The following is a 51,487-nucleotide window of genomic DNA, read 5'->3' on the forward strand; positions in this document are numbered from 1 at the left end:
ATTCGTTAGCACCCAATTTGGTCAAGTTAGAAATCGGGAAATAACTTTATGGGAACAAATCGGGTTTCTATCGGATGAGTATTCATCGGTGACCACCTATTTGAATTTGAATCAATGGCAAGAACCTGACCGATTCAACAGTTCCGGAATTGCGCCCACACCGCAAATGGATTTCCATACGATTCAAGCCATGTTGCTTGAAGACGGGGAAGATAATCTCGCTGAGTTAATCGGAAATGTATATGATACCAAACGCACCCCAGACGAAATTGTCTTGACCTTGCATGACGAGCAGACCAACGATATTTCCGGTATAGCCTATTATCGAGTAACCCTACACGATAGGGGGACTAGCAAGGAATGTTTTCATGCCTATTCTTTCGGGTTGCATTTCCGTCCGAAATTTAACATTAGTGCTGAAGAGAGAAAAGGTTCTTGCAAGCTGCTTTGCTGTCCATGAAGCAATTGAATGTGCAGAGTGTTGTAACCAGCATGACCTTGAAAAATTTTGATGTTTTTGCAGCGCTCGCTGCGGAAGGCTTTAATAATCATGATGTAGAAGGCGCCAACTCCATACGACTAAAGAAAGATATTGTACTTTGATGGGCAAATATATTAATGCTAAAGAAATATTACCAGCGGAACTAATTAGGGAGATTCAAAAATACGTGCGTGGAAAGCCCATCTATATCCCTCAGACAGACAGAGAGGACTGGGGAGCAACGACGGGGATCCGGAACGAGTTGGATACAAGGAATGAGGAGATTTTCCGCACATTCAACATGGGATATCGGCTCGATGAGCTAGCTGACATGTTCCATTTAAGTGAAGAACGCATTCGTGGAATCATTAACGAGCGGAGGACGAGATAGGGGCAATGGCAACATAACAGTAGAAGCAGCCCGAACCTTTAAGAGCCAGAAGAGAGTATAGAAATGGCCACTGGACCATACAGATAAAGGAAATAGGTATGGAATTCGAGGTGGATTATGAACGATCATGTCATCCGCGCGACGATTGACCAAATAACCTCCAAGCTGCAGCAAATGCAACAAAAAGACGGCTCCTGGCGGCTGTGCTTTGAAACGGGTCCGATGACGGACGCTTATATGATCCTTCTGCTCCGGTCTCTACAGCGGACAGAGGATGAACGCCTCATCCGAATGCTGGCGAAGCGGATGATCGATATGCAGGAAGAGAATGGGGCTTGGAAGCTCTTTTACGATGAACAGGACGGTAATATGGAGGCGACGGTTGAAGCCTATTACGCGCTACTCTCTTCTGGGTACTTCAGCAAGGACGATCCCCGTCTGCAAARGGCCAAACAGTTCATTCTCTCCCAAGGCGGGCTAGCCAATGTGAAGACCATGTTGACGCAAGCGATGCTCGCCATTACTGGACAGTGTCCCTGGCCCGAGATGCTCAAAGTACCTATCGAGATCATGCTAGCCCCCCCATGGTTTTTCTTTACTATCTTCAACTTGTCCGGCCATGCCAGAGTCCATCTCGTCCCCATCATGATGATGTCTAACACTAATTTTTCGCTACAAACGGGGATCCTGCCGGATATATCCGACCTATATATTGGGGGGGAAAAGCAGACGTTTGCCAGCCACTCGGCATGGATTCCCGTCATTCATCAGCTTCTAGAAGCGGCTCCATTCCTGCACGAACCCCTTCAAGAAGCTTCGTTGCGCGAAGCGGAAGCGTTCATGCTGGAGCGAATAGAGCCGGACGGAACCTTGTTAACCTATTCCACGGCAACCATTCTGATGATTTTTGCCCTCTTATCCCTCAAGTATCCTACAAATTCACCTGTCATCAACAAGGCCTTGAACGGCTTAACAACTTTGTTGTGTCATAACGAAGTGAAGGCACATCTGCAGGTTTCCACCTCTACCCTGTGGGATACGGCCATGTTAAGTTATGCCTTGCAGCAGGCAGGTCTCTCTACTATGCACCCTGTAATTCAGAAGTCAGCCGCTTATGTATTGTCACGTCAGCAATTGCGTTACGGAGATTGGGCGCTCCGATGCCCGAATACGCCACCTGGAGGGTGGGGATTCTCGAATATTAATACGCAGTATCCCGATATTGACGATAGTACGGCGGGTATGCGGGCCATCAAACCATACTCCAACATGTTTCCTAATTACCAGCAGGCTTGGAGAAAAGCACTGAATTGGGTGCTTGCCATGCAAAATGAGAATGGCGGTTGGTCGGCTTTTGAGAGGGAACCGCCACAGGCCTTTATCTCGTTATTCCAATTTGAAAGTTCGGAGGATATCATTGTAGACCTCTCAACGGTTGATATAACCGCTCGGACGCTTAAGTTCCTCGGCGACGAGGTGGGCCTGACGGTAACCCACCATGTAGTGCACAAAGCCGCTCAATGGATCATTCGCCAACAGGAAGAGAACGGCAGTTGGTTCGGCCGCTGGGGAATATGCTATATCCAAGGCACCAGTGCCGCTGTAACGGGATTACTCGCTGTGGGCATGCCTAGACATCACGAGGTTATCGGAAAGGCGGTGCGTTGGATACTTAGCATCCAGAATGATGATGGAGGCTGGGGAGAATCGTGCTATAGCGACGTGAGCAAACGGTATGTCCCACTGGGTAGCAGTACACCGTCTCAGACGGCATGGGCACTGGACCTACTTATCGCGACCCACGATCGTCCGACCGACGAGATCAGGCGAGGCATGAACCTTCTAGTTGAATCTCTGACCAGTGAAGATTGGCGAACTACTTATCCCACAGGCTCAGGCCTCCCGGGCAGTATGTATGTCTATTATCATAGCGGCAACTACATGTGGCCCTTGTTAACCTTTTCCGACTATTTGCGGAAGTACAGCTCGGGATGACTGGAGAATCGAACAAATCAACACTTTTTTCGAACAATCTATWMTTGGTAAATATTAGTAATCGTTGTTATAATTAAACCAAATGGGAGGTAGGAGATAGGGGGACCAACAATGAAGGGTAAGATTTCAACCTTACTTATGATCGCTGCGGCACTCATGTTGATTATAAGTGGATGTGGGGGAAGCAGGGATCAGAGAAGTAGTCTCTCGGGTGAGATTACTTTTCTTACGACGAATATTGTAGGTAAGGACACTATGGAATTATTCAATCGAGTGAAACAACGGTTTGAAACGAAATATCCAGCTACTAAAGTAAATCTCATATTTCAAAACGGAGTGTATCTAAAACAATTACAAGACCTTGCAGACAATGGTAAAATGCCTGATGTGTTTCTGGGCAACACGCCTATCGTTAAGGAGTTTCATGCGAAAGGGCTCCTCAAGGATCTCCGTCCTTTGGCTAAATTGAATGGGGATGAGATAACTGATTATTTTGAAGAATCCCTTCTTATTAATTCAATGGAAAATGGAAAACTAATTTCGATTCCGATACGTGTAACGGTGCCGAAACTCCTGTATAGCAAGGCTTTTCTCCAGAAAGCAGGAATCCCTGAGCCTGCCAAGGATATGACTTGGCAGGACTTTGCGGAGATTAGTAAGGCCATAAAGGGCAAAACGAACGGGAATAACACATACAGTGTGTTGTTTCCACTGCAACTTCAATTATTATCCTCGCTCGCTTTAAGCAATGGGGGGTCCTTTACTGTGGATGGCAGGACGTTCAAAGGGTATATGGATGAGAAGAAGAGCGCTGAAGCCCTAAGCTGGTACGCGAATCTGGCGAAGGACGGGTTGATTAACACGGATTTCGTGGAGGACTCAGCTCATCTGTTAGTTAATGGAACGGCTGCTATGTACGTATCGTATACTGATCCTTCATCGAAGGATCGGGAGAGCATAGGTGTATTGCCATTCCCGAAGTTCGCAGATGGTATTCGAGCTGTTAATAGCGTCAGCGCAGGAATGGCCGTTTCGGAGAAAACAAAGCATCCGGATGTGGCGTGGGCATTTCTGAAATTTATCGCAATGGATAAGAATGAATCAACGGTAGAAGTGGGAGACAAGGTGGGGGGCTGGGGAGTTTCCAAGCCGATTGTGGAGCCCCATAAGAACGAGGAGTTCTTTCGCGTGAATACAGAGTCGTATCCCTATGTGAAGAAAGACATGTACGATTGGAACGTTAACATAATGAACGTATCGTTCGCTAAAATAAACTATCAGCTGAAACAACTGTTATCGACGGGTGATTTCAACACTGAATTATCGACGCTTACTCAATTGGTCGAAGATACGCTCAAATAGGCGAACGAAAAAAGAAGTCTCTTTCCCTGTCTGGCTTGGGAAGGGGACTTCCTTGTTCTTACACGCTTGTTCATGACAAGTAGCGGTACAGTAGGTAGATCACAAGCGCCCAGAACGGGAGCAGGATGAGTACCCCGCTCAGGCAGCCGCGAAATAAGAAGATGTTGCCCCTATTGTCATCTGTCATTCTCACAAACTCCTTTGCCGAGTTACTGCTTTCGTATACAGTATTCGCGGCAAAGAAGATTTATACTACCCACTGGTAGCTAGATGGCGAGGATTAAGGCAGCTGAAGGCTGTCTTTCTCCTTGAATGTCAGCCGATCGTTCGTCTTAATCATGCCTGGTGACAACGTATATAGCGTATCCTTGATGTACAGTATGCGTTCCACGTTATGGTTGTCGCCGCCGTAGCCGTTGCCAGACTTGAGCCGCTCCTCCTCGGTCATATGTGTGATCTTGGCTTTCAACTGGAAGCCGTTCTGAAGATCAAGATTGTACACATACGCGCCTTGGAAGCTGAACTGGCCGTAAGCCGGCAGTCCGTTCGGATCGGTTGTCTTGTTCTTCGCTTCCATGACGGTGACGGGGAAGGCGAGCAAGTTGTTCTCCTTGGAGAATAGAAGCGCCTTATGATTGTTCAGCAACTCGGAGTATGTGCCGCGATCGCCGATTACTTCCTTGAACTGCTCGACCGGATGGGCGACGTCGGTTACGTCGAACAACGATATTTTCATCCCCAGGTAATAAGCGTTCGTACGGTCTGGCACGTTGGCTGTCCCGCCCTTGATCGTCATCTCCATCGTTTCCTTGCCGAAGCCGATCAGATGGTTCTCGTCGTACGGGTGCAAGTAGTCGCTGTAACCTGGTATCTTAAGCGCGCCCAGGATGGTCGGATTGCTAGGATTGCTCAAGTCCAGCGCGAACAGCGGATCGACGTTCTTGAACGTCACCATGTAGGCGCGGTTGCCCATGAAGCGGGTCGAGTAGATGCGCTCCCCCGGAGCAATATTCTCCAGCTTCCCGGTCATACTCATCGCTTCGTTGAGAATGTAGACATTGTTCTTGGAAGTGTCCTCTCCGGTTGCCCACATGTTGCCCTTGGTCGTGGCGATGCGGAAATGCTCGTTATACTCGTCCATAGAGAACTGGTTCAGCACGGTTCCAGGCACATCGCCTTGTGCGACGAACTTCGTAGCGCCTTGATCCAGGCGGAATTTATACACCGTTGTATTCGGTTCGGTTCTGGGTCCGACGATCCGTTTCTTCTCCAGCGGGGAAGGGCTCAGATCCACAGGTTCGGCCGTTATCGGTGTGTACTTGGTGACGGCGACGTACAGGTTCTTATCGGAGGCGAATACGTTCTGCCCGGAGCCCAAGTAAGCGGCCACGTTCATGCTCTTCTCCAGATGGTTCAGGTCCAGACCGGTCACCAGCATATAGTTGCTCTCTAGCGAGCCCGGGAAATAGCGGATGTCCTTGTAATCCATCATTGTGAATTCGTTTGATACGGCAGAATCTTTGTACGATGGGGCGGTGGAGCGCTCTTGCTGTTGCGATGACGGGGTCTGTTGGGTCAGGTTGTCGGTTGCAGGAGCGATCTGCTTCATCATGACATACGGCAAGTTCACATATTGGTTGGCGATCAGATAAAGCGACGATCCGATTTTGCGGGAAGAAACGTAGGAACCCTCAAGCTCCAGGTCGCGCACCTGCTTCGGATTGGATTTATCGGTTATGTCGTAAATGTAAGCTTTCATCGTACTGCGCGAGTAGCCTGGGTAGATCATCCCGCTGGAGTCGACCGCTATCTTAGTTGACGGCATGACGGCAATCCTAGAGCTAGCTGGTGCGCTCGAGGATGCATTCGCTGAGTCAGATACAGCAGGCGCTCCAGAGTCGCTCGGTGCGGCACCAGGGGAGGATGACGGTGTTGCCATCTGCTGATATGCGGTGCCGATCACGACCAGATAGCGGTCATCCACGTACAACTCCTGCGGGTTAAAGCTCTGGTTCTTGTAGTTTAACGTGCTGACGAGCTTCATCTGGGTGGAAGGGTAAGCTTGCGTGATGATGACCTGCTGCTTCTGCGGGCTTACCTGGTACAAGTACATACCATCGGTCTTTACGACATCAGACTCGTCGACGCCCTCGACCTGCGTATTCGTCGTGGAATAGTCTGTTTTCTCTTTCGATTCGGCTTGATTGGTAACCGTAACCGAAGCGCCCGAATCGGCTGTTACCGAGGGAGCTCTTACTGCTTCTTTGGCCATGGGACTGGGGTTCAATGATTGGGCTCCGGTGAGAGCTTGCGAATATATGCCTTGAGAAGATTGAGCCTTCTCCATGAGCGCCTTCAGATTGTCCAACGAGCCTACAGTCGGCAGATCCTGAAGATCGTTAATCTGCACGGTACGGGAAGCGTCGTCCCATGTAACGAGCATGTCGAACGATTCGCTGATGAAGCGGACTGGCACCATCGTGATGTCTCCGGCTAGCCTTGGAGCCGCTTCCAATGTAATGAGCTGACCGTTCTTCTGAGCAGAGTAGGAACCGATCGCGAGCTGGATCAGCGAGGTGCCCTTGCGGATCGTGATGGACTTGTCTGCCTGGTTGTAATCGAGCTCTGCGCCTAGCGCTTCGGCAATGCTGCGCAAAGGGACAAGCGTGACATTGCCTGATAAGAATGGTGCGTGCTCCACATTCATGGGCTGGCCGCGTAACGTAATGTTGACCTGCACTTCATCGGCTGCGGCGGCCGAGATGTCCCCGGGCGAGTTCGTATTGGGAGAGGCGAGGGCAGGGATAAAGGTTGCCAATAGTACGGCAATGAGCAGAGCGGGCAGTATCCACTTTTTCATATTGATTTCCTCCTGCTGGGATATTATTCTACCGATTAGACGTGCTTGTAAAATGGAATGTTGCAGGATGACGGGCATCCGAAAAATAATCTTGATAGGTATTCAAATTGTAAAACAATTCAAGTGTTCTAATTATGGTAAATAGGAGTGCCTGACTGGATGACCAGTTGGCACTCCTTTTTTGTGCTCCCGCACTTCAGCTTAACACTAATTGGAAAACCTCCTGTTATTTGCGGCTCGTGATCCGGATTTGGGTCAATTAACGGGAAAACATCCCGTTAATAAACCCGAAATCGCCGCATATTGCCAAAACTGCCGATATTAGCAGGAGGTTTTCCTGTTATATCTTGTATTTGAAGCAATTTAGACAAATTAACGGGATGTTTTCCTGTTACTTTTGTCCTTGCTATAGTCGCTGCATGAGAGTAACGTTATCCCTCGATCCACTGTCGGCGAAGAGAGAACAGGTCCTTCAGTTCGTCGGTCGACATTTCGGTGATCCATTGCTCACCGGACCCGACGATCTGCTGACTAAGACCTTGCTTGCGCTCGATCATCTCATCGATGCGCTCTTCGAGCGTGCCCAGCGTCACGAACTTGTGCACCTGGACGTGCTTCGTCTGCCCGATGCGGAACGCGCGGTCGGTCGCTTGATTCTCGACCGCCGGGTTCCACCAACGGTCGAAGTGGAATACATGGTTAGCGGCCGTCAGATTAAGGCCGATGCCGCCTGCCTTCAGAGAGAGGATGAAGATGCCGGTTGCCTCTTCATCTGCTTCTGCTGCAGCCGCAGGCAAGCTGGGAGAGCCCAGTCGTCCGGCATCGCCATCCGCATCCTCGGCGTCGCCTATACGGGAGGGCGCGGCGCCGCGCTGGAACCGCTCGATCATGCGATCGCGCTGCGCCTTGGGCGTCCCGCCGTGCAGGAACAGCACCGGCTCCTGAAATTCCTTCAGCAGCGCGGCTTCAAGCAGCTTGCCCATCTCGACGAACTGGGTGAAGATGAGGCAGGAGTCGCCCTCCTGGCGAAGCTCCTTCACCATCTCCAACAGCCGTTCCAGCTTATTGGAACGCGAGGCCAGACGAGCCTGCGGCTCAGCCTCCTTCAAGAAAGCGGCCGGATGGTTGCAGATTTGCTTCAGCTTCGTGAGCGAGGCGAGGATCAGTCCTCTACGCTCCATCGGGGACAGGCGATCCAGCTTGTCGAACAAGTCGTGAATGTAAGTCTCGTACAGGGCCGCTTGCTCTCCGGTCAGGGACACGTAAGTTTTGGATTCCAGCTTATCCGGCAAGTCGAGCTCGATCGAAGGGTCCTTCTTCACACGGCGCAGCAGGAAAGGCTTCACGAGCCGCTGCAGCTGCCCCAAGCGATCGGAATCACGGTCACGCTCCACGGAAGCTACGAAGCGTTGATTGAACTCCCGCAGCGGCCCCAAGTAGCCGGGATTAATAAAGTCGAAGATCGACCACAGCTCGGTGAGCCGGTTCTCGATCGGTGTTCCGGTCATGGCGATACGATGCTCCGCCTGCAGCTTGCGGATCGACGTCGCTTGCTTCGTGTACGTGTTCTTGATGTTCTGCGCCTCGTCCAGGCAAACCGAGTTCCACTGCATGGCGGTTAGCTCCTCTTCGTCCAAATACGCGAGGGCGTAGGAGGTTAGCATCAAGTCGCAGTCTTCGACGGATTGGGCGAACGACTCCCCCTTGCTGCGATTCGGCCCATAGTGCAGCTTAACTCGTAGCGTGGGCGCGAACCGCTCCAGCTCCTTCTGCCAGTTACCCAATACGGAAGTGGGGCAGATGAGCAGCGAGGGTGCATCAGACTTCTCGTGCTGCTGAATGTGCAGCAGATAGGTGATCATCTGAATGGTCTTGCCAAGTCCCATATCGTCGGCCAGGCAAGCGCCCAAGCCGAATTCGCGCAGGAACAGCAGCCAGGAAGCCCCTTCAACCTGGTAGTTTCGTAACTTCCCTTGGAATGTGGGAGGTGTATCGATACGCGGGATCGCAGATGCTTGGCTTAACTGGGCAATGAATTGATGCAGATGCTCATTCAGCTCGAGCTCCAGTTGGAGCCGCTCGGAAGCGTCCCGTTCCTCATCAGGCCAGCTGTCGTCCAGCAAAGTCCCATCGACGTTGCCGGTGAGATGCATCTCCAGCACGTCTCGGAACGTTAACCCTTTCCGTTTGTGGACTTGCTTCATTAATAGTTGCACTTGTTCCAACAAAGCAGGGTCGAGCAGCACCCACTGCCCACGGATCTGAGTCAACTGTTGATTCTGCTTCATCAGCAAATCGAATTCGGATTCGCTCAGCTCCAGTCCGCCCAGCGACAACCTCCAGTCGAACTGCATAATCTGATTCAAACCGAACAATGAGTCGCGGGCAGAGCCTACCGAAGACTTCATCCGGGCCTTCATCCGCGGCTTCATCTGCCGAAGCTGTTCCCACCAAGCGGGAAGAAGTACAGGAAGCCCAAGTTCAGCCAGCCGCAGACTCTTTTCCATCAGGAAGTCCCACGCTTCGGAGTACTCGATGAAGGTGCGGATCGAATCCGTACCAGCCGAGCGCAGCCACGGGACCACATAGAACCACTTGGCCATCGTCTGGCGAATGCGGGCAGAAGGATCACCCCAGTGCTCGGGCATGGATGAGGCTTCGGCATCTTCGAAGATCGGTTCGCCGGAAGGGGTACATGCGATCCATTGAGCCGGAGCTTCGCGGTCCTGAAGGACGATCGTCATGGTCCAAGCGGATGACCCATCCGGCTCCTGAATTTGCAAGCATACCCGGAAGGGCGACGGGTCAGGCAGCCAGCCAATTGCGACGAGCCAATCCCGTTCATTCTCGAACAAGTCTACGGGCCAGCCTTCCGCAACCGAGTGTCCGGCCAAGCTGTCTATCTCGCTCAACTTATCTTCCTTCGCTTCAACTTCCTCACCAGTAGACAATTGAGCCGATTCTTCCGTCACCGAGGCGCCCCAAAGCATCATACGTGAATTCGCGTGAGGCAACCGTTCGGCCATCAAGAAATCGAGCCAAGCCTCGACAATCGGGGAGTGGCCGGCATCATTCAGTCCATCATCCTCGACCTCAAGTTGAGAATCTGAATCTGTACCCTTGCCGTCTCCTGCATCTGAATCCGGTCGTATATCGTCCCTCAACAGCTTCCAGCCTACACGTCCTTGCTTCCACTTCCGGAAGTCTGGCACGATGGCATCTCGCTCGCGTGCGATAAGCAGATGGGGGGCGATATCAAGCAAAGCAGAAGCTTGCTCATCCCATTGCAGAGAAGCGTGTTCGTTCCAGCTAGGCCGGGCGAAGTATTCAAGCGCTTCCTCCGCACCGAGGGCTAGCCCCTCTATGCGCTCCATTGTCATCGTTTCGATGAAAGTGCCATAGAATGAGGGCTCGTGCCAAGCGAAGAGCAGCGACTTCAAGTGCTCCGCTTCCAACATGGAGCCTTGCAGTTCCGCCCATATGAAAAAAGACCCGGATGGTATCCATCTGGCATGTACTTGGATCGGAGACATCAGAATCATCGAATCAGCTTTCCTCTCTTCAATTCCTCTTGGAATGCCCGCAATCGGGCGTAGTGTCGAGCGAGCCGCTCGATGAACGCCTCGAACCGGTCCTGACGGCCGAGCTGCTTGTAGAGGGCGGACAGTTTTTTCAGCAAGCGAATCGCTTCCTTATAGGCTGTTCGGTTTTTTTGTCGAATATAATCGTCAATGGACTGATGATAGACCGGGAGCAGAAGCGAGGGATCGTGAGTCTCAATCACTCGCATATCGATCGGATACAGCGATGACAAGCCGATGCGTTCCGCTAGGTGAAAATTAACCCATCTGCGGTACCGTCCCAGCCCCATTAAGGCTTCCGTATAGGCATAATAACTGCGCGGGAGCAGGGTGGACAGCTTGCCCAGCCATTCGTCTGCACAGCCAAGTGCTCTTGCCGCCGCATGCCCGAATCCGCTGAACAGCTGGAATGACTTCTCGTTCATCGTCCGGAAGGCCGGGTTGAGCCGCTCTATCCACTGCCAGATACGCAGCCAGTCTTCTTGCTGTTGCCACTCCTCGAAGAACGCAATCAGCTGTTCCGGTCGGAACTGGCGACCGGACACGAGTACAGACCAAGCCCGGCCATCTTCCCGCTGCAGCAGCAGGAAATGTACAATGGCCAGCAGAGCCGAATTGCGTGTGAATTCCGGGAGGTTGAGGTTGGATCTGACGGCTTCCAGCCGTTCTTGTTCGTCCGCCATGGAAGGGGCAGAAGCTTGCTGCAGCAATTGGGACCATAGCAATCGGTAAATGGCAATCGCCGAGAATGGCGACTCTTCTCGGGCGTCCAACAGCAGGAGCCGGACTTGATCAGCCATTGCTGCGAGATGCTCCGGCCATTTAGCTGCGGCTTCTTCGGCGTCGAGTTCCCGTAAGGATACCTTCCACTTGTCCTGCAGCGCATCGGCGGCTTCCCTGTGTCGGTCGCCGGGAATGACATAGCCGAGTGTCTGACGCTGCTTGAAGTCATCATCCAGCCAAGTGAGAAGATGGAGTCCGGCTTGGACGGCGAACAACAGGCGTGGTGTCCGGCTCCACCATTGGGTCGGCTGGGTTATCGTACGAAGCGCGGCGTTATAGTAATCGTCCAGGAATAGCTTGTGCTGCTGATTTTTTAATGTAAAAGCTACCCACTGTTTCAGCATGAATGATTGCCATTGTTCCGGACTGGTCGATTCTTTGGGAGCTTCCACAACGATATCTGGAGCTGCGAGCATGACGGTTTTGCGATGAAGGGCGGAAGTGTTGCGTGTTGAAGAATTGCGTGCGACAGTGGCATTCTCCTCTTGCTTGATCGCGCGAACGAAGGCATCGGGCCGACCATAGACGGAGAACACATAGAAAAAAGCGGCAGCCATATGCTTGCAAGTCCCCTCGGTGGGGCAAGTGCATACACTGCTGTCGGGGGAATCGAGATCGAGCTGGACATCATAAACCTGTAGGTCCTGAACCTTAGCAACGAGCTTACGGTCCTGCGTAATTTCCGTGTTGTATACATACCCTTTTTGCTGAAGCTCGAGGCCGCTCTCTAGTACCAACAGATGAAACGTTTCCTTGATCCGGCCGCCAAGCCGATCCAGCTCATCTTTGTTGATTTGCTTTTTTAACATTATTGGATCATCTCCGCACAATACGATACAATATAGTATATCACAGATTATTAGGCGCTGCTTTCCAGTCGGCGCGAAAGGAGGCGTGCGATGGGAGTCAAGTTTGGCAGAGAGTATGAGGACATTATGTCCGAATTGTCGGATGCACTAGTCCGGATGGATAATGTGCACGATAGTTTCGAGATGAACGCCGAGGAATGGCAGCAACTGGTGGATGAAGAACGCACCGAATGCATCCGGACATTGGCGGACGACTTGTTTTATGCATTAGGAGCTGATCCGGTCATTTACGTGGGGGCAGGTAAGGTCATTTACGACCGAGAGCATCATATCATTAAGCTGGTCATTACAGACAAAGAGGTGCAGTTGATCTATCTGGTCTAATCAGAAGAGGAGGCATTTTTGTTGACTGAACTAGAGAAACAGTTGTTCGACAATAATTCAGCCGCTCACCGGCAGCATAGGCGCCTATCTAGGACTAAGTTTATTAAAAAAGCGATATTCATCATTCTCGGATCGGCGCTAGTATCAGTAGGGTTGGAAATTTTCCTCGTTCCGAATAACATTATCGATGGCGGGATCGTGGGGGTTTCCATTATCGTCTCCCACTTGACTGGCCTTCCACTCGGTATCTTCCTATTCCTGCTTAACTTGCCTTTTCTATTCCTAGGGTACAAGCAGATTGGGAAAACGTTCGCCATCTCCACCCTATTCGCCGTAGCATTAATGTCGATTGGCACTACGTTGCTTCATCCCGTGCCGCCTCTTACGATTGAACCGCTGCTTGCTACAGTCTTCGGGGGAATTATTCTCGGCATGGGGGTTGGACTTGTTATCCGCTCGGGCGGATCGCTTGATGGAACAGAGATCGTGGCCATTCTTGTGAATAAGAAGAGTCCATTTTCCGTTGGCGAAACGGTAATGTTCATTAATATTTTCATTCTCGGGAGCGCCGGGTTCGTGTTCACCTGGGATTCAGCGATGTACTCCCTCATTGCTTACTACATAGCGTTTAAAGTGATTGATATTACGATCGAAGGGTTCGAAGAATCCAAGTCGGTCTGGATCATCAGCGATCGTTACAAAGAAATTGGCGACGCCATTATCCACCGGTTGGGCCGGGGCGTGACGTATCTGAACGGCGAAGGTGGGTTCAGCGGGGACGACAAGCGCGTCATCTTCTGTGTTATTACTCGACTGGAGGAAGCGAAGATGAAGTCGATCGTCGAGGATACGGATCCGACTGCCTTCCTTGCTGTAGGCAACATCCACGACGTTAAGGGTGGACGCTTCAAGAAGCGGGACATCCACTAAAGAACCCCAAAAAGTGAAGCAAATCTTTGTAGCTTATTCCTATTACTTTTCGGGGGCCCCGGATTTTTACCCCACAAAGTGAAGCAAAGCTATGTAGCGTATGCCTGGTACTTTGCGGGGGCCCCGGATTTGCACCCCACAAAGTGAAGCGAAGCTATGGCGTTTCCGTTGCGACCATACAGTGGAATTGTCCGGTTGTTCCATTCGGCGTTGGGCGTACATACGTATCATGGGTGACAAAGCCGGCTGCTTTATACGTTCGGATCGCCCGAACATTCCAAGTGAGCACCTCCAAGTCAATTTGATTGGAAGGTGCTTTTTGTTTGGTCGCCTGGACGACTGCTTGCACGAACGAACGTCCCAGTCCTTGACCGCACAGCTCCGGATGCAGGCCCAGCCCGAGCCTGGTCCACCCTTCGAGTGGGAACAGCTGGGCGAAGCCGACTAATCGACCTTTTCCGTCACAGGCGGCTATGTACTGCTGCATGCGAATAAGCGGATCGGCATATTCATAATGGTCGGCTACCATGCTCGGCCAATCGGGCCAATTGTAAATGTCGTAAGGAGCTGGATAGCGCCAAGTGCAGATAAGCTGGCCCTGTTCTTCAGTTAACGGGCTGAGCATCCACTCGGGGTGGGACATCGTTCTGGTCTCCTTCACAGGGAACTGACTATTTACTATAGTTGATTGTTTGATGAACGGCAATAGGGTGCGGGTTTCGACCATATGGGCCCAGGAAGGCCGGCTGTGGCCCTCATGCATGCTTATAATTTACTCATTTACTCATTGTGGGAAGTGCCATCATCATAAGATAATAGAGTTCAAACAGCAACTGCCTATGGAACCGGAACCTCTAAATTTGCGTAATAATCGAATATCATTGATCGAGAGGAGACTCGTACCATGGCCCGACTGGAGTACCGGTTGTACGATGAATCGCAGACTTATCCCGTGCTGGTTTACTATGATTTTATTGGTAAAGATGAAGTATCGCTTCGATTTGCCTGTGATTATTGGATCAAAAATAAAAAAGTGTATGAGCGGACCGCGAATCAACTGGATGGCAGCAAATACATTATCTACGTACGAGAAGCGATCGAGGAGCATGTGCTCGAACACGCGCAGGACGATTCCTACTGGGGAGGAATTTGCGTCGAACTTAGGGAATTTAGAGAAGGGACCGATCAATATCCGGTCGTGCACCGGTATGAGCTGCATGACGATGATGACGCACTGCTGCTCCTGCAGAGTGACAGCCTGACCTTGCATGGGAATGTATGGGCCCGAACGTCTACGGAGATCGATGAAGACCGTAAGGTCTATGTGTATTATGCGGTACCAGAGCAGGGATAGGTGTGCAGCATAGTCAGGGAGGAGAGCGGAAGAATGGAGTGGAACGCTTCAAAAACCCGAACGCTGGTAAGCTTGTTCGTCGTGACGACACTGGCGTTCGGCAGTGCGGGGTGCACACGATCCAGCAATGCGAATGAATGCTACGACAATAACGATGATGGGAATTGCGATGACGATGGGAGCCGGGTCGGGAGCTCGTATTACTATCATAATGGGCAGAAGCGCTATACGAAGAGCAACACCGGCGTGACTAGCGGGTCCCAGAGTATCAATAGCTCCAGTACGAGCTCGAGCGGGTCCAAGAGCGGGATCGGCAGCAGCTCCTCGTCATCGGGTGGGTAGGATGTCGACAGGAACTGTGCGATATGCGGGCCACAAAAGCCGAGGCCATGCTGGCGAAGAAACGTATGCGTCTCGACGCGAGCATCTGTATGGGCCGCTCCGTGAGGAAGGCGTCTTCACATGGGACCGGATGTACGGTGAGGAGTATGCGGTAGCCTCCCACATCCAGATTAACCCGACGGTGCGCAGGGAGATCGCGGAAGCAACGGAACAGATGGGTAGGATCTTCAATAGGACGCTGCAGATGGCACAGCGTGGTGATGATGCCTTGTTCGAAGCGCTGGGATTGCCCGAAGAGACGTGGGGGGCGGTCCGGGTATCGCTATCGGAGACGTATCCGACTGTGATCGGACGGTTTGACTGGGCGGAGACGGCGGAAGGGCTGAAGATGCTGGAGCTCAATAGCGACACGCCCACCAGCATCGTCGAAGCGTACGTGGTGAACGGCCGCATCTGCGCCGAAGCGGGGCTCGCTGATCCGAATGCAGGGCTAGCGACGCATCTGGGTGATGCACTGGCAGCAGCAGTGGAGGCGTATGCGGCGCAGGGGAATGCCGTAGGGCGAGTGGCGTTCAGTGCGCTCGACTGGCATGCTGAGGACGCTGGCACGACGCGCTACCTATTGGCGCAGAGTGGTCTGGCTCATGCACGGTTCGTGCCGCTCGAGAGCCTGCGTGTGTACGAGGACCGCTTATGCGAGTGGCGGGCTGAGACCGCAGAGCATGAGCCGATCGACTTGCTGTATCGGTTGCATGCACTGGAAAAACTGGCCGAGGAGCGGGACGAGGCGGACGGCTATCCGACCGGCGCGCATGTACTGGACCTGATGGTGCGTGGCCGGCTCAGCGTTCTGAACCCCCCTTCGGCCTTCCTGGCGCAGTCGAAGGCCTTTCAGGCGCTCATCTGGAATTTGCATGAAGCTGGCGAATTTTTCTCGGCTGAAGAGCAAGAGACGATTGCACGGTACATGCTGCCGACCTATATGGAGAACCGCTTCGAGGGTGTGTGTCCGTACGTGAGCAAGCCGATTTTTGGACGCGAGGGCGGCGCGGTTACGCTCTACGGGGCCGATGGCTCGGTGCAGGAGAAGGATGGGGAAGCGCAGTATTGGGAGCAGTCGATGATATATCAGCAGCTGGTTGAGTTGCCGGTAGTCGAGCTGGAGACGGAGCGGGGCTTGGAAGAGTGCCGGCTGCTGTGGGGATCCTTTCTCATCGGGGGCCAGGCCTCGGCGATCGTCGCCAGAGCGGGCGGGCGCATTACGGGGAATCTCTCGTATTATGTGCCGGTTGGGCTGGACTCGGAAGAATAGGCTCTGATGAGCCGAATGACGTAAGTAAGAATGAATCCTTTCATCAAACGCGTAAGGGAGCGATTGAATTGGCACCTGTTGAAACCCAGTGGGATCATATTTTGAATTTCCTCGCATACTTAGGGGTAGCACTGCCTGTGCTGGCGCTGGGGATAGTGGCATTCCTCTTCACCACACCGTACAACGAGTTCGCCCTGATTCGGGCCGGCGCCGAGACGGATGACCTGCAAAAGCAGCTGGCTGCGAAGGCAGCTGCGCATGACCTCGGCGGCAAAATCATCGGGCTGAGCCTCGTGCTCGCCTCGGCGATCTATCATTCCGTCTCTCTTTGGGATTTGGCGTTGTGGGGGGTGTTGGGTGCGCTATTCCAGGTACTCGTGTTTTACATCTTCGAATGGGTAACCCCATTCAAGGTCGTTTCAGAAATTCCAAAGGGCAACGTCAGCGTAGGACTGTTCGCCTCTAGACTGAGTTTCGCGACAGGCTTGATTATGGCGGCTTTAATTAGCTATTAATCCGAATGAAGAATAGGGGAGTGAACATATGCGCAACATCGTCCAGGCTGACTGGTTGGCGGAGCATTTACAAGATTCTAATTTGATCGTGGCGGATTGTCGGTTTACCCTGGGGCAGCCGCTCTCCGGACGAAGCGAATACGACCGGGAGCATCTGCCGGGTGCGGTGTACTTTGACCTCGACCGGCAGCTGTCCTCGCCGGTAACGGAGCATGGAGGCCGGCATCCGCTGCCGGACCTTCAAGACTTCGCAGCTGTGCTGAGTGCAGCCGGCATCGGGCCGGGTACGACGGTCGTCGCGTACGACGACCAGGGCGGGGCGATGGCTTCGCGCCTCTGGTGGCTGCTGCGCTACGTCGGGCACGAGCAGGTGTACCTGCTCGACGGAGGCTTCTCGGCCTGGCGGGCGGCCGGGTACCCCGTGACCGCCGAGGCGCCTGCTGCGCGTGCCGCCTCGGCGTTGTATCCCGTGCAGCCGCAGGCCGCTATGCTGCTGCACGTAGACGACGTCCGGGCTCGGCTCGGCCAGCCCGGCGTGACGCTGATCGACTCGCGGGAGACGCCGCGCTATCGCGGCGAAGTCGAGCCGATCGATGCGGTGGCGGGCCACATCCCGGGCGCGAAGAATCGCTTCTGGAAGGCCGCGCTGGACGAGCAGGGCCGCTGGCGCGATGCCGCCGGACAGGCCGACCGCTTCCGCGATCTCGACGCGGACGGCGAGATCGTCGTGTACTGCGGCTCCGGCGTGACGGCGTGTCCGAACGTGCTGGCGCTGGAGGAAGCCGGCTTCCGGAACGTGAAGCTGTATGCGGGAAGCTGGAGCGATTGGATTTCATATGAGGGGAATCCGATTGAGACAGGAGAAGAAGGGAAGGCGTAAGGCCGCGTCTGACGCGGGTTTGGGGGCTGTGGCAGGTTGCTGGTTAGTGACCTGTTGCGGCCCTCTTTGGCGTTCTCGTTCAACAGCTTGCAAACAAGAAGCCAGAGAAAGCAGTTGCAGGCCCCCCGGAGCCAGCCACAACCGAGGAGTCGGAACAGGTTATTGTTGAATGGCATCTTGCGTCTTGCATCTAGCCATCCACAGACAGGCGCGGCGAGTTCTTACGTGCGGTGAAAGAGTCCAGCCGTCATTCAGATAGCATTGATGAATCAATTTTTTTTCCATCTACTAACGAGCAGGACATTATAATCATTCCACGAATACTTCAAGTATGGTGAATTTACGAAGCTCAAATTTAAGTCGTTATACAATTCAAACTATTACATTATCCATGAAGGATAGATATGGGACTGATTATATCTATGGGAGGAGTTTGATATGGAATTTATTTACGAAGATGAAACGCTGGCAGTAACCGTTGTTCAAGCGATCCAAACTGGCGATATTCCATCGTTGAAGCGACTACTCGTCGAGAATCCAGGGTTGGCAACGGCAAGAATTATCGGAAGAGACAATAGTAACGAAGGCGAAAGTTGTAGGATGTCTCGAACACTGTTGCATGTGGTGACCGACTGGCCAGGTCACTTCCCAAACGGATCTGCTACCGTGGGAGTGTTAGTCGAGTTCGGTGCGGAGGTGAACGCTCGTTTCACGGGTTCGAACACCGAGACACCGCTTCATTGGGCTGCGAGCTCCGATGACATTAAAGTGCTTGACGCGCTTCTTGATGCTGGCGCCGACATCGAAGCGCCAGGTGCAGTGATCGCCGGTGGCACGCCACTGGACGATGCAGTAGCGTTCGCACAATGGTGTGCAGCCCGTAGATTGGTTGAACGCGGAGCGATGATTGCACTCTGGCATGCGGCTGCGCTTGGACAGATGGACGCAATAAAGGCCTATTTCGCCGGGAATACGCTTTCTGAGCGATATCCTTGGGGAGCAAATAGCTCTTCTCCTCCGGACAAGGTTACCGTTGCCTTCTGGTGCGCTTGCCACGGAGGACAACTGCAGCCTGCACAATACCTCCTCGAACAAGGTGCCGAACTGAACTGGATATCCGTCTGGGATGGATTAACTCCACTGGACGCAGCAAAACGTAGTTCCGCTGCTGAACTGATTCAGTGGCTTACCAGTCAAGGAGCTAAATCTGCAAGCGAACTGGGATGATTATTTTGGTTGCAAGTCCTCAAGTTTAACTCTTGAGTAACGTGCGCGGCTTCCAAACGCGAGTTGGTCAAACGAATATTGTTCAAGAGAAACAATATTGATTTGGAGAGTTGAAGTCCTCTTACCCGTCATATGGTGATGCCCTTGATAGTCAAGAGGAACAACCTGCAAACAATGTTCAACAGCCAGCAAACACCGATCAAGATAAGACCAAAGTAAGTTAAGGTTTACCTTGCTTCACTTGGCCTTTTGTTGGCGTTCCGTTCGGCTTGATCCAGCCACAGGTGGATGACTCGTCTTGGCTCAAATCATACTGTTTCGCCAGCCCCGTCGTCCACGGGCTTTTTGCTCCCTAAGTCCTCCCAAACGTAGCCAAGGGAAGTTGTTGCGCATTGGCGCTGGTGTATACTCGGAGGCATTCCCGCCGCGCTGATCGGAACCCCTACTCTTTAACGTTGGACCCTCCGAGCATGGGGGTTCGTGGGGGGTAAGAAGCTGGAGCGATTGGATTAGTTACGAGGAGAACCCGATCGCGACGGGAGAAGAATAAGAGCCGAGGGGCCGCGTGGGACGCGGGTGTGGGGGCTGTGCCAGATGGTGAGCAAAATAGCCTGTTGCAGCCTTTTCTGTGCCCTTTTGCAAACAGCTTGCAAACAAGAACTCGTAGAAAGCAGTTGCAGGAACCCGGAGCTTGCCGCAGTAGTGCAATTGGACAGGTTGTTGTTGACGTTGGATGTGATCTCGGAGGAACCTGAATAAGCTTACGAGTGCGCGAACATTCGGCCTATATAATTGGCTTTGGTGGGGAATCCCTTCAAGTTAATGAATGGAACCAAAACCCACATTCGGATGCTACCTATAGGGTGGGTTTTTTACTTTCATTTGCAGAAGATGGCTTTAAGTAAAGGGGAACGATCGGCTTGATTATTGTGCAGCTCGGCTATTTCGGACTCGTGTTTTGGTTCGGCTTATATCTGGTTAATCGGGATGCAAGAAACGTTCGGCTCTTGCTGGCCGGTCTCGGAGCAATTGTTTGTTCGCTTGGTTTTGGGGTGTCTGTATTGATGCCCTATAGCCAAGGGTCCCAGCATATGGCGTTGTCACTCAGCAAGGTGCGGGATATCTGCTTTTATCTGCCTTTGGTTTTGTGGCAGGGTGCCATTCTATCGACTGTCTCCGGAAAAGAGGATAAACGGAACGTATTATGGCAGCTGTGGAAGTACGGGCTGACGGGGTTGACGCTCGTTAGCGTGATTTGGCTAGCCTTCTCTGCAAATCCTGTCCTATATGACGTTTCCTACAAAGCCGCGGTATGTATGTTTGGTATCCTGTTAACGGTGCTTTCCATATGGGGGGCGGTATCCGATGGGATAAAAAGGCCACTTCCCTTCTATGTCTTCAGTTATGTGCCGCTTCTGGTATTTGTCTGTATGACGGCTTTGAATCTCTTTTTCTCGGAGGGCGTATGGAACAAGGGGACACTTATGGCAAACGGTGCCGGAATGATGCTGTTTGGCGCATATACGATGATCAAGGAAATCAGGGAGCAAGGGGAATCCTGGCTGCCTGATTTGTTTCGGTCGCTCGATTATTCCGTCTTTTTTACGCTCATTTTTTCCGGGCAGGTCGCGCTTGTTATTTTACTCGGAACGGGGACGGGCTTCGACTTTGCTACGCTGTTATTATTGATGGTCAGCATGATGGTTTCCATTGCATTCCAAGTGTTCGTGTATCCGATTCGGGCTTTGCTCGACAACATTGCTCTAATGACGTTCCCGAAGCTGCGCACGGAACGCTCCAAACTGCGTTTGCTCGAAAGCGTTCAGGTTCGTATTGATGACGATGCAAAACCGGAGGAGATGGACGATGAGGAGCTTTACCGTCATATCCGGCGAGCGACTAGCAACTTGGGCAATCTGGAGCGGTTGGCGTCGAGCCCGCTCGCGCAATTGAAGCTGATTGAAGAGAGGCTTCGGAAGCGCGGGGCGGCGGATGGCGTAGTGGAACGGGCTAACGAGCTTAAGTCTTTGCTTATCGAAAGTATTGTGCAAATGAAGCCGCGCCGGGATGAGCCGTTCGGCACGACGGATGAATGGAAATTTTACAATGCTTTGTATTTCCCTTACGTCGTCGGCATTAAGCCGTACAGCGTGCGTTATTCGGACAATCAACTGGACGCTCCTTCCAAAGACGCTTTGGAGTGGTTCCGTACCTATGTGCCCGAGCGCACCTGCTACAATTGGCAGAACGCCGGCACGCGTCTAATTGCGACAAGTCTGAAGGAGAAAAATACCCTTATCAAGGCGCAATAACGATGAATGACATGGATGGCGGTTGTTTCCTTGGGTATGCCAGGGGAAGCAGCCGCTATTTTTGTGCATTTCAGGACAGCAAGTATATAAATCTCAATACTTTTCTGAAAAAATACGCAAGTTGGCACCAAACGGCAGTAAAAAGTATGGTTCTGGCAGTCGTTCGTGGGCTAATCTTGGTGTTGTAAGGGCGCAACCAAACCATTAGGAGGAATGTACAATGTCTCAAGCCAGTATCCAAACCGCAAAAACGGCACATCAATTGGTTATCGGATCCCTTCAAGCGATTCAGGAAGAAATTTACGATATTAGGCCCGCAGGATTCAACAATACGATTCGTTGGAACGCCGGTCATGTCGTTACCATGCTGAATTGGTTTCTCTCCGCGGGTCCGGTGTTAAATACGAAGCTGCCGGAAAGCTATCCCGGTTTATTCATGACAGGAACGAAACCGTCGGACTGGACCGTCGCGCCTCCGTCGAAGGAGGAGTTGATTCAATGTTTAACCGCGCAGCTCGACGACTTGTTCAATGTAGACGTTGAGTCATTGAATATGTCTTTGAACGCGCCGTTTGAAATGGGACCGCTGAAGCTCGAAACGGCAGGCGAGCTGTTTAACTTCGCATTCATCCACGAAGCAGTGCACTTGGGAATCATTTCTTCACTCGTGAAAGCCGTACAAGCCGATAATTAATCGCACCGAAAAGAAAGAGGTGTTAAAAATGAAAACAAATGGAGCAATAACTCCGGCAGGAGAAACTTTCATCCGCAAAGTTCTGCTAACGAATGCTGTTTCGTCCGGGGCATGCGGGCTGCTGCTGCTGTTCTTTCCTGGGTATGTTGCTAATTGGACGGGGCTGGGCAACAGATTCGCTCTGGTCGAAACCGGGGTTTTTCTGCTCGTATTCGTCGCCTTTCTCGTTTGGACCGCATCTAGGAGCATTGTTTCTCCAGCGGCCATGCTTGTCATTGCCGTGCTCGACATTTTTTGGGTCATCGGCAGTGCGCTTCTGCTGGAGGATAAAGGAACCACGGAGACGATGACCGTGTTCGGCTCCTGGGCGGTCATTATGGTCACAGCGGTAGTCGGAGTGTTCGCGATTTTCGAGGTACTGTATTGCTGGCGTAACCTTTCTTTCGGAAGAGAGGAAAGAATTCGCTAAAATTGACTGGTTAATCCTCTATAGAGATATGTTCCAGGTACCACGGCAACTTCGTCCTTATTGGGCGGAGTTTTTTGATTTTTTCATTCTATTATACAGTTAAAATATATAGTTGAACTGTAAGAGCAAATGCCCGGTTGGAGATACGATTCGCGAACCCAGTTAATCTCAAGTTGGAAAGCATCATCATCGATAATTAAGCGGGTCTCACAAGCGTAAGCTGTATGCGGGGAGCTGGAGCGACTGGATCTCGTATCCCGAGAATCCGATTGCGACGGGGGAAGAATAAGAGCCGCGAAGCCTTTTGTGGCGCGGGTTTGGGGGCTGTGACAGGTTAGGAGCAAGTGACCTGTTGCAGCCCTCTTTGGGCTTTCCGTTCAACAGTTTGCAAACAAGAGGTCGAGGAAAGCAGTTGCAGGAACCCCGGAGTCAGCCACAGTAGGACGGTCGGAACAGGTTGTTGTTGAATCGTTGTGTGCTTTGTTTCCGGCCATCCACAAACAGGCGCGGCGCAACCTTTCGTGCGGAGCAAGAGTCCGACCGCCTTCCAGATCAATTCGCTTCGCTTTCCTTGCCGTTCCCGGTATTCCCAGTTTGGTGGCATCGGCAGCGGGAGCCGTTTGGAGCGTCAAGGTTCAGACCAGTCTACAGGTTGGCCTGGTTGTCAGCACCAAAACAAGCGTCAGTGTACGAACGCTCGAGCGCTGGCTCAGCCAGTACCGCAAAGGCAAGTGGTCCGGCTTAAAGCCGCAGGACGCACCAGCAAAATCTGGAGGTCATTTTCTAATGCCATTGTCGCGGAGTTTCACGCCGTCATTTTACGTGAGCGGCAACATTAGAAAACTATCGAAGTTATACGTGCAGGATTGCTCAATGATTTCCCGAATACTTTAACGATTAATTACTGCGAAATTAGTAAGTAGGAATTACAGAAAGACCCTCGTCATGGAAAAAATACAGGAGGCTGTACGCCATGTTGAAACTATTCGAGTATAACTGGCAAGTGCGCAAAGATTGGTTTGACTGGTGCAACTCGGTGACCGAGAAAGAGTTGCTGAAGAAACGCAAAGGCGGCCCGGGCAGCATTCTCTATACGCTGTTTCACATTGTGGATGTCGAGTACAGCTGGATAAGCGGTTTGCAAGGAAATCAGCCTCAATTCGAGGACTGTGCCGACGTGCAAAAGTTAAGAGATTTTTCAGCACGTTGCCATGCGGAGATCGCTCCATTCATCTACGCCTGGAATAGCGGCATGGAAACTCGTATTTTGTCCGACCAAAACGACGATACAGGCGAATGGGAGAACTTCAAATACGGGGAGATTATGCGACATGTTATCGCCCATGAGATCCACCACATCGGCCAATTGTCTGTATGGTCGCGAGAAATTGGCAAACAGCCGATTACCGCAAACTTGATTCGCAGGGGATTGTTCGATATTTAACGGTGATCGATGGTTGCAAACAACACGCCAACAGGCTGCAAACCATAGAGTTGAAGCTTGTTCTTCGCCCAGACCGCCCTTCCGGGTGCTACCTTGCTTCACTTGGCCTTTTGTTAGCGTTCCGTTCGGCTTGGCCAGCCACAGGTGGATGACTTGCCCCGGCTCAAACCGGATTGCCGCTAAAGCCCCGTCCTCCACGGGCTTCTTGCTCCACAAGTCCTCCCAAGCGTAGTCAAGGGAGGTCGTTGCATATGGGCGCTGGCATGTCCTCCGAGGCATTCCCGCCGCGCTGCTCCGAACCCCTACTTTTCGGTGCTGGAACCATTCGAGCATGGGGGGTTGTGGGGGGATAAGAAGCTGGAGCGACTGGATTAGTTATGAGGGGAATCCGATTGCGATAGTAGAAGAGAGGCCGCGTCGGATGCGGGTTGGAGGGCCGTAACAGATTGCCGATGAGCGATCTGTTGCGGCCCTTCTTGGCGTTCTCGTTCAACAGCTTGCAAACAAGAAGTCGGGGAAAGCAGTTGCAGGAACCCCGGAGCCAGCCATCATTCTGCAGCTGTGACAGGTGGTTTAAATGAAATCGTGTGTCTTGCTATCGGGTAGTGTGAAGCCGAAGGATTAAGCCGGTGGAATCACGCGGTAGGCGGGGCTTGCCATACTTATTGTCTGGCGTTTTCTTCTTTTCGGGAAGCATAAAGAAACCGACAATATCCTATTTCGGCGGCATTTTTCATGAGCTCAAGATTGAGCCAGGCGGACAACTCATAGAATGGCTTGTCGTTGAAGGGCCATTTTGTTCGAGTGCAGCCATTCAGTTCATTATCCGACAGTTGGTCCACTGAAGCTTCCCATTTCTTTTTTAATTGAAGAATTTTATTTACCGCTTCTTTTGCGCTGCCGGGGCAACGTATATTCTCGCGCTTCAATGTTCCGTTCCCGAATGAATGGTCGAGAACCATGGACCACCAGAAAATAATATGCCACGTCAACCAGGCAATGCTTGCCGGCCCAATCTCATACCCCTCCGATTCTGGCCAATCTGCACGCCAGTCCCCCAATTCATTTACCAGATGAAGCCCTATCGAAGCAGGTCTCCAATAATATTCGCCATCTTCAAGACCGTTCAGATGGATGTCGAGAAGTTGGCATGAGATTTGGTACTGGAATTGGAGGACGCCTTGGACAGCGCCGGTAGAGTAATGTATTTCCTTGTCTTCCATGTGATGATCCTCCTATGCTGCTTGGTTGTCACGAGGACGGCAAGCTTATATTATCGTTTGCTCTCGGCATGTCACCGAAAATCAGGATCAACTATTTTTTGTTATTCTATAGTCATATTATATATTTGTCTATTCATAAAGTAAACAATAAATAGTAAAGTTTGTTATTTTTTTAAGGTGTATTCCATTCTGGCGACCTTATTGCAAACAAGCGCCAACAATTTGCAAACAACAGTATCGCAGCCCATCCCCCTCCGGGTGCTACCTGCTTCACTTGGCCTTTTGTTGGCGATCCGTTCGTAGCCAAGGGAGGCCGTTGCACACGGGCRCTGACATGTCCTCCGAAACATTCCCGCCGCGCTGATCGGAACCCMTACTTTTTAACGTTGGAACTATACGAGCATAGGGATTCGTGGGGGGAAAAGAAGCTGGAAATCAAGCGGATGGTGCAAGGTGATCGCGGCGGGAGTCAACCGTTCGCGTGTTGCTGTTGCCGTGGGCATTTGAATCGCTCCTCTCAAAATGAAATTTTGGAAATTAAAACGGACAAGGTATTGAACAATTATGTTAGATAATCATCGCTGAACTAGAGGGAGCAGACAAACATGAGGTCGGAGAAAGAAGTTGCAGGACCCCCCGGAGCCAGCCATAGTTCGGCAGTCGGAACAGGTGGTTGTTTTCATGAATCTAATACATGTCGTTGACAGATTCAAAAAATGGAGCTATCTTTATAAATGAGTGAGTTGCTCACTCATAATTATACAACAAGGAGAAATGCATTGTGAGCAAAACAAACATATTACCTGACTTGGTTTTTCGGAGTTTCAACCGACGGAAGAACGCTCGTAAACTTATCAACAATACGCCGAACGGAATTGTTGAAGGCCGATTTGTTCCTATCGGAGGTATCGAACAATGGATAACGATTCGCGGTGAAGATCGCCATAATCCCGTCTTGCTATTTGTCCACGGGGGGCCGGCTTCTCCATATTCCATCTTCAGTCCGCTGTTGCGTTCGTGGGAAAAGCACTTCACCATCGTTCATTGGGATCAGCGTGGAGCCGGGAAGACGTATCGCAAGAACGGCAAAGAAGGAAGCGGAGTCCTCACGTTTGAACGTCTCGCTCAGGACGGGATCGAAGTGACTAATTACGTGCTCCATAAACTCGGACATTCAAAAGTGATCCTCATCGGCAGCTCCGCAGGCAGCCTGATCGGTGCGATGATGGCGCGACGCAGCCCATCTCTCTATTATGCGTATGTCGGAACCGATCAGAATGCCTCCGAATCTCTACAGGTTTCATACCAGTTAACGTTGAAGACTCTTCGTGCTTCCGGCCGTACAAAGGGTGTTCAATTGGTTGAGAAAATGGGTCCGGACCCCGCCAAATGGAGCCGCAAAGACTTCGAACAAATGAACCAGCATATAGTCAAATCCAAACATACGGTTCCCAATATGATTATGGATCTTATTCTTCCGTCCATGCTGTCGTCCCCGGACCACAAATTCCGCGACCTTATCGATATCTTTAAGGGAATGCACTTTTCCTTGGAGCACCTATTCGACGAATTAGTGACCTTTGATTTCCGCATGATCGGGAAGCGTTTTGAACTTCCGTTCTTTGTTTTTCAAGGTGATACCGATATTTTCACGCCAACTGTACCTGCCAAAGCGTACTTCGATGAAATCGAAGCTCCTCACAAGGAATTTGCGCTTATTAAGAATGCCGGCCATCTGGCGTGTTTTGCCCGACCGGACCAATTCCTCGAGGAACTGATCAACCGGGTATGCCCGCTGGCTTTCGCGCCAGATAACCAATCGTAAGGCAATACAAATTGATCGATTATGGTACAATCGAAATAAACCTAGATGATCGGAGTTTGACGTACATTGTCCCCACCTAGCAAGCAACAACTCAATCGAATCCGCGACGATCGCAAACAACAAATTAAGCATACTGCCACAGAAATTTTTGCGCGCCGCGGGTTCGCGGGAACGAAAACGAGCATGATCGCCATGAAGGCTGGGATCAGCGAAGGCCTGATTTATCGCTACTTCAAATCCAAAGACGAACTATACTCCGAAATTGTTCAAGAGCTGATGGAAGAAGCGGGGAAGGAATTCGAAAATATTCATCTCTTGCCCGGAACGGCCATTGAACAGATCGAAACCTTGACCCAAGGCATGCTTACAGAGAGTAACAAATACGCGTTCATGCTGATTCTTAGGGCGCGAAAAGAAGAAGGAATCCCTGAAAAGGCTATGCAAGCTCTTGAACGGCATTCCGCCGATGAGCTGATCGACAGGCTGGTTCCCATTTGCACCAAAGGACAACAAGCGGGCGATTTCTCTCCAGGAGATCCTCGAGAGTTGCTTTCTTGGTATTTTTATATCATCAACAGTCTTCTCATGCAGGATGTAGGGGAAGAAAAGTACGGGATGCCGAACGTGAGCGTTCTAATGCGCATTTTAACAAAGTAACTTTCTTTCCGTATTTCAATGGAGTTCGTTCAATCAACGGATAACGATCATTCAGCTGCTGCTAAAATGCAGAGCATTGCAAACAACCGCCAACAACCTGCAAACAACAGCATTGCGCCTACTCCGTCTGGGGTGCTACCTTGCTTCACTTGGCCTTTTGTTGGCGTTCCGTTCGGCTCGACCAGCCACAGGTGGATACTTCCCCTTGGCTCAATCTGGGAATCCAAGCGGACAAGGTATAGATCAATTATTTAAATGATCGTCGCTGTACTAACGGGCACCATAGTTTAAGATCATACTCGGTGAAACGGTTCTTTGTAACCTATCAAATCTTCTTGGCAACAATGAAATATTCCTGAGAACTTTTCTTCAAGCAATCCGATTCGACAATTGACAAATTCCCTCCCTCAATTGTATCGACTAAATTGCGTATATTARATGCTTTTATCTTCGGTACTAAACCAACCCTACTTGCAAACAATATCATGTTTCTTAGAAATATCTTTTCTCCCACGCATGGTGTTGCAGAAATCAATAATCCTCCTGGTTTCAACAGTTCATTAATTCTTTGTAGAACGATATGTTCATCTTCCAACAAATGCAGAACATGAAAGACCAGAATGACATCAAATGAGCCTTTCTTATACCTTTCATCAAAAATGGTCGTATGAGCATAGTTTATATTTGCAATGTTTCGCTCTTTTGCCTTTTTTTCTGCAATTTCTATCATATTAGAAGATGTATCAATCGCATAAATCCCTTTCACATATTCTGTAATTTCATTTGATATCAATCCAGTCCCACAGCCGTAATCCAAAACAATGTCGCTTATTTTGAGATGCGTTTTCGTTTTATTTATTATATTGGTGTAAGTCTGTTCATCCTTCATCTCTATTTGATCATATTTACTTGCTGTTCTTTCCCAAAAACGTTCTGATTTATTCATTTCAGTTACACCTTCTTTTCTAGAGCATTCATCTTAATTGGATACAGAATCCTGATCCGCCCGGTTGAATCCTTTAATGATTAGCCATATAGCCAAAACCAATTGTTGAAAGGCTATTGGAATGTTCAACATCATGTAGGTTGCATCTAGACCGATGAAGCGAATCATAAATAATAAGCTTGCCAATATGGACAATGTAGACCCAATAAGACCCGAAACTGACAACCAACGTGGAACTAATTTTATTTGGTAAAATATGCAGTTAAACAAGAACATAGCCAAAACAAATGCCAGTGTCGTTGCCACATGGTTCACCAAATCACGTCCTTCCCGTAACAATCCACCCAGGGCCTCAAAATACGAAACATTCAGAATTCCAACTTTTGCAAATTCGTGGCTTAATGTCAATAGTAACAGAAGAATGATTACACCAATAATAATGAACACACCCGCAATGATGCCGAAAGCAACAGATCCAAGAGCTAAACCTTTATTATGCTTACTTAAAATCGGATACATCAAAATAGGAATACCAACATATGTAACAACCATTAACAACTGGAAAAACGCTCCTATTAGTACCTGGTTTTCATTTGTAGAAGCCTTGACAAGGTAGTCTGCTCCATCTATAACAGGAACAACACTAAATATACCTGTAACCAACCCGGCTATTAATAACACCCCAGTAATTACTGCAGACCTTCTACCTGAATTTGTACTCTTCCTCAACATAATTAACCTCCTTATAATACCTACCCTTGGCGGATGTTTGCGGGACGTGCGAATTAAGAGGTCAAAGAAGTAGCGATGATGACATTTCCTCTTTTACGACCGATATCGGCATATCGATGAGCTTCAGCCGCTTGGTCCAGTGGGTATTGCCGATTAATCAATCCGGCCGTTGCGAATTTCACTCCCCAGTTTTATCCACGTTTCATTGCTTATCATCATATTGAAAGACCTCTTCGATGGACTTTCCGAAAACACGCGCGATGCGAAAAGCCAACTCCAATGAAGGTGAATAATTCCCCTTCTCGATAGCAAAAATCGTTTGTCTGGTGACCCCAGCCTTATCTGCTAATTGCTGCTGGGTCATCTCGTTATGATGAAAGCGAAGATTCCGTATATGATTGCTGATCGCATCCTTTCCCATGTTAAACTCCTTTTCTATAAAAATATAATTGGGCGATACGTCCCAGAAGATCGGATAAAAAACCGAAGAAGATCAACACAAGAAACGTTAAGTAAGTTGGAAGATCCGTAACGAGCGGAACCATGGATAATATAAACCCGAGGAAAAACACATAAAGCGAAATCCGGTCTGCCTTCAACTCGATGATCTTATCAAACTCATCTTCAAAAGAAGGCTCATCTTCATTCGTGGCGATCTTATTGAAGATGACAAACACGATATGAATGATAACCTTAGCTACAATCGACACCGGGAGCAGCACCAGAATGAAGGAACCCCAAAAACTGAAGTCGCTGGCCGAAGTGATGCTGCCTTCCTCGGCATTTTTTATCGCGTATAAAGTGTAGAGGGTGAAGATGAGTATACTGCTGATGATGGAAACAAAAATTTTTTTTTCTTGATAGGACATATTGACCTCCTAATTAAAGTATAATTCACAAAATGTAAACAAAACTATACAAAATATAATTAAAACTAGATCCTTTGTCAAGTTTATTTTACATATAGGTTATTCACTAGGAAGGGCGCAGTCATGATTGGCAGCAGCAGATGGCAAAACTTGTTCTGGTTCGCTTTTGTTCTTTGCACGCCGCAAGTGGCATCTGAATCCGAATAGGTTTTCTCGCACGCGCAAGTGCTTTGATTCGGGCAATCGCAGCGTGCTCAGGCTACTATGAGCTGGCACTTTCGAAATATTGGGTACGCCAATAAAGTTACGCCATGCCTGATTTTTCGGCTCTTTTAACTGTCTCACGAGCTCTCGGAACGAGGAAATTTCCGGTCTGACCGCCATATTTATATAGCGGAGCGATCTTCTTGAGCACAATAATGCGATTGCGATTTCTGCTCGTAATGCTTGCAATCTGCTTGCTGCCGGGATGCTCTTTATTCGATGGCGTGAACAATTCATTGGAATATGTCGATCAAGCAACAACCTATTCAAGCCCCTGCATTGCCAAGGGAATTCACGAACAGTTGATAAGCTATAATGAGACGCTGATGAAAGAGATTAACGGCTACCTGGAGAAAATCAATAATGGGGCTATCGACTTGAAATCCATTGCGAATTCGCAAATGGTCGAAACGATCACAAAAATAACCGGAATCTTGGATCAAGTCAAAAAGCCGAAAAGGACAGAACAAATAGCGTTAACCACGACCGGAGATCCGATCTCTCCTTCGCGATTAATGGATTACCTTTCCCCCGACTAAAGTCCGGTTCAAATAAAGCCGCAGGTCTGTTCTTGTTAATACTGGTACTAATATATAATAATGTCTAAACGAAGTGAGTCAACAGTCGATATATAAAAAAATTGAAGATACAGAGGTGCTTCAGATGGATTTTCTGAAAGGCATTGGGAAGCTGGCGGGCGATGTGACAGGTAAAGTGCTTGGAGGTACTGTGCGAGTTGCTGGTGAGCTTGTTAATAGCAATTACATTAAAGAGATCGGTAATGATGTAGAAAGAGTAACGGCCAAGACGGGTGRAATCGCAGGGCAAGCAGCGAGTGGCGTATGGGATGTAGGCGCAGGCTTGTTAACGGCGGATAAACGTCAAGCGAAGACGGGAATCGACGAGTTTGGAGATGCTGTAACTACAACTGTTAAAGGTGTTGGCCATGGGATCGAATACGTGGTCGAAAGCGGGAAAGATATGGTGACAGGCATCAAAGAAAACGATAAAGTGCTACTTAAAGAAGGCGCAATGAAGCTGGGGAAGGCAGTGGCGATCACCACAATTGGTATCGGCTTGGTGGATCTTGTCGATGGCCCAGACGGAACAGATACGTCAGATACAGCTTAAAAGCAACACCAAAAAACAGAGAATGCAGCTGAGCAAATAGGGCATGGCTGGATTTACATCATAACACTGCCATTTGTACAGGATTTCCATGCAATAAGAAAAGGAACCGCCGAAGGCGGTTCCTACTTACTTCACCATTGATTGATACGTTCCACAATGCCTAGCTCATGCAGGTTTTCTTTCCACACATTCCTCAAATCCATACTATATGACATTTTTTCAACATGAGCGACCCATAGCACGATAACTCGGATAAATACCCTCTTGATGTAAGCCCGGTATAAGTGTTTATAATGACACTCGTATTTTTGTCTTCTCTGTTGTTCAATATAGAAAAAGCTGATCTTTTTTTCACACTCGCTTTTTATACACCCTCATTGCAAAGAAATAGGCTACGAGCAAAATCCCAACGCACCACGCAAGAGCGACCCATATATCATTGCCTACCGGCTGACCTGACAGCAACGCACGGATGGCTTCCACAATCGAGGTCACCGGCTGGTTTTCAGCAAAGGCACGGACGACTGACGGCATCGACTCGGTCGGCACAAATGCCGAGCTGATAAACGGCAGGAAGATAAGGGGATAGGAAAACGCGCTTGCACCTTCCACCGATGTTGCGGACAGTCCGGCAATCGCCGCGACCCAAGTTAATGCCAGCGTAAACAGCACGAGTATACCGACTACGGCAAGCCAAGACAGTACCCCCGCCGACGAGCGAAAGCCCATAATGAGCGCTACGAGAATGATGACGACAATAGAAATGACGTTGGATACCACCGAGGTCAGCACGTGCCCCCACAGCACGGCGGAACGCGCAATCGGCATGGTGTGAAATCGCTCAATTATGCCCCTTTGCTTATCCAAAAACAGGCGGTAAGCCGTATAGGATATACCGCTTGCAATCGCAATCAGCAGGATACCGGGCAACAGGTAGTTCACATAGTTATCCGTACCGGTTTGGATTGCGCCGCCAAACACATAGACGAACAGCAGCATCATCGCAATCGGAGTGATGCAGACCGTGAAGATGGTGTCCATACTGCGGGAAATATGGCGCATGGAACGTCCTAGCATAACACTCAAATCGCTGAAAAAGTGTTTCTTTGTCGCTTCCATTTACTTTCCCTCCTTTTTGCCGACGATGGAGAGGAATATCTCCTCCAAGGTCGGCTGTTTTTCAACATACTCCACCGTTGTGGATGGGAACAGCTTTTTTAGCTCCGAAAGCGTGCCGCCCGCAATAATTCTACCCTCGTGCAAAATGGCAATTCGGTCGGCAAGCTGCTCAGCTTCCTCTAAATACTGCGTGGTCAGGAGTACCGTCGTGCCGCCGTCGGCAAGCTCCTTGACAGTCTTCCATACCTCGATACGCGACTCGGGGTCAAGTCCAGTGGTCGGCTCGTCGAGGAAAATGATCTGCGGTTTTCCCACTAGGCTCAAGGCGATGTCGAGCCTGCGGCGCATACCACCCGAATAAGTAGACACCTTGCGGTCGGCGGCATCTGTCAGGCCGAAGCGTATAAGCAAGTCGTCCGCAACCTGGCGCGGATTTTTGAGGTATCGTAGCTTGGCAATCATGATAAGATTTTCCCGTCCGGTTAAAATCTCGTCCACGGCGGCAAATTGACCAGTCAGACTGATCGCCTGCCGCACATTCTCAGGATTTGAAGCAACATCGAATCCGTTTATGGTGGCGGTTCCACTGTCTGGTTTGAGCAGCGTGGTGAGGATTTTGACAACCGTTGTCTTGCCCGCCCCGTTAGAGCCGAGCAGGGCGAAAATACTGCCCTTTTCCACCTCGAAATCTACGCCCTTTAGGACTTGAAGCTGCTTGTAGGACTTTTGCAGCCCAGTCACTTGAATGGATTTAGTTTGCATGTTTCTTCCTCCTTATCGGACTGTAACCTTTGACAAATCGGCATCTATGCCTTTGAGCGAAGCATAGGTCAACTTATCCATCATTGCGCCGTCAAAGCAGATGGTTTTGATGGCACGGTAATATTTCTTAGACAACGTAAACCCCGGAAGGAAAGACACATTCTTAAGTGTCGCGCCTCTAAACGAAACTTTGTTCAGCGCCGCCTTGCCAAACTTGACACCGATAAAGGTTTGCCCGTCAAAACACAGACCTGTCAGATCGGAATATTCGAAGTCCACGCCGTCAAAGATACAGTTATCGAAAATTGTTTTTCTAAGGTCAGTCGTGTTCAGCCTGACATCTGTCAATTTTGAGCCTATAAATTTTGCGCCTACTAGGCCCGCCGATTTGTAGTTGGTACGGACTAGAATTGATTTATTGAAGCTCGCATCCGAAAGGTCTAGAGCAGAAAAGTTGCAGTCGGTTAGGTTTGCGCTGTCGAAATTGGCTTCACGGACATCGCTGCCCGCAAACGTGCTGCCGGTCAAGTCAGCGTTCGAAAAGTCGGATCCTCGCAGTGCGCTCCCTGAAAATTTCCCTTTATGCGCAATAACACCAGCAAAGTCGCTCTTAGGTAGATTGCTTCCGCTAAAGTTTGTTACCACCTGCCGCTCCAGCGAGCGGGAGAGGTTAGCGACCTCTTGTACCGTTTCCTCAATGTCGCCGATGCTTTCAATGGTCATCTTAAAAGCTGTTTCATCGTCCTTGCCTTCGGCTTTGAGTTCACGGAACCGCTCTTGCAAATCGGAGAGCAGGTCTGTCTTTAATTCGGTGACGCTTTTTACCCCATCGTATGGTGCGAAAACGCTGTTCAAATAGTTGGTCAATTTCTCATTCATGGTATCCAATCTCCTTATAATAAGTTTTCAAGTACGCGCTTTGCGTACTCCCAGTTGCTTTTGTTGCGGTCGTAAGCAGCCTTACCCTTTTCGGTAATCCTAAAATATTTACGCCGTCCACCTTGAGATTCATCGCCCCAATACCACTCGATATCACCGTCCACCTCAAGCCGCCGGACGCTGGAGTACATCGTGGCCTCCTTTAATTCATACTCACCACCCGAGCGCTCGGCAATCAGCTTGACAATCTCGTACCCGTAGCGGTCAGCTTCGGATAAGAGCCGTAAAATCATCGTATCGGTATGTCCGCGCAGCAGGTCGGATGTAATTTTGTTCTCGCTCATAATATCACCCCCGCATCTGTATAATACGACATACTACTATGAGTGTCAAGGTAATATTTTAAGTTAGGTACTTTGTTTGAAAAGTAAGATATAAATTCATAACGGGTGTTGTGCGCTTGCAACGTCGGGTGTTCGTCGTACAGCGTTTGTTCGGTTAGCATGTACCCGACGTACTGGCGAATATGGTCGGCGGTCAGTTCCTCCAGCTTGAGCGTCGGATACTTTTTGGCCAACCAACGTTGCAGGTAGCGGTAGTGACTTTCGTGGTCGCTCAGCGTCCGGGGCTTAAAACCCTCCGTTTTCTTGGCACGAAGAAACAAGGCAAAGTAGTAATCAAGCGGATGGTGCAAGGTGATGTACCCTAAATAAGGGCAAGTTTTTAGGGAAAACTCGTGGGAGCCTGCAAAGTAGTGTTGAGCGGCACGGTTTTGGGCTGGAAAGCGACTCCGATCCATCGCGTCTCGTTCCTATCCTTTCCGATCTTACTTCTTCTTGATATACTGTTTATGCGGTAAACACTTTTGTGTAAGACGGCTTCGCATATGCAAGCGATTCTAAGGCCGCTACGAACGACTAAGGAGAGGTAGATCGGATGCATAGAAACGACATCACGCCGGAGGATGCGGCAAAATTGCTTCCGCCAGGCGCAGCGATCGGCTGGGGATTGGTGAAGCCGCCGCAGCGCGGGCCTAAACGGGAGATGACCATCGATCAAATCGTGAAGAAGGCGATCGGAATCGCGGACAAGGACGGCCTCGCCGCCGTCTCGATGAACCGGGTCGCGGCGGAGCTCGGCTTCTCTGCGATGTCCCTCTACCGCTACCTTCCGAGCAAGGACGACCTGCTGCTCCTTATGCAGGATGCTGCATGCGATATTCCTTTGCCGCCGGAGAGACCTCCACATGAATGGCGGGAGAGCATACGTGAGTACGTGATGGGCTCGATAGGGGTTTTTCGCGATCATCCGTGGTATGCAGACATCCCGATCTTCGGCATTCCAATTGCGCCAAATAATCTGCGCATCGTGGATTGGGCGCTCCGGCCTCTGCGGGACATGCATCTGAACGATTACGAGAAAATGTCCATCGTTCTGTTACTGAGTAGCTACGCCCGTTCTTGCGGGATGCTCCAGAGGGATATCGATCGTGCGATTCAGGCCGGTTCCAGCGAGGAAGAGTTCAGCGGGCTCAATTATTCGGCGGCGTTACAAGTTCTAGTCAAGCCGGAACAATACCCGAACCTGCATCCGCTAGTCATGTCCGGCGCCTATACCGGTGAGAACGAAAGTGAGGACACCGTTGGCAACGACATGGAATTCGGATTGGAGCGGATTCTGGACGGGATCGAACAATATTTGAATCGAAAAAAGAGCGGCACAACGTACAAATAAAGCTACTTCGCGAAACAACAAGAAGGCTATTTCAAGGTTGGATCACCTGAAATAGCCTTTTTTGTTCGTGATTTGATGTTACGCGGCGATACTAGCGGCCGCCTTCTTCTCACGGAGCAGGACCAAAGTGGCTGCAGCGGTAAGCAACAGGATGACGCCGGCGACGAGACAGGTGACATGCATGGCTATCATGAAAGCTTCCTGAGAGGCATTTATCACTTGGGATGCTGCATCGGCCGGCAAATGCTGCGCGGCGGCGGACGCTCCGGCAATGGTCTGCCCGGCCGATTGGGCTGCTTCCGGCGCGAGGTTCGAGGGCAGAAGAGGCGATATGGCATTGCGGTAGACGGCCGCGAGTACACAGCCGAGAAGTGCGATGCCGAAGGCGCCCCCGAGCTCGCTGGAAGTCTCGATGAGGCCTCCTACGGCTCCCGCGCGGTCGGCCGAAGTAACACCCACGACATAATCGGTGACGAGGGTCATAGCGGAAACGATTCCCGCCGCGACCAATCCGGCTCCAACAAGGACGACGGTAAGTGGTAGGAAGCCTTCGAGTTGCACTTGAGTCAGTACGCCGAATCCAATCGCCGACAGTAGTATGCCTCCGGCCATAACGCGAGGCCTCCCGTACGTTAACGACAACTTGGCGGCAATCGGTGCCGCTGCCCCAACGGCAACCGAAGGCAGCACGCTCCAAAGGGACGCGACGAACGGGGAGTACCCGAGAACCGACTGGAGGAATTGGGTAGTGACCAATGCGCTCGCCATGAGGGTGAACGTAGCAATCAGGTTAACGAAGATCGAACCGCCGATTCGCCGCTCCATCAATGCACGGATATCGATCAGAGAGTTTGGGATCTTCAACTGGCGCCGAACGAATACGATTCCGAAAAGCAAGCCTGCTGCAAGCAGAACGGCAGGCATCATGGCCCAGCCATGTTCGGCGAGTGTCTTGACACCGTAAGTAACGGGCAGGATGGCAGCGAGAGCAAGGATCGAACTGAACGCGTCGATTCGCATACGTACGGTGCTTCGGGACTCCGGTAGCAGGAATGGCGCGATGATCAGCAGCAGCGCCATGGCCGGGATATTAATGAGGAACACCGCACCCCAGGAGAAGGAATCGAGGAGCAAGCCTCCGATAATCGGCCCGATGGTGACACCGCTAGCCATGACGGCGCTCCAAACCGACAACGCTTTAGCCCGCTGCGTCGGGTCATGGAACATCGTACGAACGAGGGCCAGCGTCGAGGGCATGAGGGTCGAGCCGGCAACCCCCAAAATACCGCGGGCCAGAATCAAAGCATCGGCCGTCTGGGCGTACGCCGCGAACACTGAACTCAGGGCGAATCCCACCGCGCCCATCATGAGCAATCGCCGACGTCCGACCCGATCGCCGACCGCGCCCATGGTCAGCAGCAGACCTCCGAGAATGAATCCGTAAACGTCGAAAATCCACAATTGTTGGGTCGCAGTGGGATGCAACTCCACAGCAATCGCGGGTGCGGCGAAGAACAAGACGGATACGTCCATCGATACGACCATCAGCGGGAGACATAAGACGATAAGTGCGATCCATTCCTTGCGGCCGGCCTGTTTGTCGCCTGCTTGAATAGCGTCGGCCATTTTTGTAGTCTTCATTATGATTCTCTCCTTACTGTTTATGATATAAACTGTAATGTTTATAAACAGTATATTAAATAAACAGTATAAGGTCAACACAATTAAAATAAATTCCATTTCACGGCATCAGATTAAAGAAAGGCCATCCCGCAAAGGATGGCCCTAAAACTTGCCGATATCGACAGCGCGCTGAACCGTACATAAGTAACGGCGAAATATTTGGTGAAACGGTCCTTGGTAACATATCAAATCTTCCTAGCAACAATGAAATATTCCTGAGAACTTTTCTTCAAGCAATCCGATTCAACAATTGAAAAATTCCCTTCCTCAATTGTATCGATTAAATTGCGTATTTTAAGTGATCTTATAGTCGGCACTAACCCAACTCTATCTGCAAAGAATAACAAGTTTCTTAGAAATATCTTTTCTCCCACGCATGGTGTTGCAGAAATCAATAATCCTCCTGGTTTCAACAGTTCATTCTATGAAATTATTGCGCTAAGGGGCAGCATAGTTGAAAAACTATCTTTGCAAGTTTTTAATATGACATCTCCTGTCATAATGGGACTCTATAATAGAGGAACAATCAATGAAAGGAGTTGTAACAGATCATAAAACGATTAGACGGAAAAGTAGCCTTGGTAGCAGGTGCAACACGCGGCGCTGGTCGAGGAATAGCTATTGAATTAGGAGCAGCAGGAGCGACCGTTTATGTGACTGGACGCACGACAAGAACACAACGCTCCGAGTACAATCGTCCTGAAACAATTGAAGAAACCGCTGAACTTGTAAGTCGTGCGGGGGGCAGAGGTATAGCGGTTCCAGCGGATCATCTTGATCCCGATCAGGTTAGAGCTCTAATTGCACGCATTGAGAGCGAGCAGGGGCGACTGGACGTGCTTGTCAACGATATTTGGGGAGCAGAGCATCTGATACAATGGAACGTGCCGATATGGGAGCATTCGCTGGAAGGCGGGCTTCGCATGCTCCGGCTTGCGATTGACACACATGTCATTACGAGCCATTTCGCGCTGCCCCTGCTAATCCGGAGTGGGAACGGGCTTCTAGTGGAGATGACGGACGGCACGGCGGCGTACAACAATCGGAACTACCGGCTGTCGCTGTTCTACGATTTGGCGAAAATGTCCGTTATTCGCATGGCCCATTCGCTGGCCCGTGAGCTTCAGCCGCATCAATGCACTGCCGTAGCAGTTACACCGGGCTGGATGCGTTCCGAGATTATGCTCGAACTCTTCGGCGTTCGGGAAGACAACTGGCGCGATGCTCTTGAGAAGGAACCGCATTTTATAATCTCGGAGACGCCGCGATTTGTAGGGCGTGCCATTGCCGCACTGGCAGGCGACCCGGAGGTTGCCCGCTGGAACGGCCAATCCGTATCGAGCGGCGAACTCGCACAAGTATACGATTTTTATGATCTTGACGGTTCACAGCCAGATGCCTGGCGGTATATCGTAGAAGTACAGGATGCAGGTAAACCAGCGAACGCTTCCGGGTACCGCTAATATTCAATTGTGATGGCTTGCAAACAACCGTTCAACAACCTGCAAACAATAGAGTAAGTGACATCCAACCCCTCGGGGTGTTACCCTGCTTCACTTGGCCTTTTGTTGGCGTTCCGTTTGACTTGGCCTAGCCACAGGTGGATGCCTCGCCTTGGCTCAAACGGTATTGTTTCATCAGCCCCGTCGTCTACGGCATTCCCGCCGCGCTGCTCGGAACCCCTACTCATAGGGGTTCGTGGAGGGATAAGAAGCTGGAGCGATTGGATTAGTTATGCAGAGAACCCGATTGCTGCGTGGGAAGAGTAAGAGCCGAGAGGCTGCGTGAGACGCGGGTTTGGGGGCTGTGACAGGTTAGGAGCAAGTGACCTGTTGCGCCCTCTTTGGGTTGTTCTGCAAACAGTACGGAGCAAGAGCAAGAATTCCTTCGGAGCAATTGGCTTGCGTAGACGCAGATAGAATTAGCAGAAATTTATCATGATAAGTGTAGCGGTCAGGCGCAACGTTTTGTTAGATTTTGTTATTATGGTTCAAAGCTATGACTACATTTCCTTTTTTGCGACCTTGATCGACATACCGGTGCGCCTCGATCATTTGCTCCAGCGGATAGCAGCGATCAATAACTGGTTTCAGCCGGCCCGTCTCAGTAAGCTCTTTGAGAAAAACTAGATCTTCTTTTCGGGTGACTGCTGTCCCACCGATGACTTTCTTGTCTGTTGTCATCGAATACCACAGCCCTTTAAACTCGGACCCCGTCATCCCCGTATGAAGATAATATCCATTGTTCTTCAGCGAGTTTTTACATTGTGATAGCGTAGTCTTGCCTACCGTATCAAAAATAATATCGTAGGTCTGACCGTTTTTGGTAAAATCCACTTGGGTATAGTCTAGTACCTTATCGGCTCCTAGAGATTTCACCATTTCTAAATTCGCAGTACTGCATACCCCGGTCACTTCCGCCCCAAAGTACTTGGCAAGCTGTACCGCAAACGTGCCTACACTTCCCGAAGCACCATTGATGAGGACTTTTTTTCCGGGCTGGATGTTGCCTTTTTTGAGAAAATACAGAGCAGTGTTTGCTCCAATAGGAAGAGTAGCGGCTTCCTCATAGGTCAAATGGTTCGGTTTGGTTACCACTACCCCATCCTCGGGCAGACATTTGTACTCGGCGTGGGCACCAAAATTCACCTTGAAGGTCGATGCAAAAATCGGGTCACCTACCTTGAACCGTGTTACATCTTTGCCGACTGCTTCAACTTCACCGGCTAGTTCCATCCCGAATATCGGATTTCTTGGTTTTCTGAAACCTAAAGCGATTCTACCGGGCAGCCAGAACATCGGGGGGACCGTAAAACTTCGCATTCTACAATCGCCGACGTTTACGGTTGTCACATGCACTTTTACCAATATTTCATTGTCTTTGGGCGTAGGTTTTTCGACCTCTTTGAGCTCAAGAACCTCCGGTGATCCGTATTTTGTTGCTACAATTGCTTTAATAAGTATTCCTCCTTCGATAAATGGAATCCTTTTACGATAAGCCATACCGCTAGAATCATTTCATATAAGGCTACCGGAATCGCCAAAACGGCTCCCCATGTTGAAAGTTGAAGGATGATACCGAACATTTCTAACAAGGCTGCAATAAAAATGAGTGTTGCTCCGGTAAGACCCATGAGTGATATAAATCGGGGAACGAGTTTTGATTTATAGAGTAAATAACTGCACATCATCGTATTTATACCTAGCATGAAATTAGGCCCTAGCATAAAGGTCCAGTCATGTACGGCTTTTAATAATGTACCTGAAGTTTGATAAGAGGATGCATTCGGATCAGCTGCTTTTACAAAATCCTGACTTAAGGTCAATAGGGATAATACACTGATTATTCCGACAATAATRATTACGGCTTCAAGAAACCTTAAGCAAACATACCCAAGAGCTATACTTTCATTGTACTTCCTTAATATTGGAAACATCATAATCGAAGTGCCAATAGCCGAACAGACAAGAATTAACTCCATAAGCGCTCCCAGTATCACCTGATTTGCATTTTCAGAACCTTTAATAAGGTAATCGGGACCATTTAGAATAGGATCGTATAAAGTAACACCTATAATTGACGAAACCGTCGCAAGTATGAATAGGACTCCCACAATGATTGCGGTTTTTCGGTTAGAATTCATTTTCAACCCCATAAAAGAACACCTCCTCCAAAGGTAAGTTGAAGGCTAGAGCAATGCGAAAAGCCAGTTCCAGAGACGGAGAATAGTTTCCCTTTTCTAGGGCCACGATGGTTTGTCTTGTTACGCCCACCTTGTCAGCCAACTGCTGCTGGGTCATTTCGTTATGATTGAATCGTAATTTTCGGATGTGATTGCTGACAAGATTTTTGCTCATATTAGACTCCTCTCCGATAGTGATAAAGTTTCGTAACGGAGCCGGTCACATCGGAGATGAATCCGGAGGCGATCAGGATTATGAACAACACCTGTGACGGCTGATCGACGACCAGCGATCCCATGGCAAGAAGAAAGCCGACGATAAATACATAAAAAGAATTTCGGGTCGCTTTCAAATCGATGAGCTTATCCAGTTCATCCGCAAATGTTGGTTCCTTTTCTCGGGTCGTTATTCTAAAGACGATGTTAAAAATAATGCTGATAATGATATGTGCGACGATTGAAATCAAAGTCAGGATGAGGACGAAGGAACCCCAATAGTGAAAGGTTTCCGTCAACTCCTGCCCCCCTTTGGGGTACTGGGGATACATGTACAAGCAATAAGATCCGAAAATGAGTATGGTGCTGATCAACGATACGATGCTCTTCTTTTCTTGATAGGTCATGGTTGTGCCTCCTGTACGTTCCCCTATACTCTAAGTAAGGTGATATGTACATAATGTAATATAAAATATTCATAATGTCAAGCATACTATACATTAGTTCGATAGCTGTCCAAGCCGTCAATGCCGTGATTGCTGGACGAGCTTGCGGGCCTCGTGGCGGTCGATGACTTGCAGCTTATTGAGGATGGTCGACACATTGTTGGCGACGGTTTTGCCGCTGATCTGAAGCCGCGCGGCAATCTGGGCATTCGTATCTCCGCTAGCGATGCCCGCCAGGATTTCCGCCTCACGCCGGGTCAATTCGGCGAAGGCAGGAACACCCGACAGCCCGGAACCGCTGATTCCCGGAACCGCTGTTTCTTCGGACTGCGGGTTCATTACGACCGTCGGGGCAGGGGAGGAGAAGTAATGCATCATGCGCGCTGCGATCTCCGTACTGAATACGGCCCGCCCGGTACCGACCATGCGGATGGCTTGCAGCAGTTCTTCCTCTTCCGCGTCCTTCAGCACATAGCCTTTGGCCCCGACTCGCATCGCGGTAAAGACAGACTGATCGTCCCGATACATAGTGAGCATCAAGATCTCGATGGCAGGGAACCGCTCCTTGATCGTTTGAGTCGCTTCGATGCCGTTTAGGACAGGCAAGCGTATATCCATAAGCATAAGATCCGGCTTCAGTTCTTCGGCCCGCCGGATGGCCTCTTCACCATTGGAGGCTTCCCCGACAACCTCCAGGTCATCGGTCAGCGCGAGCAAGCTTCGCACACCGTTTCGGAACATCGGGTGATCTTCGGCAATTACGATTCTCATCCGTTTCATCCTCCTTCGTCACCCTTACTCTAAAGGCAAAACTGCCCAAACCCGCGTGCCGCCTGAGGCTGGTCGCTCGACTCCGCATTCCCCGCCGATCTCGGCAGCCCGCTCTCGCATGGAGAGCAAGCCGATGCCGCCGGAAATGCCGAGCGCTGCTTGGCTCCCCCCGGTCCCAACACCGTCGTCTGATATTTCTAGGAACAGTTGATTGGCCCTGGTGAGGGATAACCGCACTTTGCACACCGTAGCCTCTGCATGCTTGACGACATTGACCATCGATTCCGTGACGATTCGATAGGCGGCTACTTCCACGGCAGCCCGAAGGGCCGGAAGCATCGGAGGAGCTTCGATCTGGAACTGAAGCGACTCCTTGCCTGCCTCGCCAAGCATCCACTGTGCCGGTCTGGACATCTCTTCCATGCGGGTCCGAATCGCGCCGATCAAGCCTAGCTGATCCAGAGCGGGCGGACGCAGGTCGTTGACTAGGGAACGGATGTCTTCGACCGTCGCGCGAATCACACGGCTCAGCTCGTCAAGCATGTCAACGGCAACTGCAGGGTCTTTTTCTACGTATTTGCGGGCTATCGTGGCATTCAAGGCTATCGCCGCCAATCTCGGAGCGAGATCGTCATGCAGATTGTTGCGGATCAGCCGGCGCTCCTCCTCCCGGGCGAGCACGAGCTTCTCCCGTGACTCCTGCAGGTCTTCAGCCAAGCGCCTCATTCCCTGCAGCATATCCGCATTATGGACGAGCGGCCCGGCTTGGCGAAGTAAAACCTCCAAGAAAATATGGTCCTCAGAAGAGAAGGTTTCCCCAGCCGATCGGCTAGCGGCATAAAGGGTACCCAATGTCTGACCGTGGTAAATAATCGGAAAAGCATGCAAGTCCTGCTCGTCTCTTCGGGACCCGGCTTCGGCTATGATCGTCTCCTGCCCTTCGATACCGATCGAAATACCCGCATACGGCAAACGAAGGGCATCCTTGACCTGCGCCGCGATGGCCGTCAGCATCGCATCAGGCGCTATGGGCTTCATCAGTTGGCTGCCCATCTCCAATAAGACGGCATAGGGGTCATCGTGGCGACCCTTCAGCATCCGGTTCACTTGACGCTGCAGCCATTCCTTGATCGGAGCGAAGACAGCAGCGACCAGTCCTGTCGCGATCAGCGAGACGACGAAATGATTCCAAGTGTCAAAGAGTCGGCCCAAGTAGAGCACGACCGCGGTGTACAGCAGGACGACACAGATGGTCAACGCCCCATAGACGAGCGTCCTGTTGACGAGCGGGTTGATGTCCCATAGGCGCCGCCTCAGTACAGCCAGCGTCAACGTCACCGGAATGGCGGATAGGCACAGATGCAAAGCGGTATTTAAATAAATAAAACTCGTAGCTGTACCCTTGTAGATGCTCGGGTCGAACAAAAGGCTGATCAGTGCGAAGCCGACGAAGCTTACGACCACGCCATAGACGACCCACTTGGTCTGCTGGCGCTGCTCGGGCGAGGACATGCGCCTGAACCGGTAAGATTGAGCATAGATAAGCAGCGTCACTGTCGACAGGTACCAGGCGAACTGGAGAAAAGTCGGCAGCCGGAGCTCCTCCCAAGCGTTGCCCCTATAAAAGAAGTTTGCGATGTCCACAATGACGATCACACCCATCGCGAACCGCGACCATGCCGGTACGAAGCGACCGTTCGGGAACAGCAAGCAAAACAGGGAAATGGAAATCCACCCCGTCGCCGACACGCCATGAAACCAAATCCGTGCGAACGATGCGTCCTCCGAGCCTACCATCACGAGAGAAGGAAAGGCTGTTCCGAATGCTACCATAGCTAAAGCAGCCAATAGCCCCATCGGTTCCCGCGAGCCTTTCCATAACAAGATCGCCGCCGAGCCATAGAATACCGCTGTGAACGCGCAATCGATGGAAATAAGTAGAAGGGCGATTGTCTGCTCGGATAATCCCTCGGGGTTCAGGGTTAGCGCGGGGACGGACAGGCCGCAGCCGCTCGATATGCATTGCGACAGCAGCTCGTGGTAATAACTGGGGATGCAATTGACGTACAGCGCGGCGGTGACCGCAAAGAAAACGCCGACTACCAGTAGGTACACTCTCATTTTATCCATGCTCCTATTATAACGAGGCTTCGCTTGCCTGAATACGGGACGATGTGGATTTCCCGCCTGCATTCCCGGATTTCCCGGATTCGGGATGCTGCAGCTTCCCGTCATTTCGGGTAATACATCCTCTGTTGCTCGGGATAGCCCCCCTTGTATGATGAATATCGATCGAGGAAAGCCAATAACATTGGAGGGATTGAATCATATGAGTGAAACAAGAGTGGTGCAATGGTTAGGAATGATTTGTTTGTTGGCAGGGATAGCGCGAATGGGCATGACGCCGTCGTCGTTCATCTGGGGGACCGATAGCGTTCCCGAATTGGTATTCGGTTATACAGCGTGCATCTTAATGTCGGTATGCTCCATTGCCATCTACCTGGTGCAATCGAGGGAGACCGGGGGGCTTGGCTTCATCAGCGCGCTAGGCATTATTGTAGGGAACATCTTGACGACGGTCTTGCTGTTCCTTACCTTTGTCATGGAGCCTGGCGCACCAGAGCCGGATAGCCTGGCGCTCACGATTACGGGCATGGGGAGCATGATCGGATTGACGGGAGGGACGCTATTGTTCGCGATCGTGACCTACCGTGCGCGAGTGTTTCCACGCTGGATCGTGGGCTTGCATGCGCTTATGCTGCTCAGTGCGTTTCTGCCGATTGTAGACAACAAGCTATTCGCCCTGTTCTGGGGGCTCACATATGTGGGCATGGGCTTCTGCATTTGGACGGGAAGGCTGAATTCGAGGTCAGGGCACCAATCCATAGGGCCAGCCAATCCGAGCGTCCACAGCCTATGATCCCTTTGTGCCGAAGAACGTGGTGAAATAAGTTTCTATACAAGTAGAAAGACCCGCCTTGATCCTCCGACGAGTATCGACAAGGCGGGTCTTTCTGCGCTTGATTGGGTGGGAAGAAGATTAGTCGTGTAATCTTAAATTGACAATATGTATGGTATAAGTTACATTATGTACATAAAACCTTACTTGAAGTAAGTATAAGCATACAGGAGGAGGGAATATGTTCAAGAAGTATTCTTTATCGAAAATAAGGAGGAATTCTTATAAAAGCGATCGTGTGCGCCAAATACGGAACGCCGGATGTTCTTCAGCTTAAAGAAGTAGAAAAACCTACTCCTAAGAACAATGAAGTACGGATCAAAATGTATGCGGCAGTTGTGACACCCTCGGACTGTGCCTTTCGAAAGGCAGACCCCTTTATGATCAGATTTCTATATGGTCTCAGTAGACCCAAATATTCGATATTAGGGGTTGAGCTAGCTGGGGAAATTGATTCAGTAGGCCAAGATGTAAAGTTATTTAAGAAAGGGGATCAGGTTTTTGGTATCAGTCCGAATAGCTTTGGTACTTATGCCGAGTACATGTGTTTGCCCGAAGATAAACCGGTGATCCTTAAACCGGCCAATGCGACCTATGAAGAAGCCGTCGGTGTTTGTGACGGGGCATTAACTGCATTGATTTTCCTTAGGGATACTGCGAATGTTCAGCTTGGACAAAAGGTTCTTGTTAATGGGGCTTCTGGAGCAGTAGGTGCTTATGCTGTACAGCTTGCCAGGTACTTCGGGGCAGAAGTGACAGGAGTATGCAGTACCAACAATTTAGCATTGGTGAAATCTCTGGGAGCCGATAAGGTGATTGATTATACCCAAGAGGACTTTACCAAAGGAGGTCAGACCTATGACGTTATTTTCGACGCGGTAGGCAAGCGTTCATTTTCACAATGTAAAGGCTCACTAAAGCAAAGAGGGATCTATCTCTCCACTGTCCCTGCACTGGGAACTATGTTTCAAATGTTATGGACTTCCAAGTTCGGCAGCAAAAAAGCCATATTTACGGCCGCAGGCTTAAAGCAGAATAAAGAAAATCTAGTCTTCCTCAAAGAGCTTTTTGAGGTGGGAAACATAAAATCGGTCATCGATAGACGCTATCGGTTGGATCAAACGGCCGAGGCTCATAGGTATGTTGAAAAAGGACACAAAAAAGGAAATGTGGTCCTAACTTTGCATGAGTAAGGTTGAGAGGTTATTTTACGAAATAGGCATGTTCGTACGCGTAGTAATTGGTAACAACCATAGACAGGCCGCAAACATCATCGTTGCAACCTGTCTTGGTATTGACCCCATTATTGCTTTTTTACAGCACCTTACAATTTGCTTCCTTTAACGCGGTATTCATACCCTCTTTCAACGTCTTTAAGTATTGTTCAAATCCATTCGCTCCGTTGTTGCCGCGATTATAGTTTTCCGTAGCATTCGTGATGTTCCTTTGATGTGTTTCAATAATGTTTCTACATATAGCGTCCTGGTATGGGTTCGGAAGAACAAGTACAGGCTCAGGTTCTTGCGGCAAGTTGGGGGGAGAAGACATATCCGTCTTGTCATCTACAGATGAAGTTTTCCATTTCTTAATAAATTCGTATTCCGCCAATTTCTTATTTTGAAAAGCAAGGGCATCCGCTCGCTGAATGACAGTCATTTTCACTATTTTATTATTGTAAAAGCCTGTATTGAGAGTACTATTGACAACAAGCACGTCAACCGATGGGTCGGTCAAAATGCTTGATAAAGCCACGATCCGATCGTTATCTTTGGTCGAATCGTAAATTATTTCTAGATCTACTTGTAAGTAGGGACCATATTCATTGTGAATCAGCTTAATATTTCTAGCACTGTATTCTTTGGCTTTGGCATTTAAAGTTTTTAAGTTGGTGGAAGCATCTGGAGTAGGAGTAGGAGTAGGAGTAGGAAGGGTAAGCTCGACACTGTACTTCTCCTCATCCCATTTCACGGACATGCCGGTCTGACGCAGCAGATACAGCGGGACCATGGTGCGTCCGTCACGGATGACAGCTGGCGCGTCTTCGACTTTCAGTTCGTTCCCTCCAACTAACACCCGAACGATGGGATCTCCGTTATAATCTCCATTCATACTTGAGGCTTGTACGATGCCGGCGAACCCTAATAATAAAAGAGGGATTGCGATCATTTGTTTTACTTTCATACCAGTTTCTCTCTCCTTTAACCCGAGCATTCTTATTGAACCCAACGGACTCGGCTTCTCAAGCACGAGTCAATTTTACCGCGCTTTGTTAAAATAGTAGGAGAGACGCCCGACCCTTGCCGGGGTAGAGTTTGACGATAGGTCTAGGACTTGGCATCTATATCCCCCACGTAAAACATCACTTTATTATCGCCGTTTTCTGTTAATTTTTCCGGAAATCTAATTTTCGATTGGATCTCTATGTAAGGGATTCCGTCCACAGACATAGTGACTTTGTTGGAAGTATCGGTTAACTGCTCATAGGTGAATAGCTTGGTCTCGTTGTTAATCGTGACATAGAAATCGACGATTTGTTGAGATTCGAGCCAGAGTTTGATGGTTTTAACTTTTTCACCCTCAGGGGATTCATTGAATACAGCAATAAAATGAATATCGTTGTTATAAAATAAATTGTTGACTCCAGTTCCGTGTGAACTTTTCGGATAGATGAAGTCACGATTTGCATCGGGATAGGGGTCCGGTTCAGGTGTTGCGCGTGTATAACCCTCTCCCACAATATTGAAAAGCCGGTGTAGTATAGTGACAAACTCAGCACGTGTGACAGGCCTCGATGGATAGAAATTGCCTAGATGATCCGCAGTCATGAGCCCTCTCGTCTGAAAAGTACTAAGCGCCCGTGCTTTAACCCACTCTAAGTCTTGATTGATTTCGATTTCCGTATCGTTTTCTTGAATGGCCCCTATAATGGGGACGAGAGGAGAATAGGCTAGATTCCAGCTTTCGTATTGTTCAAAGGAGCGGAAAACTTTCTTTTCCACGTCTTTGATCTTGGATAAAATGTTCATAAGCGGCTGCCCGCTCAGTTCTCCCAGGTTGTCCAGCTCGGGGAACAGAGCGTTTAAAACGATCAGCATATCCCAACGTGTCATCTTCTTATCTGGAGAATAAGTGTAGGATTCATTCTTCCAGTTCTGCTCATCTGCAGCGTAGATAGGCCAGATCGTGCTATAAAGCTCTGCAAATTCGCGACTTGCCCAATGCTCGGGGGGAACACCCGGCATACTCTCGGGTTCTGGCTCTCGCAGTAGAGGAAACAGCCGATGAACCATCACGGTGAATTCCGCCTTCGTCACGGGCTGGTCCGGTTTAAAACTGCCGTCAGGGAAGCCTTGCACCACCTTGCGATCTATCATGAAATCGATGGACGGCTGCGCCCATGCATACTGTTTCACATCGACATCACGAAATGCGGCAAATGTGAGTGATACGTTCCATGTACAACAGAAGATGATGATGACGGTGAAAAGTAGTAATTGTCTTTTCAAAACTTTGCACTCCCCAATGTTTGTTTGAATTTTGGATGTTAATAAATCCCAAAATCTCTCCTGATTTTAGCAAAAGGGGTGGCTTTCGTCACGAACTATTTACTCCAATAATTACCTGGCGCGAAGGTAGGTCTCAGGCGAGCCCCGTATCGGTCAATACCGTGATGACGGTGATGAACCGCCTGCTGGATAAAGGTCATCTTACAAAGGTACAGACCGGAACCGGCCGGGCTCAAGTAGCCAAGTTCAACACCTTGCAGTCGAGAGCAGTTCCTCATGGAACAGACTAGAGAAGTGTCGCAGGGACTCATCCAGGAATACGGAAGTTTGGTCGTAAACCACATGATCGATTCGCTTGATGATGTTGATTCGGGGGTGATCGCGAGGTTGGAGCGCAAATTAAGTGAAATCAAACGCGGTAACAAACCATGAACCCTCTGGTCAAGCTAAGATGGGTCTATACGCTGATGATCGTATTCGTTGCTAATCAAATCCGGGGTAACAGGTTGCAGGGCACCGTCATGACATACGTCTTGTCAGCTTGTACATTTTGGTTGGTCTCGTATTGCGCGATAGGCCTTGTCGTAGGGTTAGGGAACATGGGCAGGCGAATCTGTACTTGGGCAAGAGTAAGGCCGAGTGTTGCTAACACTCGGCCGGTACAATTGATTTGGATGGGGTGCCCTCCAAATGTTCTGTTTTAAGGAAATCTCAATTCTCGTATAACCTCACGTTCATTGCGACTCACCTCTTGAAAACCGAGTGAATCGTACAAGCGGGCGGCAGCTTCATTCTCCAGGCGATGACCAAGCACGATTTTGTCGCAGTCGTGCTTTCCTTTAATATAGCTAATAAGCTCTCCTATGCCGGATCGTCCGAACCCTTGATGTTGGAACTTTTGATCGATCATATAGGCCATGATCCAGTAGCTCCCGTCATCGGGATCGACGGCGTAGACTGTAAATCCTACTAATTGCTCACCCACGTACATAGCTAATGGAGTAAATCCGCAATACGCCGACTCTGCTAGCCAATACACAGCTGGGACAGGGAAAACGTTCTTTTGCTCGTCTGTAACTTGAAGTTGAGTGCAGAGATACCAATTGTTATGATCGATCGGCTTAAGTTGTACTATTGACCGATATCGTTCACGTATCCGATCACATGCCTTCAGCAACTTATCTTTGAGCCGAGTGACCCACTCCGGGGGGCTAGGGATATCCATATCCTCAACACTACGGAGAAGTCGTGCGAACATATAGACATCTGCAAACTTTTGGAAAACGGGGAGTAAGCTCACGTACTTATCGTCTAATAACTTGACTGATCTATACCCAGCAAGAAAGTGCTCCATCTTCCGTCTGGCTTCTTCACCATCTTGTTCGAGGAGATCGGAAATGGCGGACGTAACGTCCATCATGAACCAATGAACCATCGTTTCATCGAAATCAATCGCGCAATACCGTGCTTCCTCAGCGATGTAGAAGATATTATCAGTCTCAAAATCATAATGGATCAGCCCGGTATGACCCTCTCCAGTCGGCAACTCAGCTAACTGCTCCCGCAATCGGTTAAGTTGTTGCTGAAGTTCAGCTTCACGGGGATAGCGCTGCAATACTGACGAGATAAACGTCAGCGCATCGTCCCATCTTCTTGTTGTCGTTGCAGGGGTATAGGTTTCGGATAAATGATGAAGAGAAGCGAGAGATTTACCCCAGTTTTCAAAATGAAGATCTGACATCTGTTCAAGCGGGATATGAATTCCCTGGGCATGCTCAAAAACGACTCCGTAATATAGTCCGTTCTCCGTTGGGATAGTTTCTATCCAATGCCCGTTCTTGGAACGAACAGGAGCAACAGTCGGATAACCCTTGTCTATCAAATACAGCATGAAATCAAGTTCAGCCTGAATATGCCCGATTGTGTTGTCTTCTTCATGAATGAATCGGAGGAAGTGC

51 protein-coding genes are annotated in these 51,487 nt (G+C 50.0%); 27 read left to right on the forward strand and 24 right to left on the reverse strand.

Annotation, left to right across the window (positions count from 1 at the left end):
- The 5 genes from AC1DWB_RS18430 to AC1DWB_RS18450 form a co-directional block, all read left to right on the forward strand.
- Window positions 1-460 (forward strand): hypothetical protein (locus tag AC1DWB_RS18430; RefSeq protein ID WP_477542549.1); only part of this gene is annotated, 460 nt, incomplete at its 5' end.
- Window positions 436-603: a hypothetical protein gene (locus tag AC1DWB_RS18435; protein WP_477542550.1), complete on the forward strand. Its 168-nt coding sequence runs from the start codon at window positions 436-438 to the stop codon at window positions 601-603. The genes AC1DWB_RS18430 and AC1DWB_RS18435, both read left to right, overlap by 25 nt.
- Window positions 603-872 carry a CD3324 family protein gene (locus AC1DWB_RS18440; protein ID WP_477542551.1) on the forward strand — a complete coding sequence of 90 codons (270 nt, stop codon included), beginning with the start codon at window positions 603-605 and terminating at the stop codon, window positions 870-872. The genes AC1DWB_RS18435 and AC1DWB_RS18440 overlap by 1 nt, the downstream gene beginning before the upstream one ends.
- A gap of 117 nt (window positions 873-989) precedes the next feature.
- Complete coding sequence (locus AC1DWB_RS18445; RefSeq protein ID WP_477542552.1) at window positions 990-2,867, forward strand: terpene cyclase/mutase family protein; 1,878 nt, start codon at window positions 990-992, stop codon at window positions 2,865-2,867.
- A 111-nt stretch (window positions 2,868-2,978) separates the two neighbouring features.
- Window positions 2,979-4,229, forward strand: coding sequence for an ABC transporter substrate-binding protein (locus AC1DWB_RS18450; RefSeq protein WP_477542553.1), 1,251 nt, complete (start codon window positions 2,979-2,981; stop codon window positions 4,227-4,229).
- Between the two features lie 280 nt (window positions 4,230-4,509).
- Here the strand turns inward: AC1DWB_RS18450 and AC1DWB_RS18455 are convergent, their stop codons facing one another.
- The 3 genes from AC1DWB_RS18455 to AC1DWB_RS18465 form a co-directional block, all read right to left on the reverse strand.
- Window positions 4,510-7,089, reverse strand: a complete 2,580-nt coding sequence (locus tag AC1DWB_RS18455) for a beta-propeller domain-containing protein (RefSeq protein WP_477542554.1) — start codon at window positions 7,087-7,089, stop codon at window positions 4,510-4,512.
- Between the two features lie 431 nt (window positions 7,090-7,520).
- Window positions 7,521-10,631, reverse strand: coding sequence for a DEAD/DEAH box helicase (locus AC1DWB_RS18460; RefSeq protein ID WP_477542555.1), 3,111 nt, complete (start codon window positions 10,629-10,631; stop codon window positions 7,521-7,523).
- On the reverse strand, window positions 10,628-12,262 hold the full coding sequence (locus tag AC1DWB_RS18465) for an SWIM zinc finger family protein (RefSeq protein WP_477542556.1): 1,635 nt from the start codon (window positions 12,260-12,262) through the stop codon (window positions 10,628-10,630). The genes AC1DWB_RS18460 and AC1DWB_RS18465 overlap by 4 nt, the downstream gene beginning before the upstream one ends.
- Window positions 12,263-12,352: 90 nt before the next feature.
- Between AC1DWB_RS18465 and AC1DWB_RS18470 the strand changes: the two genes are divergently transcribed.
- A complete protein-coding gene (locus AC1DWB_RS18470; RefSeq protein ID WP_477542557.1) occupies window positions 12,353-12,646 on the forward strand; it encodes a hypothetical protein in 294 nt (97 codons plus the stop codon).
- 102 nt (window positions 12,647-12,748) lie between these two features.
- A complete protein-coding gene (locus AC1DWB_RS18475) occupies window positions 12,749-13,576 on the forward strand; it encodes a YitT family protein (protein ID WP_477542595.1) in 828 nt (275 codons plus the stop codon).
- A gap of 154 nt (window positions 13,577-13,730) precedes the next feature.
- On the opposite strand, the gene AC1DWB_RS18480 is transcribed toward AC1DWB_RS18475, so the two are convergent.
- Window positions 13,731-14,219: a GNAT family N-acetyltransferase gene (locus AC1DWB_RS18480; RefSeq protein WP_477542558.1), complete on the reverse strand. Its 489-nt coding sequence runs from the start codon at window positions 14,217-14,219 to the stop codon at window positions 13,731-13,733.
- A gap of 261 nt (window positions 14,220-14,480) precedes the next feature.
- Here AC1DWB_RS18480 and AC1DWB_RS18485 point away from each other — a divergent pair, with 261 nt between their 5' ends.
- The 11 genes from AC1DWB_RS18485 to AC1DWB_RS18535 all read left to right on the forward strand — a co-directional run bounded on the left by AC1DWB_RS18485 (window position 14,481) and on the right by AC1DWB_RS18535 (window position 24,125).
- The gene (locus AC1DWB_RS18485) at window positions 14,481-14,930 is read left to right on the forward strand and encodes a hypothetical protein (RefSeq protein ID WP_477542559.1); all 450 of its coding nucleotides are present in this window, start codon (window positions 14,481-14,483) and stop codon (window positions 14,928-14,930) included.
- Window positions 14,931-14,963: 33 nt separating this feature from the next.
- A complete protein-coding gene (locus AC1DWB_RS18490) occupies window positions 14,964-15,272 on the forward strand; it encodes a hypothetical protein (RefSeq protein WP_477542560.1) in 309 nt (102 codons plus the stop codon).
- A gap of 1 nt (window position 15,273) precedes the next feature.
- On the forward strand, window positions 15,274-16,584 hold the full coding sequence (locus tag AC1DWB_RS18495) for a glutathionylspermidine synthase family protein (protein ID WP_477542561.1): 1,311 nt from the start codon (window positions 15,274-15,276) through the stop codon (window positions 16,582-16,584).
- A 68-nt stretch (window positions 16,585-16,652) separates the two neighbouring features.
- Complete coding sequence (locus AC1DWB_RS18500) at window positions 16,653-17,099, forward strand: DUF350 domain-containing protein (RefSeq protein WP_477542562.1); 447 nt, start codon at window positions 16,653-16,655, stop codon at window positions 17,097-17,099.
- Between the two features lie 28 nt (window positions 17,100-17,127).
- Window positions 17,128-17,979: a sulfurtransferase gene (locus AC1DWB_RS18505; RefSeq protein WP_477542563.1), complete on the forward strand. Its 852-nt coding sequence runs from the start codon at window positions 17,128-17,130 to the stop codon at window positions 17,977-17,979.
- Between the two features lie 438 nt (window positions 17,980-18,417).
- Window positions 18,418-19,206, forward strand: a complete 789-nt coding sequence (locus AC1DWB_RS18510) for an ankyrin repeat domain-containing protein (RefSeq protein WP_477542564.1) — start codon at window positions 18,418-18,420, stop codon at window positions 19,204-19,206.
- 929 nt (window positions 19,207-20,135) lie between these two features.
- Window positions 20,136-21,518, forward strand: a complete 1,383-nt coding sequence (locus tag AC1DWB_RS18515; protein WP_477542596.1) for a hypothetical protein — start codon at window positions 20,136-20,138, stop codon at window positions 21,516-21,518.
- A gap of 2 nt (window positions 21,519-21,520) precedes the next feature.
- Complete coding sequence (locus tag AC1DWB_RS18520) at window positions 21,521-21,706, forward strand: hypothetical protein (protein ID WP_477542565.1); 186 nt, start codon at window positions 21,521-21,523, stop codon at window positions 21,704-21,706.
- Between the two features lie 32 nt (window positions 21,707-21,738).
- Window positions 21,739-22,212: a DinB family protein gene (locus AC1DWB_RS18525; protein WP_477542566.1), complete on the forward strand. Its 474-nt coding sequence runs from the start codon at window positions 21,739-21,741 to the stop codon at window positions 22,210-22,212.
- 28 nt (window positions 22,213-22,240) lie between these two features.
- Window positions 22,241-22,681: a hypothetical protein gene (locus tag AC1DWB_RS18530; RefSeq protein WP_477542567.1), complete on the forward strand. Its 441-nt coding sequence runs from the start codon at window positions 22,241-22,243 to the stop codon at window positions 22,679-22,681.
- Between the two features lie 973 nt (window positions 22,682-23,654).
- Window positions 23,655-24,125, forward strand: coding sequence for a DinB family protein (locus AC1DWB_RS18535; protein WP_477542568.1), 471 nt, complete (start codon window positions 23,655-23,657; stop codon window positions 24,123-24,125).
- A gap of 662 nt (window positions 24,126-24,787) precedes the next feature.
- Here the strand turns inward: AC1DWB_RS18535 and AC1DWB_RS18540 are convergent.
- Window positions 24,788-25,348, reverse strand: a complete 561-nt coding sequence (locus AC1DWB_RS18540) for a DinB family protein (protein ID WP_477542569.1) — start codon at window positions 25,346-25,348, stop codon at window positions 24,788-24,790.
- Window positions 25,349-26,129: 781 nt separating this feature from the next.
- Here AC1DWB_RS18540 and AC1DWB_RS18545 point away from each other — a divergent pair.
- Together AC1DWB_RS18545 and AC1DWB_RS18550 are read left to right on the forward strand one after the other, a co-directional pair.
- Window positions 26,130-27,173 (forward strand): alpha/beta fold hydrolase, encoded by a 1,044-nt coding sequence (locus AC1DWB_RS18545; protein WP_477542570.1) that lies wholly within the window; start codon window positions 26,130-26,132, stop codon window positions 27,171-27,173.
- Between the two features lie 66 nt (window positions 27,174-27,239).
- Window positions 27,240-27,830 (forward strand): TetR/AcrR family transcriptional regulator, encoded by a 591-nt coding sequence (locus tag AC1DWB_RS18550; protein WP_477542571.1) that lies wholly within the window; start codon window positions 27,240-27,242, stop codon window positions 27,828-27,830.
- Between the two features lie 325 nt (window positions 27,831-28,155).
- Here the strand turns inward: AC1DWB_RS18550 and AC1DWB_RS18555 are convergent, their stop codons facing one another.
- The 4 genes from AC1DWB_RS18555 to AC1DWB_RS18570 all read right to left on the reverse strand — a co-directional run bounded on the left by AC1DWB_RS18555 (window position 28,156) and on the right by AC1DWB_RS18570 (window position 30,377).
- Window positions 28,156-28,776 (reverse strand): class I SAM-dependent methyltransferase, encoded by a 621-nt coding sequence (locus tag AC1DWB_RS18555; protein ID WP_477542572.1) that lies wholly within the window; start codon window positions 28,774-28,776, stop codon window positions 28,156-28,158.
- Between the two features lie 33 nt (window positions 28,777-28,809).
- Window positions 28,810-29,508: a DUF4386 domain-containing protein gene (locus AC1DWB_RS18560; RefSeq protein WP_477542573.1), complete on the reverse strand. Its 699-nt coding sequence runs from the start codon at window positions 29,506-29,508 to the stop codon at window positions 28,810-28,812.
- 202 nt (window positions 29,509-29,710) lie between these two features.
- On the reverse strand, window positions 29,711-29,929 hold the full coding sequence (locus AC1DWB_RS18565; protein WP_477542574.1) for a helix-turn-helix transcriptional regulator: 219 nt from the start codon (window positions 29,927-29,929) through the stop codon (window positions 29,711-29,713).
- A gap of 1 nt (window position 29,930) precedes the next feature.
- Window positions 29,931-30,377, reverse strand: coding sequence for a hypothetical protein (locus AC1DWB_RS18570; RefSeq protein ID WP_477542575.1), 447 nt, complete (start codon window positions 30,375-30,377; stop codon window positions 29,931-29,933).
- Window positions 30,378-30,784: 407 nt separating this feature from the next.
- Here AC1DWB_RS18570 and AC1DWB_RS18575 point away from each other — a divergent pair, with 407 nt between their 5' ends.
- On the forward strand, window positions 30,785-31,180 hold the full coding sequence (locus AC1DWB_RS18575; protein WP_477542576.1) for a DUF6376 family protein: 396 nt from the start codon (window positions 30,785-30,787) through the stop codon (window positions 31,178-31,180).
- A 124-nt stretch (window positions 31,181-31,304) separates the two neighbouring features.
- Complete coding sequence (locus AC1DWB_RS18580; RefSeq protein WP_477542577.1) at window positions 31,305-31,772, forward strand: hypothetical protein; 468 nt, start codon at window positions 31,305-31,307, stop codon at window positions 31,770-31,772.
- 351 nt (window positions 31,773-32,123) lie between these two features.
- Here AC1DWB_RS18580 and AC1DWB_RS18585 read toward each other — a convergent pair whose 3' ends face one another.
- Genes AC1DWB_RS18585 through AC1DWB_RS18605 form a run of 5 tightly spaced genes read right to left on the reverse strand, consistent with a single transcriptional unit; the run spans window position 32,124 to window position 35,331 of the window.
- Window positions 32,124-32,891 carry an ABC transporter permease gene (locus AC1DWB_RS18585; RefSeq protein ID WP_477542578.1) on the reverse strand — a complete coding sequence of 256 codons (768 nt, stop codon included), beginning with the start codon at window positions 32,889-32,891 and terminating at the stop codon, window positions 32,124-32,126.
- Window positions 32,892-33,653, reverse strand: a complete 762-nt coding sequence (locus AC1DWB_RS18590; protein WP_477542579.1) for an ABC transporter ATP-binding protein — start codon at window positions 33,651-33,653, stop codon at window positions 32,892-32,894. It abuts the gene before it with no gap.
- A gap of 12 nt (window positions 33,654-33,665) precedes the next feature.
- The gene (locus tag AC1DWB_RS18595; RefSeq protein ID WP_477542580.1) at window positions 33,666-34,532 is read right to left on the reverse strand and encodes a pentapeptide repeat-containing protein; all 867 of its coding nucleotides are present in this window, start codon (window positions 34,530-34,532) and stop codon (window positions 33,666-33,668) included.
- Between the two features lie 14 nt (window positions 34,533-34,546).
- Complete coding sequence (locus AC1DWB_RS18600; RefSeq protein ID WP_477542581.1) at window positions 34,547-34,876, reverse strand: PadR family transcriptional regulator; 330 nt, start codon at window positions 34,874-34,876, stop codon at window positions 34,547-34,549.
- Window positions 34,873-35,331 (reverse strand): hypothetical protein, encoded by a 459-nt coding sequence (locus AC1DWB_RS18605; RefSeq protein ID WP_477542582.1) that lies wholly within the window; start codon window positions 35,329-35,331, stop codon window positions 34,873-34,875. Before AC1DWB_RS18605 ends, AC1DWB_RS18600 begins: the two co-directional genes overlap by 4 nt.
- A 137-nt stretch (window positions 35,332-35,468) precedes the next feature.
- On the opposite strand from AC1DWB_RS18605, the gene AC1DWB_RS18610 reads away from it, so the two are divergent.
- A complete protein-coding gene (locus AC1DWB_RS18610) occupies window positions 35,469-36,266 on the forward strand; it encodes a TetR/AcrR family transcriptional regulator (RefSeq protein ID WP_477542583.1) in 798 nt (265 codons plus the stop codon).
- Between the two features lie 78 nt (window positions 36,267-36,344).
- On the opposite strand, the gene AC1DWB_RS18615 is transcribed toward AC1DWB_RS18610, so the two are convergent.
- On the reverse strand, window positions 36,345-37,907 hold the full coding sequence (locus tag AC1DWB_RS18615) for an MFS transporter (RefSeq protein WP_477542584.1): 1,563 nt from the start codon (window positions 37,905-37,907) through the stop codon (window positions 36,345-36,347).
- Window positions 37,908-38,500: 593 nt separating this feature from the next.
- Between AC1DWB_RS18615 and AC1DWB_RS18620 the strand changes: the two genes are divergently transcribed.
- Complete coding sequence (locus AC1DWB_RS18620) at window positions 38,501-39,412, forward strand: SDR family oxidoreductase (protein WP_477542597.1); 912 nt, start codon at window positions 38,501-38,503, stop codon at window positions 39,410-39,412.
- Window positions 39,413-39,919: 507 nt separating this feature from the next.
- Here the strand turns inward: AC1DWB_RS18620 and AC1DWB_RS18625 are convergent.
- The 6 genes from AC1DWB_RS18625 to AC1DWB_RS18650 all read right to left on the reverse strand — a co-directional run bounded on the left by AC1DWB_RS18625 (window position 39,920) and on the right by AC1DWB_RS18650 (window position 45,185).
- A complete protein-coding gene (locus AC1DWB_RS18625) occupies window positions 39,920-40,906 on the reverse strand; it encodes an NAD(P)-dependent alcohol dehydrogenase (protein WP_477542598.1) in 987 nt (328 codons plus the stop codon).
- Entirely contained in the window at window positions 40,891-41,604 is a 714-nt protein-coding gene (locus AC1DWB_RS18630; protein WP_477542585.1) for a DUF4386 domain-containing protein, read from the reverse strand. Before AC1DWB_RS18630 ends, AC1DWB_RS18625 begins: the two co-directional genes overlap by 16 nt.
- Entirely contained in the window at window positions 41,582-41,806 is a 225-nt protein-coding gene (locus AC1DWB_RS18635) for a helix-turn-helix transcriptional regulator (protein ID WP_477542586.1), read from the reverse strand. The genes AC1DWB_RS18630 and AC1DWB_RS18635 overlap by 23 nt, the downstream gene beginning before the upstream one ends.
- 1 nt (window position 41,807) lies before the next feature.
- On the reverse strand, window positions 41,808-42,254 hold the full coding sequence (locus AC1DWB_RS18640) for a hypothetical protein (RefSeq protein ID WP_477542587.1): 447 nt from the start codon (window positions 42,252-42,254) through the stop codon (window positions 41,808-41,810).
- 117 nt (window positions 42,255-42,371) lie between these two features.
- A complete protein-coding gene (locus AC1DWB_RS18645; RefSeq protein ID WP_477542588.1) occupies window positions 42,372-43,064 on the reverse strand; it encodes a response regulator transcription factor in 693 nt (230 codons plus the stop codon).
- A gap of 24 nt (window positions 43,065-43,088) precedes the next feature.
- A complete protein-coding gene (locus AC1DWB_RS18650) occupies window positions 43,089-45,185 on the reverse strand; it encodes a GAF domain-containing sensor histidine kinase (RefSeq protein ID WP_477542589.1) in 2,097 nt (698 codons plus the stop codon).
- Between the two features lie 208 nt (window positions 45,186-45,393).
- Between AC1DWB_RS18650 and AC1DWB_RS18655 the strand changes: the two genes are divergently transcribed.
- Both AC1DWB_RS18655 and AC1DWB_RS18660 read left to right on the forward strand, forming a co-directional pair.
- Window positions 45,394-45,984 carry a hypothetical protein gene (locus AC1DWB_RS18655; protein ID WP_477542590.1) on the forward strand — a complete coding sequence of 197 codons (591 nt, stop codon included), beginning with the start codon at window positions 45,394-45,396 and terminating at the stop codon, window positions 45,982-45,984.
- Window positions 45,985-46,247: 263 nt separating this feature from the next.
- Window positions 46,248-47,216: an NAD(P)-dependent alcohol dehydrogenase gene (locus AC1DWB_RS18660; RefSeq protein WP_477542599.1), complete on the forward strand. Its 969-nt coding sequence runs from the start codon at window positions 46,248-46,250 to the stop codon at window positions 47,214-47,216.
- 121 nt (window positions 47,217-47,337) lie between these two features.
- Here the strand turns inward: AC1DWB_RS18660 and AC1DWB_RS18665 are convergent, their stop codons facing one another.
- A complete protein-coding gene (locus tag AC1DWB_RS18665; RefSeq protein WP_477542591.1) occupies window positions 47,338-48,204 on the reverse strand; it encodes a stalk domain-containing protein in 867 nt (288 codons plus the stop codon).
- 143 nt (window positions 48,205-48,347) lie between these two features.
- Window positions 48,348-49,529 carry an S-layer homology domain-containing protein gene (locus AC1DWB_RS18670; RefSeq protein ID WP_477542592.1) on the reverse strand — a complete coding sequence of 394 codons (1,182 nt, stop codon included), beginning with the start codon at window positions 49,527-49,529 and terminating at the stop codon, window positions 48,348-48,350.
- Between the two features lie 276 nt (window positions 49,530-49,805).
- On the opposite strand from AC1DWB_RS18670, the gene AC1DWB_RS18675 reads away from it, so the two are divergent.
- Window positions 49,806-49,961, forward strand: a complete 156-nt coding sequence (locus AC1DWB_RS18675; protein WP_477542593.1) for a hypothetical protein — start codon at window positions 49,806-49,808, stop codon at window positions 49,959-49,961.
- 268 nt (window positions 49,962-50,229) lie between these two features.
- On the opposite strand, the gene AC1DWB_RS18680 is transcribed toward AC1DWB_RS18675, so the two are convergent.
- Window positions 50,230-51,487, reverse strand: a 1,258-nt coding sequence (locus AC1DWB_RS18680; RefSeq protein WP_477542594.1) for a GNAT family N-acetyltransferase, incomplete at its 5' end; no start/stop codon positions are given.

This window comes from Paenibacillus sp. P4_E11, assembly GCF_056401635.1.

What these genes read in the sequence shown, in the direction of transcription:
- AC1DWB_RS18640 (WP_477542587.1), bottom strand. Translation starts at nt 42,254, where the DNA reads ATGACCTATCAAGAAAAGAAGAGCATCGTATCGTTGATCAGCACCATA.
- AC1DWB_RS18590 (WP_477542579.1), bottom strand. Translation starts at nt 33,653, where the DNA reads ATGCAAACTAAATCCATTCAAGTGACTGGGCTGCAAAAGTCCTACAAG.
- AC1DWB_RS18480 (WP_477542558.1), bottom strand. Translation starts at nt 14,219, where the DNA reads ATGTCCCACCCCGAGTGGATGCTCAGCCCGTTAACTGAAGAACAGGGC.
- AC1DWB_RS18675 (WP_477542593.1), top strand. Translation starts at nt 49,806, where the DNA reads ATGGAACAGACTAGAGAAGTGTCGCAGGGACTCATCCAGGAATACGGA.
- AC1DWB_RS18540 (WP_477542569.1), bottom strand. Translation starts at nt 25,348, where the DNA reads ATGGAAGACAAGGAAATACATTACTCTACCGGCGCTGTCCAAGGCGTC.
- AC1DWB_RS18520 (WP_477542565.1), top strand. Translation starts at nt 21,521, where the DNA reads ATGAATGACATGGATGGCGGTTGTTTCCTTGGGTATGCCAGGGGAAGC.
- AC1DWB_RS18440 (WP_477542551.1), top strand. Translation starts at nt 603, where the DNA reads ATGGGCAAATATATTAATGCTAAAGAAATATTACCAGCGGAACTAATT.
- AC1DWB_RS18495 (WP_477542561.1), top strand. Translation starts at nt 15,274, where the DNA reads ATGTCGACAGGAACTGTGCGATATGCGGGCCACAAAAGCCGAGGCCAT.
- AC1DWB_RS18645 (WP_477542588.1), bottom strand. Translation starts at nt 43,064, where the DNA reads ATGAGAATCGTAATTGCCGAAGATCACCCGATGTTCCGAAACGGTGTG.
- AC1DWB_RS18565 (WP_477542574.1), bottom strand. Translation starts at nt 29,929, where the DNA reads ATGGGAAAGGATGCGATCAGCAATCATATACGGAATCTTCGCTTTCAT.
- AC1DWB_RS18525 (WP_477542566.1), top strand. Translation starts at nt 21,739, where the DNA reads ATGTCTCAAGCCAGTATCCAAACCGCAAAAACGGCACATCAATTGGTT.
- AC1DWB_RS18510 (WP_477542564.1), top strand. Translation starts at nt 18,418, where the DNA reads ATGGAATTTATTTACGAAGATGAAACGCTGGCAGTAACCGTTGTTCAA.
- AC1DWB_RS18665 (WP_477542591.1), bottom strand. Translation starts at nt 48,204, where the DNA reads ATGAAAGTAAAACAAATGATCGCAATCCCTCTTTTATTATTAGGGTTC.
- AC1DWB_RS18485 (WP_477542559.1), top strand. Translation starts at nt 14,481, where the DNA reads ATGGCCCGACTGGAGTACCGGTTGTACGATGAATCGCAGACTTATCCC.
- AC1DWB_RS18610 (WP_477542583.1), top strand. Translation starts at nt 35,469, where the DNA reads ATGCATAGAAACGACATCACGCCGGAGGATGCGGCAAAATTGCTTCCG.
- AC1DWB_RS18460 (WP_477542555.1), bottom strand. Translation starts at nt 10,631, where the DNA reads ATGATTCTGATGTCTCCGATCCAAGTACATGCCAGATGGATACCATCC.
- AC1DWB_RS18535 (WP_477542568.1), top strand. Translation starts at nt 23,655, where the DNA reads ATGTTGAAACTATTCGAGTATAACTGGCAAGTGCGCAAAGATTGGTTT.
- AC1DWB_RS18530 (WP_477542567.1), top strand. Translation starts at nt 22,241, where the DNA reads ATGAAAACAAATGGAGCAATAACTCCGGCAGGAGAAACTTTCATCCGC.
- AC1DWB_RS18560 (WP_477542573.1), bottom strand. Translation starts at nt 29,508, where the DNA reads ATGTTGAGGAAGAGTACAAATTCAGGTAGAAGGTCTGCAGTAATTACT.
- AC1DWB_RS18605 (WP_477542582.1), bottom strand. Translation starts at nt 35,331, where the DNA reads ATGGATCGGAGTCGCTTTCCAGCCCAAAACCGTGCCGCTCAACACTAC.
- AC1DWB_RS18470 (WP_477542557.1), top strand. Translation starts at nt 12,353, where the DNA reads ATGGGAGTCAAGTTTGGCAGAGAGTATGAGGACATTATGTCCGAATTG.
- AC1DWB_RS18635 (WP_477542586.1), bottom strand. Translation starts at nt 41,806, where the DNA reads ATGAGCAAAAATCTTGTCAGCAATCACATCCGAAAATTACGATTCAAT.
- AC1DWB_RS18465 (WP_477542556.1), bottom strand. Translation starts at nt 12,262, where the DNA reads ATGTTAAAAAAGCAAATCAACAAAGATGAGCTGGATCGGCTTGGCGGC.
- AC1DWB_RS18595 (WP_477542580.1), bottom strand. Translation starts at nt 34,532, where the DNA reads ATGAATGAGAAATTGACCAACTATTTGAACAGCGTTTTCGCACCATAC.
- AC1DWB_RS18570 (WP_477542575.1), bottom strand. Translation starts at nt 30,377, where the DNA reads ATGTCCTATCAAGAAAAAAAAATTTTTGTTTCCATCATCAGCAGTATA.
- AC1DWB_RS18505 (WP_477542563.1), top strand. Translation starts at nt 17,128, where the DNA reads ATGCGCAACATCGTCCAGGCTGACTGGTTGGCGGAGCATTTACAAGAT.
- AC1DWB_RS18490 (WP_477542560.1), top strand. Translation starts at nt 14,964, where the DNA reads ATGGAGTGGAACGCTTCAAAAACCCGAACGCTGGTAAGCTTGTTCGTC.
- AC1DWB_RS18615 (WP_477542584.1), bottom strand. Translation starts at nt 37,907, where the DNA reads ATGAAGACTACAAAAATGGCCGACGCTATTCAAGCAGGCGACAAACAG.
- AC1DWB_RS18455 (WP_477542554.1), bottom strand. Translation starts at nt 7,089, where the DNA reads ATGAAAAAGTGGATACTGCCCGCTCTGCTCATTGCCGTACTATTGGCA.
- AC1DWB_RS18450 (WP_477542553.1), top strand. Translation starts at nt 2,979, where the DNA reads ATGAAGGGTAAGATTTCAACCTTACTTATGATCGCTGCGGCACTCATG.
- AC1DWB_RS18585 (WP_477542578.1), bottom strand. Translation starts at nt 32,891, where the DNA reads ATGGAAGCGACAAAGAAACACTTTTTCAGCGATTTGAGTGTTATGCTA.
- AC1DWB_RS18650 (WP_477542589.1), bottom strand. Translation starts at nt 45,185, where the DNA reads ATGAGAGTGTACCTACTGGTAGTCGGCGTTTTCTTTGCGGTCACCGCC.
- AC1DWB_RS18600 (WP_477542581.1), bottom strand. Translation starts at nt 34,876, where the DNA reads ATGAGCGAGAACAAAATTACATCCGACCTGCTGCGCGGACATACCGAT.
- AC1DWB_RS18655 (WP_477542590.1), top strand. Translation starts at nt 45,394, where the DNA reads ATGAGTGAAACAAGAGTGGTGCAATGGTTAGGAATGATTTGTTTGTTG.